55 protein-coding genes (2 of these 55 cut by a window edge) are annotated in these 56,360 nt (G+C 59.6%); 33 read left to right on the top strand and 22 right to left on the bottom strand.

Annotated features, from left to right (window positions below; translation table 11 throughout):
* The 4 genes from ACR0EK_RS14260 to ACR0EK_RS14245 all read right to left on the bottom strand — a co-directional run.
* On the bottom strand, positions 1 to 964 hold the 5' portion of the coding sequence (locus tag ACR0EK_RS14260; RefSeq protein WP_480773931.1) for a type II and III secretion system protein family protein. The gene continues 410 nt to the left of window position 1, outside the view; 964 of the gene's 1,374 nt are visible here — the first part of the coding sequence; it begins with the start codon at positions 962 to 964; its stop codon lies off the left edge, out of view.
* A gap of 193 nt (positions 965 to 1,157) precedes the next feature.
* On the bottom strand, positions 1,158 to 2,036 hold the full coding sequence (gene cpaB / locus ACR0EK_RS14255; protein WP_480484370.1) for a Flp pilus assembly protein CpaB: 879 nt from the start codon (positions 2,034 to 2,036) through the stop codon (positions 1,158 to 1,160).
* Positions 2,037 to 2,327: 291 nt separating this feature from the next.
* A complete protein-coding gene (locus tag ACR0EK_RS14250) occupies positions 2,328 to 2,555 on the bottom strand; it encodes a hypothetical protein (protein WP_480484371.1) in 228 nt (75 codons plus the stop codon).
* 301 nt (positions 2,556 to 2,856) lie between these two features.
* The gene (locus tag ACR0EK_RS14245) at positions 2,857 to 3,093 is read right to left on the bottom strand and encodes a Flp family type IVb pilin (protein WP_480484372.1); all 237 of its coding nucleotides are present in this window, start codon (positions 3,091 to 3,093) and stop codon (positions 2,857 to 2,859) included.
* A 353-nt stretch (positions 3,094 to 3,446) separates the two neighbouring features.
* On the opposite strand from ACR0EK_RS14245, the gene ACR0EK_RS14240 reads away from it, so the two are divergent.
* Complete coding sequence (locus tag ACR0EK_RS14240; protein ID WP_480488501.1) at positions 3,447 to 4,313, top strand: lytic transglycosylase domain-containing protein; 867 nt, start codon at positions 3,447 to 3,449, stop codon at positions 4,311 to 4,313.
* Positions 4,314 to 4,351: 38 nt separating this feature from the next.
* Here ACR0EK_RS14240 and ACR0EK_RS14235 read toward each other — a convergent pair whose 3' ends face one another.
* The 6 genes from ACR0EK_RS14235 to tldD all read right to left on the bottom strand — a co-directional run bounded on the left by ACR0EK_RS14235 (position 4,352) and on the right by tldD (position 12,042).
* Entirely contained in the window at positions 4,352 to 4,978 is a 627-nt protein-coding gene (locus ACR0EK_RS14235; RefSeq protein ID WP_209505577.1) for a CoA transferase subunit B, read from the bottom strand.
* Positions 4,978 to 5,682 (bottom strand): CoA transferase subunit A, encoded by a 705-nt coding sequence (locus ACR0EK_RS14230; RefSeq protein WP_209505579.1) that lies wholly within the window; start codon positions 5,680 to 5,682, stop codon positions 4,978 to 4,980. Before ACR0EK_RS14230 ends, ACR0EK_RS14235 begins: the two co-directional genes overlap by 1 nt.
* 112 nt (positions 5,683 to 5,794) lie before the next feature.
* Positions 5,795 to 6,322: a superoxide dismutase family protein gene (locus tag ACR0EK_RS14225; RefSeq protein ID WP_480539575.1), complete on the bottom strand. Its 528-nt coding sequence runs from the start codon at positions 6,320 to 6,322 to the stop codon at positions 5,795 to 5,797.
* A 123-nt stretch (positions 6,323 to 6,445) separates the two neighbouring features.
* Positions 6,446 to 9,073, bottom strand: coding sequence for a type I DNA topoisomerase (gene topA, locus ACR0EK_RS14220; protein WP_480900304.1), 2,628 nt, complete (start codon positions 9,071 to 9,073; stop codon positions 6,446 to 6,448).
* A 180-nt stretch (positions 9,074 to 9,253) separates the two neighbouring features.
* A complete protein-coding gene (gene dprA / locus ACR0EK_RS14215) occupies positions 9,254 to 10,381 on the bottom strand; it encodes a DNA-processing protein DprA (RefSeq protein ID WP_480967884.1) in 1,128 nt (375 codons plus the stop codon).
* 239 nt (positions 10,382 to 10,620) lie between these two features.
* Positions 10,621 to 12,042 (bottom strand): metalloprotease TldD, encoded by a 1,422-nt coding sequence (gene tldD, locus ACR0EK_RS14210; protein WP_480967883.1) that lies wholly within the window; start codon positions 12,040 to 12,042, stop codon positions 10,621 to 10,623.
* 176 nt (positions 12,043 to 12,218) lie between these two features.
* Between tldD and coxB the strand changes: the two genes are divergently transcribed.
* The 11 genes from coxB to ACR0EK_RS14155 all read left to right on the top strand — a co-directional run bounded on the left by coxB (position 12,219) and on the right by ACR0EK_RS14155 (position 22,178).
* Positions 12,219 to 13,130, top strand: a complete 912-nt coding sequence (gene coxB, locus ACR0EK_RS14205) for a cytochrome c oxidase subunit II (protein ID WP_480473697.1) — start codon at positions 12,219 to 12,221, stop codon at positions 13,128 to 13,130.
* Between the two features lie 88 nt (positions 13,131 to 13,218).
* Entirely contained in the window at positions 13,219 to 14,169 is a 951-nt protein-coding gene (gene cyoE / locus ACR0EK_RS14200; protein ID WP_480967882.1) for a heme o synthase, read from the top strand.
* Positions 14,166 to 14,327 carry a hypothetical protein gene (locus ACR0EK_RS14195; RefSeq protein WP_267363054.1) on the top strand — a complete coding sequence of 54 codons (162 nt, stop codon included), beginning with the start codon at positions 14,166 to 14,168 and terminating at the stop codon, positions 14,325 to 14,327. The genes cyoE and ACR0EK_RS14195 overlap by 4 nt, the downstream gene beginning before the upstream one ends.
* Positions 14,327 to 14,902 (top strand): cytochrome c oxidase assembly protein, encoded by a 576-nt coding sequence (locus ACR0EK_RS14190; protein ID WP_480586161.1) that lies wholly within the window; start codon positions 14,327 to 14,329, stop codon positions 14,900 to 14,902. The genes ACR0EK_RS14195 and ACR0EK_RS14190 overlap by 1 nt, the downstream gene beginning before the upstream one ends.
* Before the next feature lie 22 nt (positions 14,903 to 14,924).
* Positions 14,925 to 15,740, top strand: coding sequence for a cytochrome c oxidase subunit 3 (locus ACR0EK_RS14185; RefSeq protein ID WP_209505605.1), 816 nt, complete (start codon positions 14,925 to 14,927; stop codon positions 15,738 to 15,740).
* A gap of 156 nt (positions 15,741 to 15,896) precedes the next feature.
* Entirely contained in the window at positions 15,897 to 16,574 is a 678-nt protein-coding gene (locus ACR0EK_RS14180; protein WP_480539568.1) for an SURF1 family protein, read from the top strand.
* Entirely contained in the window at positions 16,571 to 17,959 is a 1,389-nt protein-coding gene (gene thrC / locus ACR0EK_RS14175) for a threonine synthase (protein WP_480900299.1), read from the top strand. The genes ACR0EK_RS14180 and thrC overlap by 4 nt, the downstream gene beginning before the upstream one ends.
* Entirely contained in the window at positions 17,956 to 19,218 is a 1,263-nt protein-coding gene (locus ACR0EK_RS14170) for a M16 family metallopeptidase (RefSeq protein WP_480967881.1), read from the top strand. The genes thrC and ACR0EK_RS14170 overlap by 4 nt, the downstream gene beginning before the upstream one ends.
* Positions 19,218 to 19,802: a GNAT family N-acetyltransferase gene (locus tag ACR0EK_RS14165; protein WP_267363063.1), complete on the top strand. Its 585-nt coding sequence runs from the start codon at positions 19,218 to 19,220 to the stop codon at positions 19,800 to 19,802. The genes ACR0EK_RS14170 and ACR0EK_RS14165 overlap by 1 nt, the downstream gene beginning before the upstream one ends.
* 103 nt (positions 19,803 to 19,905) lie before the next feature.
* The gene (locus tag ACR0EK_RS14160) at positions 19,906 to 20,724 is read left to right on the top strand and encodes an MBL fold metallo-hydrolase (RefSeq protein ID WP_480900294.1); all 819 of its coding nucleotides are present in this window, start codon (positions 19,906 to 19,908) and stop codon (positions 20,722 to 20,724) included.
* Between the two features lie 38 nt (positions 20,725 to 20,762).
* Positions 20,763 to 22,178, top strand: a complete 1,416-nt coding sequence (locus ACR0EK_RS14155; RefSeq protein WP_480900292.1) for an FAD-binding oxidoreductase — start codon at positions 20,763 to 20,765, stop codon at positions 22,176 to 22,178.
* Between the two features lie 42 nt (positions 22,179 to 22,220).
* On the opposite strand, the gene ACR0EK_RS14150 is transcribed toward ACR0EK_RS14155, so the two are convergent.
* A complete protein-coding gene (locus ACR0EK_RS14150) occupies positions 22,221 to 22,760 on the bottom strand; it encodes an adenine phosphoribosyltransferase (protein ID WP_209505620.1) in 540 nt (179 codons plus the stop codon).
* A 325-nt stretch (positions 22,761 to 23,085) separates the two neighbouring features.
* On the opposite strand from ACR0EK_RS14150, the gene ACR0EK_RS14145 reads away from it, so the two are divergent.
* Positions 23,086 to 23,259: a hypothetical protein gene (locus ACR0EK_RS14145; protein WP_209505622.1), complete on the top strand. Its 174-nt coding sequence runs from the start codon at positions 23,086 to 23,088 to the stop codon at positions 23,257 to 23,259.
* Positions 23,260 to 23,267: 8 nt separating this feature from the next.
* On the opposite strand, the gene ACR0EK_RS14140 is transcribed toward ACR0EK_RS14145, so the two are convergent.
* The 3 genes from ACR0EK_RS14140 to ACR0EK_RS14130 all read right to left on the bottom strand — a co-directional run bounded on the left by ACR0EK_RS14140 (position 23,268) and on the right by ACR0EK_RS14130 (position 25,711).
* Positions 23,268 to 23,897, bottom strand: coding sequence for a LysE family translocator (locus ACR0EK_RS14140; RefSeq protein ID WP_480900290.1), 630 nt, complete (start codon positions 23,895 to 23,897; stop codon positions 23,268 to 23,270).
* 314 nt (positions 23,898 to 24,211) lie between these two features.
* Entirely contained in the window at positions 24,212 to 25,084 is an 873-nt protein-coding gene (locus ACR0EK_RS14135) for an S-methyl-5'-thioadenosine phosphorylase (protein WP_480900289.1), read from the bottom strand.
* Positions 25,085 to 25,150: 66 nt separating this feature from the next.
* Positions 25,151 to 25,711, bottom strand: a complete 561-nt coding sequence (locus ACR0EK_RS14130; RefSeq protein WP_480833052.1) for an invasion associated locus B family protein — start codon at positions 25,709 to 25,711, stop codon at positions 25,151 to 25,153.
* A gap of 165 nt (positions 25,712 to 25,876) precedes the next feature.
* On the opposite strand from ACR0EK_RS14130, the gene ACR0EK_RS14125 reads away from it, so the two are divergent.
* Positions 25,877 to 27,511, top strand: a complete 1,635-nt coding sequence (locus ACR0EK_RS14125) for a SulP family inorganic anion transporter (protein ID WP_480900287.1) — start codon at positions 25,877 to 25,879, stop codon at positions 27,509 to 27,511.
* 135 nt (positions 27,512 to 27,646) lie between these two features.
* On the opposite strand, the gene ACR0EK_RS14120 is transcribed toward ACR0EK_RS14125, so the two are convergent.
* The gene (locus tag ACR0EK_RS14120; protein ID WP_480900285.1) at positions 27,647 to 28,252 is read right to left on the bottom strand and encodes a flavin reductase family protein; all 606 of its coding nucleotides are present in this window, start codon (positions 28,250 to 28,252) and stop codon (positions 27,647 to 27,649) included.
* Between the two features lie 72 nt (positions 28,253 to 28,324).
* Here ACR0EK_RS14120 and ACR0EK_RS14115 point away from each other — a divergent pair, with 72 nt between their 5' ends.
* From ACR0EK_RS14115 to ACR0EK_RS14095, 5 genes are all read left to right on the top strand, one after another.
* The gene (locus tag ACR0EK_RS14115; RefSeq protein WP_267363076.1) at positions 28,325 to 28,819 is read left to right on the top strand and encodes a GNAT family N-acetyltransferase; all 495 of its coding nucleotides are present in this window, start codon (positions 28,325 to 28,327) and stop codon (positions 28,817 to 28,819) included.
* 52 nt (positions 28,820 to 28,871) lie between these two features.
* Positions 28,872 to 29,615 (top strand): EcsC family protein, encoded by a 744-nt coding sequence (locus ACR0EK_RS14110; protein ID WP_480900283.1) that lies wholly within the window; start codon positions 28,872 to 28,874, stop codon positions 29,613 to 29,615.
* Positions 29,616 to 29,755: 140 nt separating this feature from the next.
* Positions 29,756 to 30,217: an NUDIX hydrolase gene (locus ACR0EK_RS14105; protein WP_480560369.1), complete on the top strand. Its 462-nt coding sequence runs from the start codon at positions 29,756 to 29,758 to the stop codon at positions 30,215 to 30,217.
* A gap of 72 nt (positions 30,218 to 30,289) precedes the next feature.
* Positions 30,290 to 30,745 (top strand): DUF1178 family protein, encoded by a 456-nt coding sequence (locus tag ACR0EK_RS14100; protein WP_480546425.1) that lies wholly within the window; start codon positions 30,290 to 30,292, stop codon positions 30,743 to 30,745.
* Between the two features lie 3 nt (positions 30,746 to 30,748).
* Entirely contained in the window at positions 30,749 to 31,387 is a 639-nt protein-coding gene (locus ACR0EK_RS14095; RefSeq protein WP_480900281.1) for an SDR family NAD(P)-dependent oxidoreductase, read from the top strand.
* Here ACR0EK_RS14095 and ACR0EK_RS14090 read toward each other — a convergent pair.
* Complete coding sequence (locus ACR0EK_RS14090; protein WP_480488468.1) at positions 31,381 to 31,737, bottom strand: hypothetical protein; 357 nt, start codon at positions 31,735 to 31,737, stop codon at positions 31,381 to 31,383. The two genes, ACR0EK_RS14095 and ACR0EK_RS14090, sit on opposite strands and share 7 nt — an antisense overlap.
* A gap of 165 nt (positions 31,738 to 31,902) precedes the next feature.
* Here ACR0EK_RS14090 and ACR0EK_RS14085 point away from each other — a divergent pair, with 165 nt between their 5' ends.
* From ACR0EK_RS14085 to ACR0EK_RS14060, 6 genes are all read left to right on the top strand, one after another.
* Entirely contained in the window at positions 31,903 to 33,141 is a 1,239-nt protein-coding gene (locus tag ACR0EK_RS14085) for an aspartate kinase (protein WP_480488466.1), read from the top strand.
* A 46-nt stretch (positions 33,142 to 33,187) separates the two neighbouring features.
* The gene (gene ptsP, locus ACR0EK_RS14080; RefSeq protein ID WP_480507789.1) at positions 33,188 to 35,431 is read left to right on the top strand and encodes a phosphoenolpyruvate--protein phosphotransferase; all 2,244 of its coding nucleotides are present in this window, start codon (positions 33,188 to 33,190) and stop codon (positions 35,429 to 35,431) included.
* A gap of 149 nt (positions 35,432 to 35,580) precedes the next feature.
* On the top strand, positions 35,581 to 37,026 hold the full coding sequence (gene zwf, locus ACR0EK_RS14075; protein ID WP_480900279.1) for a glucose-6-phosphate dehydrogenase: 1,446 nt from the start codon (positions 35,581 to 35,583) through the stop codon (positions 37,024 to 37,026).
* A gap of 2 nt (positions 37,027 to 37,028) precedes the next feature.
* Positions 37,029 to 38,834: a phosphogluconate dehydratase gene (gene edd / locus ACR0EK_RS14070; RefSeq protein ID WP_480900277.1), complete on the top strand. Its 1,806-nt coding sequence runs from the start codon at positions 37,029 to 37,031 to the stop codon at positions 38,832 to 38,834.
* A gap of 4 nt (positions 38,835 to 38,838) precedes the next feature.
* Positions 38,839 to 39,471 carry a bifunctional 4-hydroxy-2-oxoglutarate aldolase/2-dehydro-3-deoxy-phosphogluconate aldolase gene (locus tag ACR0EK_RS14065; protein WP_480870663.1) on the top strand — a complete coding sequence of 211 codons (633 nt, stop codon included), beginning with the start codon at positions 38,839 to 38,841 and terminating at the stop codon, positions 39,469 to 39,471.
* A 51-nt stretch (positions 39,472 to 39,522) separates the two neighbouring features.
* The gene (locus tag ACR0EK_RS14060) at positions 39,523 to 40,713 is read left to right on the top strand and encodes a pyridoxal-phosphate-dependent aminotransferase family protein (protein ID WP_480539555.1); all 1,191 of its coding nucleotides are present in this window, start codon (positions 39,523 to 39,525) and stop codon (positions 40,711 to 40,713) included.
* A gap of 127 nt (positions 40,714 to 40,840) precedes the next feature.
* Here the strand turns inward: ACR0EK_RS14060 and ACR0EK_RS14055 are convergent, their stop codons facing one another.
* Positions 40,841 to 41,956 (bottom strand): pyridoxal phosphate-dependent aminotransferase, encoded by a 1,116-nt coding sequence (locus ACR0EK_RS14055; RefSeq protein WP_480900274.1) that lies wholly within the window; start codon positions 41,954 to 41,956, stop codon positions 40,841 to 40,843.
* Positions 41,957 to 42,046: 90 nt separating this feature from the next.
* Here ACR0EK_RS14055 and ACR0EK_RS14050 point away from each other — a divergent pair, with 90 nt between their 5' ends.
* On the top strand, positions 42,047 to 43,117 hold the full coding sequence (locus tag ACR0EK_RS14050) for an SMP-30/gluconolactonase/LRE family protein (RefSeq protein WP_480870667.1): 1,071 nt from the start codon (positions 42,047 to 42,049) through the stop codon (positions 43,115 to 43,117).
* A 66-nt stretch (positions 43,118 to 43,183) separates the two neighbouring features.
* Positions 43,184 to 43,966 (top strand): crotonase/enoyl-CoA hydratase family protein, encoded by a 783-nt coding sequence (locus ACR0EK_RS14045; RefSeq protein WP_209505660.1) that lies wholly within the window; start codon positions 43,184 to 43,186, stop codon positions 43,964 to 43,966.
* Here ACR0EK_RS14045 and ACR0EK_RS14040 read toward each other — a convergent pair whose 3' ends face one another.
* The 4 genes from ACR0EK_RS14040 to ACR0EK_RS14025 form a co-directional block, all read right to left on the bottom strand.
* Complete coding sequence (locus tag ACR0EK_RS14040; protein ID WP_480507803.1) at positions 43,967 to 44,299, bottom strand: DnaJ family domain-containing protein; 333 nt, start codon at positions 44,297 to 44,299, stop codon at positions 43,967 to 43,969.
* A gap of 39 nt (positions 44,300 to 44,338) precedes the next feature.
* On the bottom strand, positions 44,339 to 45,502 hold the full coding sequence (locus tag ACR0EK_RS14035; protein ID WP_480870673.1) for a benzoate/H(+) symporter BenE family transporter: 1,164 nt from the start codon (positions 45,500 to 45,502) through the stop codon (positions 44,339 to 44,341).
* Positions 45,503 to 45,637: 135 nt separating this feature from the next.
* Entirely contained in the window at positions 45,638 to 48,739 is a 3,102-nt protein-coding gene (locus ACR0EK_RS14030) for a valine--tRNA ligase (protein ID WP_480900272.1), read from the bottom strand.
* Positions 48,740 to 48,833: 94 nt separating this feature from the next.
* On the bottom strand, positions 48,834 to 49,733 hold the full coding sequence (locus ACR0EK_RS14025; RefSeq protein ID WP_480900270.1) for a phytanoyl-CoA dioxygenase family protein: 900 nt from the start codon (positions 49,731 to 49,733) through the stop codon (positions 48,834 to 48,836).
* A gap of 164 nt (positions 49,734 to 49,897) precedes the next feature.
* On the opposite strand from ACR0EK_RS14025, the gene ACR0EK_RS14020 reads away from it, so the two are divergent.
* From ACR0EK_RS14020 to ACR0EK_RS14000, 5 genes are all read left to right on the top strand, one after another.
* Positions 49,898 to 52,189, top strand: coding sequence for a xanthine dehydrogenase family protein molybdopterin-binding subunit (locus ACR0EK_RS14020; RefSeq protein WP_480900268.1), 2,292 nt, complete (start codon positions 49,898 to 49,900; stop codon positions 52,187 to 52,189).
* Entirely contained in the window at positions 52,167 to 53,243 is a 1,077-nt protein-coding gene (locus tag ACR0EK_RS14015) for a DUF2235 domain-containing protein (protein ID WP_209505670.1), read from the top strand. The genes ACR0EK_RS14020 and ACR0EK_RS14015 overlap by 23 nt, the downstream gene beginning before the upstream one ends.
* Before the next feature lie 238 nt (positions 53,244 to 53,481).
* On the top strand, positions 53,482 to 53,835 hold the full coding sequence (locus tag ACR0EK_RS14010) for a hypothetical protein (RefSeq protein WP_480900266.1): 354 nt from the start codon (positions 53,482 to 53,484) through the stop codon (positions 53,833 to 53,835).
* Positions 53,832 to 54,443, top strand: coding sequence for a hypothetical protein (locus ACR0EK_RS14005; protein WP_480900264.1), 612 nt, complete (start codon positions 53,832 to 53,834; stop codon positions 54,441 to 54,443). The genes ACR0EK_RS14010 and ACR0EK_RS14005 overlap by 4 nt, the downstream gene beginning before the upstream one ends.
* Positions 54,444 to 54,458: 15 nt before the next feature.
* The gene (locus ACR0EK_RS14000) at positions 54,459 to 55,187 is read left to right on the top strand and encodes a hypothetical protein (protein ID WP_480900263.1); all 729 of its coding nucleotides are present in this window, start codon (positions 54,459 to 54,461) and stop codon (positions 55,185 to 55,187) included.
* A 407-nt stretch (positions 55,188 to 55,594) separates the two neighbouring features.
* On the opposite strand, the gene ACR0EK_RS13995 is transcribed toward ACR0EK_RS14000, so the two are convergent.
* The gene (locus ACR0EK_RS13995; RefSeq protein WP_267363457.1) at positions 55,595 to 56,164 is read right to left on the bottom strand and encodes a GcrA family cell cycle regulator; all 570 of its coding nucleotides are present in this window, start codon (positions 56,162 to 56,164) and stop codon (positions 55,595 to 55,597) included.
* Between the two features lie 126 nt (positions 56,165 to 56,290).
* Between ACR0EK_RS13995 and ACR0EK_RS13990 the strand changes: the two genes are divergently transcribed.
* Positions 56,291 to 56,360, top strand: partial view of an ABC transporter permease gene (locus ACR0EK_RS13990; protein WP_209505676.1) — the beginning only. 734 nt of this gene lie beyond the right edge of the window; only the first 70 of its 804 coding nucleotides appear in the window; its start codon is at positions 56,291 to 56,293; the stop codon falls past the right edge of the window.

Raw genomic sequence — 56,360 nt, 5'->3', positions numbered from 1 at the left:
AGTTCGTGCTGGTGTCGATGCTCGAAACCGAGGTGCCCATTTCCAGATTGATCAGGTCGCCGTCCACAACCCGCGGGATGAAGTTCATATTCACACCGAAGGGTTTGTACTCGATTGCCACGACACCGTCGTCTTGCGGCACCGGAATCGGAACCTCACCGCCAGCCAGGAACGTTGCTTCCTGTCCGGACAGGGCCGAAAGGTTTGGTTCGGCAAGGTTGCGAACAAGGCCCTTCGACTCGAGGGCTTGCAGCAGCAAGTTGACCTGAGCTGATCCGACCCCGAAGCCAAACAACAACGTACCATTTTGCACGGTGACAGGGGGAACAAGGTTCTGCGGATTGAAGCCACCGACAAAATCAGTGCCCGCAACTGAAAGTGTTGAAGAAAGCTCTTTTGCGACTGAGCGATTCATCTCGGCAAAGCGTACTTTCAGCATCACTTGCTGCACGCCACCTACAGACATCAGGTTCGATACACGTTCGGGCGCGTAGCGTTCAGCCAATTCAAGTGCGCGGGCCAGTTTGGCGGCGCTTGAAACCGTGCCGGACAGTACGATGCCATCATTGGCGGTGCGCACTTCAATCTGCTCACTTGGCAGAATCTGACGCAGACGCTCTTTAAATTCGGTTACATCGGGCGAGACCCGGACACGTACGTTGGCAAGCAGATTTCCTGCGCCATCAAACAGTGTTAGCGTGGTCAGGCCAGGGGCCTTGCCCAAAACATAGATTGTGCGATCCGAAAGCGAAGAGATATCCGCAATGCCTGCGTTGGCAATGCTGAGCTCTGCAAACGGTTGTTCGCTTTCCACAACAATCGCGCGATTCATCGGAACTTCCAGCGTTTCCACTGTGCCCTTTTTCACCACGCGAAGGGTTTCAGCCCAAGCGGCATCGCCGACCGGGCTCATAACAAGCGACAACCCCAGCAGGGTTGCGCTGATCCAGGAACGTATTGTCATGTGACCTGCCTCTCCGATCACGCCTCGTTTTTTGGGTCTTATGCCCTATGTGCTAAGAGACTGCGCGAAATCCGAATTTATTGCAATAATCAATGGTTTCTGGAATTTTCCTTATGTGGAGAATTGGCAACAACAACAAGAAAAGAGCCGCATCTGAGATGCGGCTCCGATCTTGTAACACTCTGAATTGGCGTCAATTTGTACAGGGTATAGGCACGTTGACAATCTCTCCACCGCGTCTGATGCGCGTCGTGCAGACCTGTTCAACCTCTTCCTTCGGTTCCGGAGCGGCTGCCGTTATTCCAAGCAGTTTGCGCTGATCCACCTCGATTGCCGACGCAACAGAGTCATCCTGCACCCCAACAAGGGCCAGCGACAGCCGCCCGGTGTTCTGGGCCTGCGCGAGTGCTGCGACCTGTTCCGGCGTGGCTGCGACCGTGACTGTGCGTGCAATCGTTGCGCTTGCGACGTCCGAACCAGCGGTCTGGTCGACGGCGATCAGCTGAACGTTGGTTTCGATCAGTTTGGTGATGCCGCCAGAATTCCCTTCTACCGTCCCGCTTGACCCGGTCCAGTAGATGTCGACATTGTCGCCGGGGCGCAAGAAGCCTGAAACACCAGAGGCCACGTCCACGCTGATCGCAAAGGCGCGCATACCTTTTTCAAGACGAGAGGTCAGCCCGGCCGATTCGCCTGGCCGTGTGATCTTGACCTCCATAATCGCCTCGTCTTTTTCCATGGTCCTCAGAATATAACGCTCATTGGCGCCACTTTCGGGAAACAAGGCAGTGAGATCAGAGAACGTACCTTCGGGAATCGCGTTTTCCGGCCAGTCTACAGCGCGTACGTCTTCCTGCGTCAGGCGTTCACCGTATTTCAGAGGACGATTTGAAACGTAAACAGTTACCGTCGGGATGACATCGACTTTGGCATTGGCCAGCGCTTCTTCTGCCGCTTGTTTCTGCCGTGCCAGTTCGCTTTGATAAGCCGCAATATAGTTGCGCGCCATGTAAACGGCGCCCCCAGCCAGAGCAACGCCGACAATCAGGACAAGTCCGAATACCGCTCGCATACATGCACCTCTTTCTTATTTAGTCGGATACTAAGCGGCCAAAGGGCCACTTTGAAACAGCCCAAGTGTTAAATGTAAATTGTGTCGAAATGTGGGACAAAAATGTCTGCTTGTTAGATTCTGCGTCAGCTTTCGCACAATTCCGCAAAACAACTGCTGTCATCTCCCTGCGGCAGGCCAGACGAAGAACAACGAAACAAACGCCGCGCCCCAAAAGGTCGCCGCGTTTATTTGCCGACACGTTCACCAACAAGCTCAGGAAAGCTGGTGAATGTGAAAACTCGCTGCGGGTCAGTTGGTTCCCGCTGTTACAAGGCCACCGGGAGCGGTGTTCGAGCCGGTACTGACAACAGAGGAACTCATGGCTTGGTTGATGTTACCGCCGATACCATCAACACTTGATCTGATGACAAGGTAGGTCGCGCTTGACAGTCCGATGAGCACTGCGGTCAAAACCACCCAGTCAACGGTCACCGCTCCTGCTTCGTCCGATTTGAACCGATTAAGGAACTTTAGCATCTACTTATCTCCAATACGACAATTCAGTGTTTCCCGTAACGTCGCCTAATAGTGGTTCGTTCGGATGGCGGAAATCAGGCCAAAAGTTGATTTCGCTGGAAATATCCAAGATTCCAAACTTTTTCACGGGCTCTTTTGTGCGCAAAGACCTGCAAATTGGGCGTGATCAATTCGGTGGCGCTCGCGGCGTGGCGTGCGGGGTAGGACCGTCAAACTCTATTCTTAGAGATATTGAAAGACCTCTGAACGAAAAAAGCCGCGCCTGAATGGCGCGGCTTTAAAATCTTGCTCAAGCAGAAGCTTAGCTGCCGCTGTTGCTGCCTGCAGTTGTGATACCGCCGGTTGCGGTGTTGCTGCCGGTGCTCAGCGATGCGCCGTTCAGGGCCTGGTTCACGTCTGTTGCCAGGCCGGTCGCGCCAGCCGAGATCTGCTGGTATGCAACGGCTGCCAGGCCGATGACTGCTGCGGTCAGAACAACCCAGTCAACTGTTACTGCGCCGTCTTCGTCTTTGCGGAAGTTCTTGATGAACTTGATCATGTTACGTCCCTCCTAAAGGATCAAAAAGAGTTTAACAAACCTCGGCGTTCTTCAGAGCTTTCTCTCTCAGTCCGCTCATGTCCGTCTCGGTATGGATTAATGTTTGCCTGTTGTGCGTGGCAGGAATTGGGCCAAACACAGATTTTTTTTCGCGCGGCTTAACTTTTTAGTCACTAAATGCGTAAACCTTTGCAAATAAAAGGAAAAAAATTTCTTCGATTGGTGCGAAGTGCTCCGCAGCGGTGCAAATATACGCCAAATGAGGCGAAATTGCCCCAATTCGCTTTGTTTTTCTGGCCTTGGGCGAAGATTCGCGGTTCAAATCGCGTAAAAAGAATACATGAGGCAGGCACATGACTCTCCGGAACGCACTTCAATGCGCCGGTGTACTGGCGTTTCTACTATCTGGTGTCGCACCCGGGTCAGCGACCGAGGTTGAGCCGCGCGGAGTTTACAAGCGGATCAAGGCCCCCAAGCCGGGTGAGCGTCCTCGCGTGACCATTCAGATCACACCCGAGGAACACGCGGCCAAGCCCTCAGCCCCCAGCACAGGGGTGGAGCTGGTGGTTCCAGAAATCATAGCAAGAACCAAAGTGGTTCAGCCCACAGTGCCGGGAATCGGTGCCGCGCCTGACCCGAAAGGGTCGTACAAGGCATTCTGGGACCGCATTTCACCGCATATCGATGAAGGTGGGGCCGGGCGGCTTGATGCTGCGATTAACGCGCTGGCGGCGACGAATGTAAGATCACCCCGGCTGCAATCGCTGCAAAACATAGCAAAAGAACGCGGGATCGAGATTTTGCGGTCAACCGTGGGAACCAATGTGTCGCCAGCGCTGGTGCTGGCTGTCATTTCGGTTGAATCAGCCGGTCGCGCGGATGCCGTCAGTTCGGCCGGTGCACAGGGGCTTATGCAGTTGATGCCCGCCACAGCTGCCCGCTTTGGTGTTAAGGACAGTCTGCAACCCTCGCAGAACATCGCCGGGGGCGTGAAATACCTCAACTGGCTGATGGAAGAGTTCGGGAATGATCCGATTCTGGTTCTGGCCGGTTACAACGCGGGTGAGGGGGCTGTACGTAAACACAGCGGCGTGCCGCCTTATGCCGAAACCCGAGACTATGTCCCCAAGGTTCTGGCCGCTTTCCAGATCGCGCGGGCTTTGTGCGCGACACCGCCGGATCTGATTTCAGATGGGTGCGTGTTCCAGACCTCAAATTGAAAAAGGCCCGCCTAGATCCGGCGGGCCTTTTATTTTGTTCAGCCGACGATTGTCGCTTCGGTCGCAGCGCGCATTTCGTCTTCACTGACACCCTCTGCCAGTTCGACGATTCTCAATCCGCCCTCGACCACGTCCAGAACGCCCAGATTGGTGATGATGCGATCCACGACACCCTTGCCTGTCAGTGGCAGAGTGCATTCCTTCAGGACCTTGCTTTCACCGTGCTTGTTGGTGTGGTCCATAACCACGATCACGCGCCCAACGCCTGCAACCAGGTCCATGGCGCCGCCCATGCCTTTCACCAGCTTGCCGGGGATCATCCAGTTTGCCAGGTCACCTTTCTCATCCACTTCCATGGCTCCCAGAATCGCAGCAGCGATTTTGCCGCCCCGGATCATCGCAAAGGATGTGGCGCTGTCGAAATAGGCAGTGCGGGACAGTTCGGTGATCGTTTGTTTGCCCGCGTTGATCAGGTCCGGGTCTTCTTCGCCCTCATACGGGAAAGGGCCCATACCCAGCATTCCGTTTTCGGATTGCAGAGTGATGTCCTTGTCGCCCACATAGTTCGCCACCAGCGTCGGAATCCCGATGCCGAGGTTCACATACATGCCGTCTTCCAGTTCCTCTGCCGCGCGTGCGGCCATCTGATTGCGGTCCCAGGGCATTATGCATCCTCCTTCTTGCGGGTGGTGCGCTGTTCGATGCGCTTTTCGTGATCGCCCTGAATGATGCGATGCACATAGATGCCGGGCAGGTGGATTTTGTCCGGGTCCAGTGAGCCGCGCGGAACAATCTCTTCCACTTCGGCCACGCAGATCTTGCCGCAGGTGGCAGCGGGCACGTTAAAGTTGCGGGCAGTCTTGCGGAATACCAGATTGCCGGTGTCGTCAGCCTTCCAGGCCTTGACGATAGCCAGATCGGCAAAAATGCCTTCCTCAAGGATATAGGTCTCGCCGTTGAAATCCTTGTGCTCCTTGCCTTCCGCAATCACGGTGCCGACGCCCGTCTTGGTGTAGAAACCGGGAATACCGGCACCACCGGCGCGCATCCGTTCGGCCAGTGTTCCTTGCGGGTTGAATTCCAGTTCCAGCTCGCCGCTCAGATACTGACGCATGAATTCGGCGTTTTCGCCGACATACGAGCTGATCATCTTTTTGACCTGCTTGGTCTGCAACAGGATGCCGATACCGAAGTCGTCCACACCGGCGTTATTCGACGCAAAACTCAGGTCCTTGACGCCCGAATCCCGGATGGCAGCAAGCAACAGTTCGGGAATGCCGCACAGGCCAAACCCGCCCGCGGCAATCAGCATGCCATCCGTCAGCACCCCATCGAGTGCCTCGGCGGCATTGGCATAGACTTTCTTCATGGAAAACTCCCCCAATGACATGGTGATGGGCAGGTTTTGCCGCCACGTCATGGGGAAGTCAATGAAACCAGAAGGTTCAGGTATTTCTACGGTAGTTCAGCTGACAATAGTGTCAGTCGGCGATCAGGATCCCGCAGGCGATGCGCCCACCTGCACCGCCAATGGGCTGGCTCATGTGATCGTCGCCAGCTTCGTGGATGATGAAAGTTGATCCGTCCCCATCCAGCAATACATCTCCATCACCTTCAAGCGAAACAAGGTTTGTAAAGGCCTCCATCTCGCCCACGCCATCCTGTCCCACATATAGATTGGGCAGATCGCCGGGCTCGGGGCCTTCAGGGTTCAGCAGCCCATGTGCGCCTTCAACTTTGCCAACATGGCCTTGGGCCGTCTTGAACCCTTCGCCGGCCTCGCAGACACCATGGCTGTGCAGGTGCAACCCATGTTTTCCCGGCGGCAGGTCTGTGACGCGCACGTGCAGCAGAACACCATTGGGCCCTTGCGTCGCCTTCGCCTGACCAATGACGTCGCCTTGCGCGTTGATGATTTCGGCTGTGGCGGACTTGACGTGATGCGCGGCATGGCCCTGCGTGGCAGCCGCAACGCTTATCGCCGCAACAAGAATGGCGGTTCTGAACATGTCTCAACTCCTTTACTGAACAACGCAATCCTGTATCGCGTCAGTCCATAAACACGCGGGCCGGTTCCTTTATTCAGAAACCGGCCCGCGTGTTTGGTGACATGTCCCGGTCAAAAGTCCGGTTTATTCAGCCGCTTTCTTTGCTGTCTTCTTGGCGGCAGCCTTCTTTTTGGGTGCAGCCTTTTTCTTGGTGCCCTTCTTGGATGCGCGCTCATTGACCAGTTCGATGGCCATTTCCTGCGTCACGTCTTCGGGCTTGATGTCTTTCGGGATGGTCGCGTTGACCTTTTCCCACTTCACATATGGCCCGTACCGTCCGTCCAGAACCTGCATCGCGCCGCCATCGGGATGCTCGCCCAGGTCTTTCAAAGCTTTTGCCGCTGCGCGCCCGCGCCCACCGGGATTGGCTCGTTTTTCCGCCAAAAGCTCTACGGCGCGGTTCATACCGATCTCGAACACATCGTTTGGGTCTTTGAGGTTGGCATAGACCGGCTTGGCTTCATCGGCCAAGTGATGCATCAGATAGGGGCCAAAACGCCCGAAGTTCGAGGTGATCATGCCGCCTTCGGGGTGCTCACCGATCTGGCGCGGCAGGGACAGAAGCGTCAGCGCCTTGTCCAGATCCATGTCATCCTTGCTCCAGCCGCGTGGAAGCGAGGCGCGCGGAGGCTTCTTGTTCTCGGGCGTGGGTTCGCCTCGCTGGACATACGGCCCAAATCGGCCGGACTTCAGCCAGATCTCATCCCCGGCGTCTTCGCCCAGCAATTGTTCGTCGCCTTCCGCGCCTTCACCGGCGATAGGCCGCGTATAAGTGCACTCCGGGTAGTTTCCGCAGCCCACGAACCCGCCGGTGCGTGAGGTTTTCAGGTGCAATTGTCCCAACCCGCATTTCGGGCAGATGCGCGGGTCGGACCCGTCTTCACGCGGGGGGTAAAGCTGTGGCGCCAATGCCTCGTCCAGCTTGTCCAGCACTTCCGATATGCGCAGTTCGGATGTTTCACCAATCGCTGCTGAGAAATCACGCCAGAACTTGCCCAGCAGATCCTTGTAGTCACGATCACCGGCGCTGACGTCATCCAGTTGCTCTTCCAGATTCGCGGTGAACTCGTATCCAACGTATTGACGGAAAAAGTTCAGCAGAAAGATGGTGACGATCCGGCCCTTTTCCTCGGGGATCAGCCGGTTCTTGTCTTTGCGCACATATTCGCGGTCCTGAATCGTGGTCACGATTGAGGCATAGGTCGAAGGACGTCCGATCCCCAACTCCTCCATCCGCTTGACCAAAGTGGCCTCGGTATAGCGCGGGGGCGGTTGCGTGTGATGCTGCAACGCCAGAACGGCTTCGTTATCGGCCATGATTGCGGCTTTGTCCGACTCGCTGGTGGCCTTGGCAAACTGATCACGCAACGTAGTTTTAGAAAAGTGCGCGGGGTCGCCTTGCATGATCTGTGGCAGGCGCTTTTCGTCATCATCGGCGACATCATCGCGGCCTTCCTCATAGACGCGCATGAACCCGTCGAACAATACTACCTGACCGGTGGCACGCAGGCCGACCTGACCGTCGTCACTGCCAATCTCGACCGTTGTGCGCTCCAATCGTGCTGCTGCCATCTGGCAGGAAATGGTCCGTTTCCAGATCAGATCATAAAGCTTGCGCTGATCTTCATCCGTGACCTTCAGCGCCTTGGCATCGCGCGTCATATCCGTGGGGCGGATACATTCGTGTGCTTCCTGCGCGTTCTTGGCCTTGTTCTTGTACATACGCGGGCTGTCCGGCACATATTCTGCACCGTACCGATCCGCGATGGTGTCGCGCGTTGCCGTCACGGCCTCGGGTGCCATGTCGATCCCGTCGGTTCGCATATAGGTAATGTATCCGGCCTCGTAGAGGCGCTGCGCAACCTGCATTGCATGGCGCGCGCCCATGCCGAATTTGCGGCTGGCCTCCTGTTGCAGGGTCGAGGTCATGAACGGCGCGCTTGGATTGCGCGCGGCGGGCTTGGCTTCGACCGAAGTCACACGCAGTGCGCGGCTGGTGACGGCCTGAACCGCCAGTTCAGCTTGTGTCGCGTTGACCAGATCGTGCTTGTCCAGTTTCTTGCCTGCCAACGTGACCAGCCGCGCCTCATAGGTCTGACCACGCGGTGTCTCGAACAGGGCCCGAACCGACCAATACTCGATTGGCTTGAACGCTTCGATCTCCATCTCGCGCTCGACGATCAGACGCAGACAGACCGATTGCACCCGACCTGCGGATTTTGCACCGGGCAGTTTGCGCCACAGAACCGGTGACAGGTTGAAGCCAACAAGGTAGTCCAAGGCGCGGCGTGCCAGATACGCTTCGACCAGGGGCATATCGACGTCGCGCGGGTTCTTCATCGCCTCGGTCACCGCTTCTTTGGTGATGGCGTTGAAGGTCACCCGGCTAACCGGTGTGTCTTTCTTGATCGAGCGGCGCTTGGTCAGCGCTTCCTGCAAATGCCAGCTGATTGCCTCACCCTCACGATCAGGGTCGGTGGCGAGGATCAGCGCGTTGTCTTCTTTCAGCGCGTCGGCGATGGCCTTTACATGTTTGCGGCTGTCATTGCCCACTTCCCATGTCATGGAAAATCCATGGTCCGGATCGACCGATCCGTCCTTTGGCGGCAGGTCCCGCACATGGCCGTAAGAGGCCAGAACGGTGTAGTCAGGGCCGAGATATTTATTGATTGTTTTTGCTTTGGCCGGAGATTCTACAACAACTACGGGCATTTAAGGGGAAACCTCGCTCGACGAATTTGGCGCCTTTTATGGTGGTGCAAAATGTGTGGGGCAAGCGGGGATTGTCAATGCGTTCCTTTGGCAGGCGGAAAAGCGACGTGATTTCAGCGTGATACCCGCACCTGATAGCAGGCAGAGCGTTCGATTGGGCAATCTTGTTTTCCGTCCAAATCAGCCTGCCAGAGACAACAGCCCGCCCGGCTGTCGCTGGATTCGTCCGTCCAGTTCAAGGTCGACCAGCGCTGGCCCCAGATCCCCGGCCGAGGCCGCAATATCGCGCAGCAACTGGTCTTCGGCGATAGGGGAAGGTCCCAACCGCTCAAGGATTTGCGCCTGCAAGTCCAGTACGGCAGGCCGTGGCTGCATGGCGGGCGGCAGCTCGGGATTTGCAAAGACCAGATCGCCTTGCTGCGGCAGGGCTTCGACAACGTCGTCTGCCGAACGGACCAGCGTCGCACCGTCCCGAATCAAAAGGTTGCACCCGGCAGCGCGGGCGTCGAACGGATGGCCGGGCACGGCCAGAACCTCGCGCCCCTGATCCAGGGCGTCACGCGCTGTGATCAGGCTGCCGGATTTCGCGGCGGCCTCGACCACCACAACAGCTTGGGCCAGGCCCGAGATGATCCGGTTGCGGCGTGGAAAATGCCTTGCCTGAGGTGTCACGCCCATTGGCTGTTCCGACAGCCGCAGTCCCTTGGTTGCAATATTATGCGCCAGTTCCGTGTTCTCGGCCGGGTAAATGACATCAACACCACCCGCCATGACCGCAACTGTGCCGGTGTCCAGCGACGCCATATGCGCCGCCGTATCAATACCGCGCGCCAGACCCGAAACAATCACATGTCCCTTTTCGCCCAAGGCGCGCGCCAGACCACGCGCCATCCGCGCGCCCAACGAGGAACAGTTGCGCGCGCCCACCATCGCAATCGCCGGTTTCTGCAACAGCGACACATCCCCGATGGCCCAAAGCAGAGGCGGGGCATCGGATAGGTCGTTCAATGCGTCGGGGAAATCCGCGGACCCAAGGCACAAAAGCCGCGCTTTGGCGGCTTCTGCGGCCCTGAGTTCCGCCTCGATCACGCCGGGGGGGCAGGTTTCATACCCTTCTATTCCGGCGGCGCGTGCCATTTCAGGCAGCGCGGCCAGCGCGTTCTGCGCCGAGCCATGTTCACGCAGCAGCCGACGAAACGTCGCCGGGCCGACCTTGCGCGAGCGCAACAGGTGAAGCCACGAAAACCGGTCCTCTTCCGTGGTGGGTGGGAGTGGGGGGTGATTGGAAGAAAGCTGCTCTTCGGTCATCCGTTGCTCCGCCTGATTGCAGAACTGGTTTACGGGACAGGGGGTTAACAGCCTCTGAATCGCAGATAATTAGCAGCGATTTATCTGTATTTCTCGGGGAATGCACAGGTTAAGTATCTGAAAATAAATAAAAGAATATTTTCCAACCGGCGCTCAAATCAATAGCGTCGGTTGGAATGCCGTCGAATCAAAGTGGCGTATGGTTAACCCTGCGCCTGCCGTTGCGCTTCTCTTCCGACTCAGGCTGCCGACCCGCCGACAGTCAGCCCGTCCATCAGCACTGTCGGTTGACCCACACCCACGGGCACCCATTGACCGTCTTTGCCGCAGGTGCCCATACCCGGATCCAAAGCCATATCATAGCCAAGGCCGCGGATACGTTTCAACGCCGAAGGCCCGTCGCCGATCAGCGTGGCCCCTTTGACAGGCGCTCCGATCTTGCCGTTTTCGACCCGATACGCCTCGGTACACGAGAAAACGAACTTGCCGTTGGTGATGTCGACCTGGCCGCCTCCGAATCCAACCGCCCAGATGCCGTCTTTAATATCTGCCACCAAAGCTGCCGGATCAGCGTCGCCCCCCAACATGATCGTATTGGTCATGCGGGGCATTGGCTTGTGCGCATAGCTTTGCCGCCGCCCGTTGCCCGTGGGCGCAAAGCCCATCAGCCGGGCGTTTTGCCGATCCTGCATGTAGCCGGTCAGGATGCCGTCCTCGATCAGCACGGTGCGTGAGCTGGGCGTGCCCTCATCATCCACAGTGATCGAGCCGCGACGGTCGGCAATCGTGCCGTCATCCACCACGGTCACGCCCTTGGATGCAATCTGTTGCCCCATCAGCCCGGCGAAGGCCGAGCTTCCCTTGCGGTTGAAATCGCCCTCTAGCCCGTGACCGATGGCTTCGTGCAGCAAAATACCGGGCCAGCCGGGGCCAAGTGCAACCTCCATCACGCCGGCAGGCGCGGGAACCGCGTCCAGATTGACCAACGCGATGCGCAGGGCTTCGCGCGCCTTGGCCTGCCAGTCGGCCGGGTCGATCAGCCCGCTCAGGCCAACCCGCCCGCCGCCACCGGCCGATCCGCTTTCGCGCCGCCCGTCCTGTTCAACAATGACCGAGACATTCACGCGCGTCATGGGGCGCACGTCACGCACCATCACACCATCGGGTCGCAGAATTTCCACCTCCTGCACGGCGGCTGCGATCATTGCGCTAACCTGAACCACCCGCGGATCCAGGTCGCGGGCAAAGGCGTCAATCTCCCGCAGGGTTTCGATTTTCACCGGGAAGGCGGCAGATTCGATTGGGTCTTCGTCCGTGTACAGGCGCGTATTCGTGGGCCGGGGGGCTTCGGCGAGCGTTCCGCCTCCATCGCCAACCGCCAGTCGCGCGGTCTCGGCAGCACGTTTCAGCGCGGCAATCGATACATCAGTCGAATGCGCGTACCCGGCCACTTCGCCCTGAACGGCGCGCAGGCCAAACCCCTCGGATGCGTCATAAGACGCGGTGCGCAGACGCCCGTCGTCAAACACCAGAGATTCGGATTTCCGACGCTCGACAAACAGCTCTCCATCCTCGGCCCCGTCCGTTGCCGAACGCAATATGGCCAGTGCTTCATCTTGCGGCAGGGCGCTCTCAAAGGGGCGAAACGGGGCTTCAGGCATGGGTAGCGACCTTTCGGGTTTGATCCAGATCAAAAATAGCGTCTGTTTGACGCAAGCATTTTGCTTTATCTACCCGCTGGAATATGGTTTTTAACGCGGCCAAAGACAACGGGAGAGGTGCGACCGATTCACACCTTTCCGTCAGGGACGCAAAGATCAAACGATCAGGACAGAACATGAAGAATGCTTTGATGCTTTCAGGGTTTATGACAGCCCTCTCCAGCCTACCCGCCATGGCTCAGGAGCTTGAGATTATTGGCAAGCCGGTAGACGGCGGCATGGGCTTTCAGCCCGCGGCCACCAGCCTTGCCACAGGAATCCAGAAGCTGGACAGCATGATTCTTGTGATCATCACCGCGGTCTGTCTGCTGGTTGCAGCTTTGCTGGTCTATTGCATCGTGCGCTACAATCAGCGCGCAAATCCGACCCCGGCACGTTTCTCGCACTATACCCCTGTTGAAATCGCCTGGACCCTGGGTCCGATCTTGATTCTGGTGTTTATTGGCGCGTTCTCGTTGCCAGTTCTTTTCAAACAGCAGGAAATCCCGGAAGGTGACATCACCATCAAAGTCGTCGGCAACCAGTGGTACTGGACCTACGAATATGTTGATCACGATTTCGCATTCGACAGCTATCTGCTGGGCCATCCGGCGACCCTGGACGAGGGCGCACGCCCCGCAGATGCGGATGTAACGCCGTTTGTTCTGGATGACGCAATGCGCGCCAAGCTGATCGATGCAGGCTACAGCGATGATGAATGGCTGCTGGCCACGGACACCGCAGTAGTCGTTCCGGTCGGCAAGGTCATCGTGATGCAGGTGACTGCATCCGACGTGATCCACTCGTGGACCATCCCGGCCTTTGGCGTAAAGCAGGACGGTGTGCCCGGACGTCTGGCCGAGCTGTGGTTTCAGGCCGACAAGGAAGGCATCTATTTTGGTCAGTGTTCGGAACTGTGTGGCAAGGACCACGCCTATATGCCGATTACCGTCAAGGTCGTAAGCCAGGAAGTCTATGACGAATGGCTGCAGGGCGCGATCGAAGAATACGCGGGCCTGCCGCAAAGCTATCAGGTCGCCTCGAACTGAGCGCGATAGGGGCGGGTTGAACCCCGTCTGACACAAAACTCAGACTGCGCGGGCGATCCGCGCAGTTTTCGCCCCAAAAGGACCGGAAATGACCGACGCAAGCATCAATGCCAGCACAGTGACCGCCCGGGCGGACGAGGCCGGCTTTGGCGATTACTTCGCCCTGCTGAAGCCGCGCGTGATGTCGCTGGTCGTGTTCACGGCATTGGTCGGTTTGTTGGCGGCGCCTGTTCCTGTCCATCCCTTCGTCGGTTTTTGCGCCATCCTGTTCATCGCTATCGGCGGCGGAGCATCAGGCGCGCTGAACATGTGGTGGGACGCGGATATCGACCGTGTCATGAAGCGCACCAAATCCCGCCCGATCCCTTCTGGCAAGGTCGAGGAAGGCGAGGCGCTGGCCGTTGGTCTGGCTCTGTCGGGTCTGTCGGTGATCATGCTGGGCCTTGCGACCAACTGGTTCGCAGGCGCGTTTCTGGCCTTCACCATCTTCTTCTATGTGGTCGTCTACACGATGTGGCTGAAGCGTTCGACGCCGCAGAACATCGTGATCGGTGGCGCAGCTGGCGCGTTCCCTCCGGTGATTGGCTGGGTGGCCGCCACGGGATCGATGTCGGTCGAGCCTTGGCTGATGTTTGCCCTGACCTTCATGTGGACGCCGCCGCATTTCTGGGCGCTGGCCCTGTTCATGCGCTCGGACTATGACGACGCGGGCGTGCCGATGCTGACCGTCACCCACGGTCGCCGCGCGACACGTATCCATATCCTGGTCTATACAGCTCTGCTGGCTCTGCTGGCCGTTGGAACTGCGTTTTCGGGTATTGGCGGCCCGATCTATCTGACTGTTGCACTGGTTCTGAACATCCTGTTCCTGCGGGGCGCGTGGAAAATCTCGCGCCGGACCGAGGATGATTCCGAGGCAGATAACTTCAAGGTCGAGCGCGGTTTCTTCAAGCTGTCGCTGCTGTATCTGTTCCTGCATTTCGGTGCCGTTCTGGCCGAAGCCCTGCTGAAACCCTATGGTCTGGGGGGATGGTCATGAGCCTTCGCAAGGACCACGAGCTGCATCAGCGCCGGTTCAGCCGCAATCTGGGTGTCGGCCTGACGCTGGCCGCCTTTATCGTGATCATCTTTGGCCTGACCATCGTCAAGGTCTCGGGCACTGATTTCAACAGGGCGACGCAAGAGGTTCAGAACTGATGGCGTTGTCCGGTCCTCAGAAAACGGTTGTCCAGACCGTTGGCGTGGTTGTCCTGATGGGCAGTCTGGCCTGGGCGTCGGTGCCGTTCTACAACTGGTTCTGCCGGGTGACCGGATTTGGCGGCACCACCGGTGTTGCCGAAACCGCCCCCGATACCATTCTGGATCGCACCGTTACCATCCGCTTTGACGCGTCCAAGGCCAAGGATATGGAATGGGAATTCAAGCCGGTCGTGCGCGAGATGGATGTGCGCATCGGCGAAACCGGTCTCGCGTTTTACGAGGCCTTTAATCCGACCGACCGCCCCATTGCCGGGCAGGCGTCTTACAACGTGGCGCCCTATTCTGCGGGTGGGTATTTCCAGAAGATTGCCTGTTTCTGCTTTGAAGAGCAGGTGCTGCAACCCGGCGAACGCGTTGAGATGCCGGTGACTTTCTTCGTCGACCCGGAAATGGTCGAGGATCTTGAAGCCAAGTATGTTCATACGATCACGCTGTCGTATACATTCTACGAAATTGACCTGCCCGAGGGCTATGCCGCCCTCGATGCGCAGGCAGATACAAACACGAACTAACGCCTGTAGGTGAGGGACGCTGATGGCACACGCTAAAAACCACGATTACCACATTCTGGCCCCGTCGATCTGGCCTCTGATCGGCGCCGTCGGCGGCTTTGTCATGCTGTTCGGAGCCGTTCTCTGGATGCAAGGCATCACGCCCTTCATGTTCTGGGCCGGTCTGGCAGCTGTGCTTTACACGATGTTCGCCTGGTGGTCGGATGTGGTTGCGGAAAGCCGTCAGGGTGATCACACGCCTGTTGTCCGCATCGGTCTGCGTTACGGCTTCATCCTGTTTGTCATGTCCGAGGTGATGTTCTTCTTCGCCTGGTTCTGGTCGTTCTTCAAACATCGCATGTACCCGATGTACGACTATGCTGGCACCGAATACATTCAGCCGGATATTCATGCGGTTGACCCGTTCCACCTGCCGCTGATCAACACTCTGGTCCTGTTACTGTCAGGCTGTGCGATCACCTGGGCGCACCATGCGCTGGTGCATGACAACGACCGCAAGGCGCTGATCAATGGTCTGGCCATTGGCATCGTGCTGGGCATCGCCTTTACCTTCCTTCAGGGCTATGAATACGCCGAACTGCTCAAGCATGAAGGCTGGGAATTCGGCGGCGACCAGTTCTATTCCAACTTCTTCATGGCAACGGGTTTCCACGGCGCACATGTGATCATCGGGACAATCTTCCTGACCGTCTGCCTGATCCGCGCGCTTAAGGGTGACTTCACCCCCGAAAAACACGTCGGTTTTGAGGCCGCCGCTTGGTACTGGCACTTCGTCGACGTGGTCTGGCTGTTCTTGTTCTTTGCCGTCTACATCTGGGGCCAGGCTCCGCTGATGTAACGCCGGTCAGGCTGATCAGTTGCAAAAGCCGCCCCAAGGGGCGGCTTTTTCTCTATGTGGGGCGCAAGATTGCGCCCCATACAATTGCGTGGTTGCAATTCAGCCCGCGCGCCCCTTAACAAGACGCCGGTTCCTGCAAAGAAGTTTGGTCCTGACATGCGCCGTATCCTGTTCCTGCTGATCTTCGGCCTCGCTGGTTTGGGCGTGCTGTTGTGGTTGGGTTTTTGGCAGGTGGATCGCTTGGCAGAGAAAGAAGGCCAACTCGCCGATATCGAAAGTCGTATCTCTGCCGAAGCGGTTTCTCTACCCCAGCAAGTTTTCGAAGACGAAGACAAATATCTGCCCGTAGCAATCAAAGGAGAGATGGTGCCGGGGGAAATCCATGTTCTGGTTTCTGTCAAGCAGGTGGGGGCGGGGTACCGGATCATTCAGGCTTTCAACACCGAAGATCGCACTATTCTAGTTGATCGGGGTTTTGTCCCGACAACTGCGAAGCAGACCGAACGTCTGACCGGTCCGATGGAGATCACCGGCAATCTGCACTGGCCAGATGAAATCGACAGTTACACGCCCGCACCTGATCTCGACGCCAACATCTGGTTCGCCCGCGATGTGCCCGCGCTTGCGGGTGCACTGGGCGCGGAACCGGTTCTGCTGATCGCCCGTTCGCAAACCGATCCGAATGTGACGCCGCTGCCGGTGGACACGGCGGGCATACCAAACGATCACCTGCAATATGCAATAACCTGGTTTGGTCTGGCTCTGGTCTGGGCCGCGATGACCGGATACTTCCTGTGGCGCAGCCGTGCCAATTCTGAAAGTGACGCGACATGAAATATATCTCGACCCGCGGGCAGGCGCCCGAATTGACGTTTGAAGAGGCGATGTTGACCGGACTTGCCCGCGACGGTGGCCTGTATCTGCCCGCCGAAATCCCGGTGATGTCGCAGGACGAGATCTCGGCGCTGGCCGGATTACCCTATGAAGAAATCGCATTCCGCGTGATGTGGCCCTATGTCAGCGGCTCATTCGCCGAGGCTGAGTTCAAGGCGATCATCGCCCGCGCTTATGAAGGTTTCGGCCACGATGCCCGCGCGCCATTGAAGCAGCTGAACGAGAACCACTTCCTGCTGGAACTGTTCCACGGCCCCACACTGGCCTTCAAGGACTTTGCCATGCAGCTGATCGGCCAGTTGTTCCAGGTGGCGCTGAAACGCCGTGGTGACCGTGTGACCATCGTCGGCGCGACCAGCGGGGATACCGGTTCAGCCGCGATCGAGGCGTTCCGCGGGCTGGACGCGGTGGATGTGTTCATCCTGTTCCCGCATGGCCGCGTGTCCGAAGTGCAGCGCCGCCAGATGACCACGCCTGCGGACAGCAATGTGCATGCTCTGGCCGTTGATGGTGATTTTGACGATTGTCAGGCTGCGCTGAAAGACATGTTCAACGATTTCGACTTCCGCGACGGCGTGAAACTGGCGGGTGTGAACTCGATCAACTTTGCCCGCGTCTTGGCGCAGATCGTTTATTACTTCTCGGCTGCCGTCAGCCTTGGTGCGCCGCACCGCAAGGTCAGCTTCACGGTGCCAACCGGCAACTTTGGCGACATCTTCGCGGGCTATCTGGCCAAGCGAATGGGGCTGCCGATTGATCGCCTAGTGGTGGCGACCAACCAGAACGACATTCTGCATCGCTGCCTCTCGGGTGAGGGGTATTTCAAGGGCGAAACCATCCCCTCGATCAGCCCGTCGATGGACATTCAGGTCAGCTCGAATTTCGAACGCGCGCTCTATTATGCCTATGGCGAAGACGGCGGGGCCATCGCACAATTGATGGATGAGCTGAAACAGGGTGGCTTCAATATCAGCCAGGGCGCGATGAAAGCGCTGCGTGAGAATTTCGATTCGGGCCGTGTGTCCGAAGAGGAAACGCTGGCCACGATCAAATCCACGCTGGCGCACAGCGCCGAACTGGTCTGCCCGCACACCGCCGTGGGCATCAAGGTCGCAGAAGAACACCGCGCGGCAGACGTTCCGATGATCACGCTGGCCACCGCGCACCCGGCGAAATTCCCGGCCGCGGTCGAGAAGGCGAGCGGCGAACATCCGCCTCTTCCCTCCCGCATGTCTGATCTGTATGAACGTCCGGAACGGGTGACCCGCATCGCCAATGATCTGGGTGCCCTTGAGGATCATATAAAAAGGCACATCGCTGAGTGACTGTCAGACAAGACCAACTGAAGAACGGGTTTCGTATCGTCAGTGAACATATGCCGGGGCTGCAATCTGCGGCCATCGGCATCTGGGTAACCGCCGGTGGGCGGCATGAGCGGATCGAGCAGAACGGCATCGCGCATTTCCTTGAACATATGGCGTTCAAGGGAACCGAGCGCCGTTCGGCCTTGCAAATTGCCGAGGCGATCGAGGATGTGGGCGGCTATATCAACGCCTATACCTCGCGCGAGGTGACAGCCTATTACGCACGCGTTCTGAAGGACGACGTGGCGCTGGCGATGGATGTCATCGGCGACATCGTTCTGAACCCGGTTTTCGATCCGCGCGAGATCGAGGTCGAGCGGGGCGTGATCCTTCAGGAAATCGGTCAGGCCCATGACACGCCCGACGATGTGATCTTTGACTGGCTGCAAGAGCAGAGCTATCACGACCAGCCTCTGGGCCGGACGATCCTGGGCCCGTCCGAGCGGGTGAGTGCCTTTTCGCGAGAAGACCTGTCGGGCTTTGTGATCGAACATTATGGCCCCGAACAGATGATCCTGTCCGCAGCAGGTGCTGTGGATCACGATATGCTGATGAAACTGGCCGAAGAGATGTTTGGCCATCTGCAATCCCGCAAGGGTCTGATCCCCGAGATCGCACGCTTTACCGGCGGCGAAGCCCGACAGGTAAAAGAGCTGGAACAGGCACATTTCGCCCTGGCGCTTGAAAGCCCAGGCTATCGCGATGACGCGATCTATACGGCGCAGATCTATTCGACCGCATTGGGCGGTGGCATGTCCTCGCGCCTGTTTCAGGAGGTGCGCGAAACACGTGGGCTTTGCTACACGATCTTCGCGCAGACCGGTGCCTATGCCGATACCGGAACAACCACGATCTATGCCGGGACCTCGGCCAATCAGGTGGCCGAACTGGCGACAATCACCATCGATGAGATGAAGCGCGCCGCCGAGGACATGAACCCCGAAGAGGTCGCCCGTGCCCGCGCCCAGATGAAGGCCGGGATGCTGATGGGGTTGGAAAGCCCGTCGAATCGGGCCGAGCGTCTGGCGCGGCTGGTGCAGATCTGGGGACGGGTGCCCTCGCTGGAAGACACGGTCGCCAAGATCGATGCGGTCAGCACCGAAGACGTGCGCGCCTTTGCCGAAACCATGGCCGTTCAGGCCCCGGCGGCGCTGGCGCTTTACGGACCGGTCGCAGACGCACCGACATTGGCGGACTTGCAGGAGAGGCGTGCAGCGTGATGCTGTTGGGCAGACGCAAGTTGAAACTCGAGACCGCGCGGCTTAGCTTGCGTCCGCCTGTACATTCCGATTTCAACGATTGGGCGGCGTTGCGTCGCGCCTCAAAAAATTATCTGACCCCGTGGGAGCCGATCTGGGCCAAGGATCACCTGAGCCGCAAATCCTTTACCAATCGGGTCTACTGGGCTCAGCGCTCGGTCGCGAGTGGCACAGCAATCCCGCTGTTCCTGTTTCGCCGTGAAGACAATGTGTTGGTCGGGGCGATCACACTGGACAATATCCGGCGCGGTCCTGCGCAGGCCGGAACCCTGGGTTACTGGACGGGTGAATCCTTTGCCCGTCAGGGATACATGCGCGAAGCGATTGGCGCGATGGTACATCACGCCTTTACCCGTCTGGATCTGAGCCGGATCGAAGCCGCGTGTCTGCCGGAAAACCGGGCGTCGCGCGGTTTGCTGGAAAGCTCGGGCTTCAAATATGAAGGCGTGGCGCAGTCTTATCTACAGATCAACGGGCGATGGCGGACGCATGTTCTCTATGCCAGCCTGCGGTCCGACCGGCGTGGCAAGACGGACGCGGGCTAGGGGGGCTCTGCCCCCGTCGCGGCAAGCCGCGCCTCCCCCGGGATATCTTTGGCCAGATGAACAAGGGGCATGACTTGGTGGCGATCTGCGCTACACTTCGGGTATGCGCTGGTTGGTTGCAGCATTGATGGTGATTTCGGGCGGGGCCGTGGCGCAGGAGCGGCGGCCGAGCCATTGTATCGCCATCGCCGACGCGGCGCCGGGGATCGAATATCTGCACAAAGCCGCGTGGCAGGACCCGGTACCGGAGTTTTCGGTGCGCATCAGCTATGTCGCGCATGCCGCCTTTATGATCCAGACCCGTGGCGGGTTGAATGTGGTGACCGATTTTACCGGGTTCATCGGGGGTGCCGATCTGATTCCCGATGTGGTGACGATGAACCATGCCCATGACACCCATTGGACGGCGCATCCCGACCCGGCGATCCCGCATGTCCTGCCGGGATGGGGAGAGTTCGGGCAGGGGATCGAACATCATCTGGATCTGGGCGAGATGCTGATACGCAATGTCCCAACCGATATCCGCTCGGCCTATGGCGGAGTTGAGGAACGCGGCAATTCTATCTTCGTGTTCGAGGTCGAAGGGCTGTGTATCGGCCATCTGGGACATTTGCATCATGTACCGTCAGACGAACAGTTTGCTGCGCTGGGTCGGTTGGATGTGGTCATGGCCGCCGTCGATGGCGGAACAACCATGCCCTTGCCCGACATGATCTCGGTTCTCAAGCGGCTGAAAAGCTCGGTGATCATTCCGATGCACTGGTTCTCGGAGTTTTCGCTGGATCGCTTCCTCGTGGATATCCGGGATGAGTTCCCGGTTGAACGTGACGGCGTGTCCGAGATCACCGTCTCTCTGCGTGACTTGCCGGACCGTCCAACGGTTGTCGTGCTGGAGCCGCGTTATCTGATTGATCTGGAATAAGGCTTGCCGTGGTGGGATCGGTTGGGCATTGAAAGCGTATGAGTCTGAACCCCGCTGATGACCGCATTGCCACGCTGATCCGCTCGAAACTGGGCGATCAGGTGTTGCGCCCGGTGGCCGACCGGTATCTGGAAGAGCCGCGCGGGCGATTTGCCGGACAGGCTGGCCTGCTGGCCTTGCCCCGCACAACCGAGGAGGTCTCGGTACTGGTGCAGGTGGCGTGCGGGGAGCGCGTTCCGGTGGTGCCTTATGGCGGCGGAACCGGTCTGGTCGGGGGGCAGGTGATGCCGCACGGGCCAGCGCCCCTTGTGATTTCGCTGGAACGGATGACAGCCATCCGGTCCGTCTATTCCACTGAAAATGTGCTGATTGCCGAGGCCGGCGCCATTTTGCAGGATGTCCAAGCCGCGGCCGAAGCGCAAGACCGCCTGTTTCCCTTGACGCTGGCGGCGCAGGGATCCTGTCGGATCGGGGGCAACCTCTCCACCAATGCCGGGGGCGTCAACGTCTTGCGCTATGGCAATGCGCGCGACCTGTGCCTTGGGCTCGAGGTCGTTCTGCCCAATGGTCAAATCTGGCAGGGTCTCAGCCGGTTGCGAAAGGACAACACAGGCTATGACCTGCGCAATCTGCTGATCGGGGCCGAGGGCACGCTGGGGATCATCACTGCAGCTGCGCTCAAACTGTTTCCCCGGCCTGCCGCGATCGGGACGGCAATGTTTCAAGTAGCGTCACCCGAGGCTGCCATTTCCCTGCTGGCCCAGGCGCGTGATCGCGTGGGCGAGGCTGTCAGCACTTTCGAACTGATCCACCGGCAGGGGCTGAAGTTCTTGTCCGAGGTTCTGCCGGATGTCCGGCAACCGTTTGAAACACCGCCAGAGTGGAGCGTTCTGATCGAATTGGGGCTGGCCACGGGGCAGTCTCCGTCCGACGCGCTGGAGGATATCTTTGTCCACGCGCAAGCGCTTGGGCTGGTGCAGGATGGCGTGATTGCACAAAGCGAGGCGCAGCGTGATGAGTTGTGGGCCGTGCGCGAGCGTATCCCCGAGGCCAACCGCCTGATCGGCTCGGTGTCGAGCCATGATATCTCGATCCCGATCTCAGAAATTCCGGAATTTGTGCGCCAAGGGGAAAAGTTGGTTTCCGGTCTCGGGCAGTTCCGGATCAATTGCTTTGGCCATCTCGGGGATGGCAATCTGCACTACAACGTCTTTCCCCCCAAGGGGCAGCGCCGCGCGGAATTTGAGGGTCAGAGCGCCGTGGTCAAGCGGGCCGTGCATGATTTGGTCCATGCCTTTGATGGTTCGGTCAGCGCGGAACACGGCGTGGGCCGCATGAAAACGGACGATCTGGACCGCTATGGCGATCCGGTAAAGCTGGATGCAATGCGGACCATCAAGGCGGCGCTGGACCCCTTTGGCATCATGAATCCCGGCGCGGTGCTGAAGGCGTGAACCCGGCTCTGACTCTTGTTAAGAAGTCCGAAGGTTGCCGCGTTAAAGCCCTTCGAATTCGCACAGGACATGCACGTCCATGCCCATATCTTCTAATACTTTGCGCCCGCCGAGGTCAGGCAGGTCGATAATGAACGCGCATGAGACGATCTCACCGCCCAAACGCTCGATCAGTTTGATGCCCGCCGCCGCAGTGCCGCCTGTGGCCAGAAGGTCGTCAACGACAAGGATTTTTTCGCCTGGCTGGATGGCGTCATCGTGGATCTCGACGATCGCTTCACCATATTCCAGCTTGTAGTCCTGGCTGATCGTTGTGCCGGGCAGCTTGCCTTTCTTGCGGATCGGTACGAAGCCCAGGCTCAGCTGATGCGCAATCGCCCCCCCAAGGATAAAGCCCCGCGCTTCGAGGCCGACAACCTTGTCGATGCGTTCCCCGGCATAGGGGTGCAGCATCTGGTCAATGGCCATCCGAAATCCGCGCGGATCGGCAAACAGCGTCGTCACATCGCGAAACAGAATTCCTTCATGCGGAAAGTCGACAATCGTCCGGATGTAGTCTTTGACAGTCTTGTTCCTTGACATGAACCAACCCTTTTCCGCTTCAAATACCAAAACGTGTTTGGCCCAAGAGGGTTAGCCATGCAAGGAACAATTCATTCACGCGATCACCAGCGGCACGAAACCACAGCCTTGGGCAATCCGTAATACCGGTAAAGCGTGGCAGGCAAACATGACAGGTGCGGCTTGCGCATTTGCGTTGATCTCGCAAAAGAAAGGCCCCAGACGGTTTGAAGGTTCATTGCCATTTCCGTTCCGGTGCTGTTAAGTGCCCGATAACGACAATCACTATGCTATGTATACACAATGCATCGCCTGAATTAACGAGCATTTGCTAGGAGCAACGCGCGTGCCAAAGAAAGACGGCAAGGGATCAACGAAGAAAAACAGCCAGCTGGTTCTGCGTCTGGACAAGGATGAACGCGACGCGTTTGTCGAGTTGTGCAGGGAGCTGGATACATCAGCTGCCCGCGAAATCCGCCGGTTTATCCGCGGGTTCATGAAGGAAAACGCCGAAAACTGAAAAAGGGGTCAGGCCGGGCGGCGCAGAACTGCCGTGGCGAAACCCATCCCGATCAAGGTCAGCCCGCCAAACCGCGTCATGCCGGTGATCACGCTGGCGCGGCCAATCAGCCGCCGCAACCGGTCGGCCAGCAACGCATAAGCCAGCGCATTCAGCCAGGCCAGCCCGACAAAAGTGGCGATCAGGATGGCAAATTGCGGCCCCAGTGGTTCAGCCGGGCGCAGGAACTGCGGCACAAAGGCGATGAAAAAGGCGATGGATTTCGGGTTCAGTGTCGTGACTGCGGCCGCATGTCCAAACACGCTGCGGGGGGTGACATCCCGCCCGGTCGCGACCGTTCCCAAACCACTTGCCGGGGCGCTTCGCAGCAGTTTAACCCCAAGCCAGACCAGATAGGCCGCTCCGACCCATTTGAGGACGGAAAACAAGGTGGCCGAGGCCAGAACAAGCGCGCCCAGTCCCAACAAAGACGCGGTCATTGCCACAAGATCCCCCACAGCGACCCCTGTGGCCGAGGCCACGGCAACGCTGCGCCCCTTGGACAGCGCATAGCTCAGCACCAACAGCACGGTTGGGCCAGGGATCAGCAGCAAGGCGGTGGATGCGGCAACAAAGGCCAGCCAGAGTTCCAGAGACATAAGGGTCTGCTCGCAATACGTTCCTTTGGTACCGCTATAGCCAAACTACCAGTACTTGACAATTTTCATGGCGACCAGCTTTCGGGCCCTTCAAATCGGTCGGATCAGGCCGAGACTTGCACGAAAACTGATACGAGTGCGATCCGTCACAACCGTCGCATTCTTGCGGCGAGTATCCCGGCAGAAAGTACCCGCATCCCCTGTGCCCGGACAGTTTCGAGCGCAAGGGTCGATGCCATGCTTGGACGCTTGAACAACGTGATCCGGAAAACCGATCTGCTGTCGGCTGCAATGCCCGACGCGTCGCGCAGAACCTACAGAATCCGACCCGCCACCGCGTCCAGCTTGGCCAACAGCGCCGGGTCGCGCTTTTCGGGCGCAGTCAGGATGGCATATTCCAGCGCCCGGTCACAGCCATGCGGACAGGGCGCGCGGTCGGTCCCCAACAGGATGGGAAGGCCTTTGACCAGTGCACGGCCCTTGTCGGCATTGCCGGTCAGGGTCGCAATGATGGTGGTCACATCCACCTCGCCATGATCCGGGTGCCAGCTGTCAAAATCGGTGACCATCGCGATTGAGGCATAACAAAGCTCGGCTTCGCGGGCGAGCTTGGCTTCGGGCATGTTGGTCATCCCGATCACGTCGCAGCCCCATTGCTCACGATACATCTTCGATTCCGCCAGAGACGAAAACTGCGGCCCTTCCATCGCCAGATAGGTGCCGCCGCGATGGATCGTGATACCGGCAGCCTTGCCTGCGGTCTCACAGGCGTCCGACAGGCGCGGGCAGGTCGGGTGCGCAACGCTGACATGGGCGACGCAGCCTGTTCCGAAAAAGCTCTTGTCGCGCGCAAATGTCCGGTCGATGAACTGATCGACGATGACAAAATCGCCCGGTGCCATGTGTTCGCGAAACGACCCGCAGGCCGAGACCGAGATCACATCCGTCACACCAAGCCGTTTCAGCGCGTCGATATTGGCGCGATAGGGCACATCGGTGGGCGAATGCACATGCCCGCGCCCATGGCGCGGCAGAAAGGCCATTGCGACACCGTCCAGCGACCCGGTCAGAATCTGATCCGAGGGCGCCCCCCAAGGGGTATCGACACTGACCCATTCCGCATTTTCCAGCCCATCGATGTCATAGATGCCTGATCCGCCGATAACGGCAATCCTGGTTTGGGTCACTGTCCTGCTCCGCCTGAAATACTGATATTGAATTTGTGCGGGTTCGGCCCGAAATTGACAAGAGGTCTATTCCTGTTTCGCCAGCAGGTTACGCTGTTGAGATTGCGTATTGAAATCCGCCCACGCGGATCCAAACTCATCCAGCGGCCACGTCAGGTCCTGCGATTGACCATGCCTGTCACGAAACTCAAAACGATACGCATCCCCGTTCAGCATGGCATCCAGCAGGCTGTCGGCGCGATGATCCTCGAATGTGCAGCTTAACCCTGTCAGGCACCCGGGGCGCCGCGTGCGCCAGATCACATCCTGATCTTTCTCTATGCGGAATCCAGAAGGGCTGAAGAAGGTGCCGGGCTCAATCCCGAACTCGATTTTGAAACCATCTGGTTCAGGTGTGATGAACATGAATTGCGCCGCAAATTTCGGACGCAAGGAAAACACCTCGGCGCGCCTTATGTAGCAGCGCTTCACCAAAGTACCGGCTTCCTCACGCTCGTCACAAATCGAATTCCAGATGCCGAAAATTTCATGGTGCGTGACACGCCAGTTTCCAGCCGTGTCATTCCCTTGCAAGTCCTGTGCAAAGGCGGGCAGGGCCGATAGAAATATAAGGGCAATCCAACGCATGAACTCACATTTGGGTGCTTGATCCGGGTGCCGCAAATCACGTTGCCGAGAGGCGAGTTATGCGCTGTGCGCATGGCTGCATCCCACCTCCTGCGGTGGCTTAACAGCGGCGCGCCCGCTACAACGACCCCTTCGCGCGAACATAATATCCTATAGGACTGTCCAATGCCCCGAGCCTTGCTGGCAAGTTTTGCCAACCGTATCGCCATACCCGATCTGCGCTGGGTGCCGGATGAGGGGCTGACCTTCTCTCGCCTGCGGATCGAGCTGCTGTCCGGCCTGACCGTGGCCCTCGCGCTGGTGCCCGAGGCCGTGGCCTTTGCTTTTGTGGCAGGCGTGCATCCGCTGGTGGGCCTCTATGCCGCGTTCCTTGTGGGGCTCATCACCGCGTTGATCGGCGGGCGACCCGGCATGATCTCGGGAGCGACGGGCGCGCTGGCGGTCGTCATGGTGGCTTTGGTGGCCGAACATGGGGTCGAATACCTGTTCGCGACGGTGGTTCTGATGGGAATCCTCCAGGTTATCGCCGGGGCGATGCACTGGGGCCGCTTCATCCGACTGGTGCCGCACCCGGTGATGCTGGGCTTTGTGAATGGCTTGGCCATCGTGATCTTTCTGGCCCAGATGGGCCAGTTCAAGGTGCCGGGTACCATGGAAAACACCGGTCACGGCATGGGTGGTGGAGAATGGCTCTCGGGTGCGCAGCTATACACCATGCTAGGCCTTGTAGCACTGACAATGGCGGTGATCTGGGTGGTGCCGCGCATCACGCGTCTCATTCCAGCACCTTTGGCCGGTATTCTGGTTGTCGCTGCGCTGGTGATCGGTCTGGGGCTGGATGTCCCGCGCGTCGGTGATCTGGCCTCGATCGAAGGTGGCCTGCCTGCCTTCCACATCCCGATGGTTCCGCTGAACTGGGGCACGCTTGAGATCATCCTGCCCTACGCCGTCATTCTGGCTGCGATTGGCCTGATCGAATCCCTGCTGACCCTGAACCTTGTGGGCGAGATCACCGGCAAGCGCGGCGGGGCTTCTCAGGAATGTATCGCGCAAGGTGCGTCGAATATCGTGACCGGCTTTTTTGGTGGCATGGGTGGCTGCGCGATGATCGGTCAGTCGATGATCAACGTGAAATCCGGTGGCCGGACCCGCATCGCGGGGATCGCTGCGGCGCTGTTTCTGCTGACCTTCATCTTGTTTGCCTCACCGCTGATCGAACAGATCCCGCTGGCCGCGCTGGTTGGGGTGATGTTCATGGTGGTGATCGGCACCTTTGCGTGGAACTCGTTCAAGATCCTGCGCAAGGTTCCACTGACCGACGCTTTTGTCATCGTTCTGGTCACCGTCGTGACAGTGATGGAAGACCTCGCGGTTGCTGTTGTGGTCGGTGTCATCGTGTCGGCTCTGGCCTATGCTTGGAACAACGCCAAGCGCATCCACGCCGTCACCCGTGAGTCCGCGACCGAAAAAGGGGCGAAGGTCTATGAAATCCAGGGGCCGCTGTTCTTTGGGTCATCGGATGGCTTTATCGAACTCTTCGATGTGCCGAATGACCCGGAAACCGTCATCGTCGATTTCGCTGAAAGCCGTGTGGTTGACCAGTCGGCGTTGCAAGCCATCGAAAATATCGCGGCCAAATACGAGGCCGCGGGTAAACGCGTCATGCTGCGCCACCTGAGCCGGGATTGTCACAAGCTGTTGAACAAGGCAGGCCACCTGATGGTCGACAGTGACGATGACCCGGATTACGAACTTGCCGTGGATTACTCGGTCCGTACCGGCATTCTGGGCGGCCACTGATCCATTTGCGAGGCTCTGCCTCGCGCTCCGGGATATTTGAAGCCAGATGAATGAAGGATCCCTGCTTCATCTGGCCAAAAAATATCCCGGGGGAGCCGCCCGGAACGGGTGGTGGGGGCAGAGCCCCCGACACCCTCAATCATCCGGGCGATTGAGCGAGAACAACTCGGACACGACCGAATAGTCCCGGTACCCAAGCCGCGCCAGAGGTTTGAATGAGGTTACGTCGAACTTGCACTCTCGGATGTGGTCGTCGAGCAGATGTACGCCTGTTACTTCGCCGAACACGACGCGGTTGGCCGCGCCCGGCAGAGTGACGATCTGGGTCAACTTGCATTCCAGTGCTGCCGGGGCGCCTTGTACGCGGGCGCAGGGTATGGTTTCACATTCAACCGGGGTTAATCCGGCATGGGCAAACTCGTCCACCTCCTTCGGAAGGCTGGCCGAGCTGGCGTTCATCGCATCCTGATGCGCAAGGGCCACGACATTCACGCAGAATACCCCTGTCGCCTCGATATTGGCGATACTGTCCTTGCCGCCGATCTGATCGTGTTTCGTGCCGGTTGTGGCAAACATCACCTGCGGCGGTGTGTAAGCAACCCCGTTGAAAAAGGAATAGGGTGCCAGATTGTTGATCCCATCCGCATCACGGGTCGAGATCCAGCCGATCGGGCGTGGCGTGATAATGGCATTGAACGGGTTGTGCGGCAGGCCGTGGCCGTCTTCGGGGCGGTAGAACATCATATCTCCAAGCGTTTGCCCAAGGCGTAACGAAGTGCTAGGGCGATTTCCAGCAAGGAAAAGAGGGCGGGTGTGCAGCAATTCGGGATCAGGCCAGAAGAGCCGGACGATTGGTGGGAGGTCGAAGCCCTCTATGACCTGTGCTTTGCGCCGGGCCGTGAGGCGTTGTCGTCCTACCGGTTGCGCGATGATGTGCCGCCGGTTTCTGACCTGTCACTGGTCGCGCGCGACGGTCAGGGCATTCTGGCCGGGGCGATCCGCTTCTGGCCGGTCCATGTCGGCGAACACGACGCATTGCTGCTAGGCCCGGTTGCCGTACACCCAACCCACCAGGGCGAGGGTCTGGGCGGGTATCTGATCCATGCCGGTGTCGAAGCCGGGCGTAAGCGCGGGTGGCAGCGGGTCATGCTGGTCGGTGACGAACCCTATTACAGGCGATTTGGTTTTGCGCGGCTGCAAGGTGTCGAGATGCCACCGCCCACCAACCCGGACCGGGTTTTGGGGCTAGAACTGATGCCCGGTGTCTGGTCCGGAGTTCAGGGGGCTGTCACCCGCTGGACCCGCTGACCTATTGAATCGACACGGCTTAACGCCGATGTTGATAGGCAGGAGGACGCACATGCAGAACGTGGTTCTTGTCGAAAACGTGGATGCCGAGGCTGAACTGGATCGTTTGGCGGGTTATTACCGATCTGCCGGAGGGGCTGGTGTCAAACTGCTGAACAAGCTGGGCGGATCAGCCGAGTCACTGCTCGAGCAATTGCCCGATCCGGTTCGGAACGGCCTGACAGGGGCTACCGAGCAGGCGCTGTGGCTTGCGATGCACGCGGCTCAGGGGTCCCGGCGTGCGATCCCTGATCAGCAGCCCTGGGTCAATACCGCGCTTGCCACGGCCATGGGCGCGGCCGGCGGGCTGGGCGGTGTTTCAACAGCCCTGATGGAGCTGCCTGCAACAACCGCCATGCTGTTGCGCGCCATTCAGGGGGCCGCCGCGCGCGAAGGTTTCGATCCGTCTGCCGAGAACGTAAAGTTCGACTGTGTGCGGGTTTTGTCCGCATCGGGCCCGCTGTCGCATGATGACGGTGCGGATCTTGGCTTTTTCTCGGTGCGCCTGACACTGACGGGTCCGGCCATGCAGCGTCTGATTGCTGCAGTGGCACCACGCTTTTCAATCGTGCTGGGGCAAAAACTGGCGGCACAGTCCGTCCCGGTGCTCGGCGCGTTGGCCGGTGGTGGAACGAACTATGTCTATTCGCGCTATTACCAGCAAATCGCGCGTGTGCATTTCGGCCTGCGAAGATTGGCGGTTGATGCCGATATCCCGCATAACGAGCTGGTGAAACAGCTGTCAGCCCGTATGTGATCAACAAATGCGCCATCACGCCGGACTTGGCGGACACCACTTCATATGGTAGTTTTTCAAGAGAAAGGCGCTAAATAGGCGTGTCCTGCGGGCCTATAACGCCAACGGGTCCTTTGCCCGAACAAAAGGTGCGTCGCGCAATGAATGCAAGACCGGTACTGCGTGAATTGGCTGAGACTGCGGAACACCCTGTTTTGCGGCAATCCTCTGCCCTGTGTTACCGGATACGGCGTGGCCATCCAGAGGTGTTGCTGATCACGACACGCCGGGCCCAGCGGTGGATTGTCCCCAAAGGGTGGCTCATCCCCGGCCTGACCCCATCGGAAACCGCAGTGCAGGAGGCCTGGGAAGAAGCGGGCGTGACGGGGCGATGCAGCAAAGCGGGGCTGGGGCAGTTTCTGCACGTCAAGCACCACCCAAATCAGCCCCCGACCTTGATTCTGGTCGATGTTTTTGCGCTGCATGTACAGGTAATGTCGCAGGACTTCCCCGAAAAGCACGAGCGCAGGCGCAAGTGGTTTGCACCTGAATGCGCGGCCCAAAAGGTCAGATCACCCGAGCTTGCCGAATTGTTACGCGACTTTAAGACCCATACGCATTAAGATAGCGCCAGAGAGGCTTGATATTGTCAGTCTGGTCGGTATCTATTCGCCAATCGTAATTTTGGACTGAACATGATTCAATACGCGTTGAAATGCAGTGAAGGCCACACATTCGACAGCTGGTTTCAATCCGCAGAAGCCTTTGACAAGCTGGCCTCTGCCAAGATGGTGACCTGCGCGATCTGCGGATGTACGCAGGTTGCGAAGGCGATCATGACACCGCGTGTCCGACCGGCCCGGAATGCGCAGGGAAAGCCCGAAAACGCGCCTGCATCCAATGAACAGATCAACGTCGCCACCCCTTCGCCCGAGATCGAGAAAGTTCTGGCCGAAATACGCCGCCATGTCGAAAAGAACTCGGACTACGTTGGCAAGGATTTTGCAAGCGAAGCGCGCAAGATGCATCTGGGAGAGGCGCCAGAGCGTTCGATCTATGGTGAAGCCAGACCGGATGAGGCGAAATCGCTGATCGAAGATGGCGTGCCGGTGGCACCGCTGCCGTTTCTGCCCAGCAGAAAGACCAACTGATCCATGCATGTCGTGATCACCGGTGCCAATCGCGGTATCGGCCGCGCCCTTGCCACGCGCTACGACACCCGCGGTGACGCGGTTACCGGAACCGCACGCGATGGCAGTGCACAGGTCTGTCTGGACGTGTCGGACCCGGCCCAACAGGCAGCAATGGCCGAACAGCTGAAAGACCAGCCCGTTGATCTTCTGATCTGCAATGCCGGGGTCTATCTGGACAAGGGGCACACGATCAACGACTACCCCGCCGAAATGTGGGCGCAAAGCTTTGCCACCAACGTGACCGGCGTTTTCCTGACCGTTCAGGCCTTGTTGCCCAATCTGCGCGCCGCAGGCGGCAAGGTCGCGATCATCTCGTCGCAGATGGCGTCCCATACGCGGGCGCCGGGGGGCAGCTATATCTACCGCGCTTCCAAGGCGGCGGCGCTGAATCTGGGGCGAAACCTGGCGACGGATCTGAAAGCCGACAGGATCGCCGTGGGCATCTATCATCCGGGCTGGGTGCAAACCGACATGGGCGGCGCGGCCGCTGATATTGATGTCGATCAGGCCGTCTCGGGCCTGATGGAACGCTTTGAGGCCCTGTCAATCAGCTCTACCGGCTGTTTTGAAACCTATGACGGGCAGGCGCACGCTTACTGACCGGTCAGCGCCGCTTTGGGAATTTCATAGACCTCACCGGGTTCAATATAGACCACAAGCACGTCACCCAGCGTTTCATAAGTCATCTTCGAGGTCGAGCTGCTGGACTCCGGCGCACCATCCTTGAAATAGATGTTGCGCACCTTGCCACCCCCCAAAGCCACGGCCAGCGTCGTTGTGCCGTCATCATGGCGGCGCAGCTCTGCATTGCAGCTTTGCATCGGGTCACCGGCATTTGCGGCGCAGGGCACCTTGCCCAGTGCATTCTTTCCGTCCGTGCCGGCCACACTGGCAACCTGCGCCAATGCAGGCGATGACAACAAAGTAACGGCAAGGGCTAAGCGAAACATGGGGAACCTCTTGATTTGGTTGTTACTCGCAGGCTGACACCGCACCTGCGCAATGTAAAGCGGCCCTGTGCCACAGGCGGGTCCTGTTTGCGCTCTTGCTCTTGGGGTGCCCCTCGCTTATGAGGCTCGGGACCTCTAATCCAAGGCGCGGAGACATTTGCCCCCATGCCCGTACTCGTTATGAAATTCGGCGGCACTTCGGTCGCCAACCTGGACCGCATCCGCCGTGCTGCCAAGCGCATCGGTGTCGAAGTTGCCAAGGGCTATGACGTGATCGTCATCGTCTCGGCCATGTCGGGCAAAACCAACGAGCTGGTGGGCTGGGTGAACGAGACCTCGCCGCTGTTTGATGCACGCGAATACGATGCCGTTGTATCTTCGGGCGAAAACGTCACCGCTGGGCTGATGGCGCTGACATTGCAGGAAATGGATGTTCCTGCGCGCAGCTGGCAGGGCTGGCAAGTGCCGCTGCTGACAACCAGCGCGCACAGCCAGGCGCGGATCGAAGACATCCCGACCACGAACATCAACCAGAAATTCGGCGAAGGCATGAAAGTGGCCGTTGTGGCCGGGTTTCAGGGGCTCAGCCCCGAAGGCCGCATCACCACGCTGGGCCGGGGTGGCTCTGACACCACTGCCGTGGCTTTTGCCGCCGCGTTTGGTGCGGAACGCTGCGACATCTATACCGACGTGGACGGCGTCTATACCACCGATCCGCGCATCTGCGAAAAGGCGCGCAAGCTGGACAGGATCTCGTTCGAGGAAATGCTCGAACTGGCGTCGCTGGGCGCCAAGGTGCTGCAGACCCGCTCGGTCGAGCTGGCAATGCGCTACAAGGTAAAACTGCGCGTTCTTTCAAGTTTCGAAGAACAATCCGACGAGGCCGGTACGCTGGTCGTTGACGAGGAGGATATCATGGAATCCAATGTTGTGGCCGGTGTGGCCTATTCCCGTGACGAGGCCAAGATGACCGTCGTTTCGGTGGCGGACCGTCCCGGTATCGCCTCGACCATCTTCACCGCGCTCAGCGATGAGGGCGTCAATGTCGACATGATCGTGCAGAACATCTCGGACGAGGGGCGCACGGACATGACCTTCTCGTGCCCCACCGATCAGGTGGTTCGTGCCGAAAAAGCGCTGCTGGCGATCAAGGACAAGGGCGAGCTCAACTATGCCGAACTGGTCGCCGATACCGGTGTCTGCAAGGTCTCGGTGGTGGGAATCGGTATGCGCTCGCAATCGGGTGTCGCGGCCAAAATGTTCAAGATACTCTCGGATGAGGGGATCAACATCAAGGTCATCACAACCTCCGAGATCAAAATTTCCGTTCTTATCGACAGGAAATACATGGAACTTGCCGTTCAGGCACTGCATGATGCCTTTGAACTGGACAAGGCGGCCTGAGCTGATCGGCCAAGGGTTTCGCCTGACACACTGAATTGGTTGGGCCATGGCGGACGGCACGGAAACAGAATCCCGCAAGCTGCTGGGGCGGTTGCGCGAGGCGATGGCCAGCGAAGCCGCTGGACAGGAGCGTCTTGATCAGATCACTCATCTGATCGCCGACAGCATGCGCAGCGAAGTGTGCTCAATCTATCTGTTCCGCGATGATGAGACCCTGGAACTCTGTGCGACCCAGGGGCTTGCGCCTGAATCGGTGCACCAGACCCGTATGCGCATGGGCGAGGGGCTGGTGGGCAGGGTCGCCAAGACCGGCAAGGTGGTCAACACCCCGGATGCGCCGTCTGAAAAAGGGTTCCGGTATATGCCGGAAACCGGGGAAGAGCGGTTTTCGTCCTTTCTCGGCGTGCCGGTGCAGCGCCTTGGGGAAAAGTTGGGTGTTCTGGTTGTCCAGTCCCGCAAAGCGCGCGAATTTTCCGCCGACGAAATCTATGCGCTGGAAGTGGTGGCCATGGTGCTGGCCGAAATGACCGAACTGGGCGCCTTTGTCGGCGAAGGCGCGGCACTGTCGCCACGGCACCAGCAATCGGTCCTGCTGCGCGGCGGCCCGGCGCAGGAAGGCTCCGCCGAAGGCCATGTCTGGCTGCATGAACCCCGTGTGGTTGTCACCAATCCGATCGCCGAAGACCCGCACCGGGAACGCGAACGTCTGAACGAGGCGGTGGAAGAGCTGCGCGTCGGCGTCGACAAGATGCTCGAGATTTCCCGGGATGGTGATACCGAACAGCTCAAGGTGCTGGAAGCCTACCGGATGTTTGCCAATTCCAAAGGCTGGATGCGCCGGATGGAAGAGGACATTGCTCTGGGGCTCAGTGCCGAGGCCGCGGTCGAGAAAGAACAATCTCAGGCGCGCGCCCGGATGGGGCAGGTGTCCGATCCCTATCTGCGCGAACGGCTGGCGGATCTTGACGACCTCAGCAACCGTTTGCTGCGCATTCTGACCGGGCAGGGAAAAACCGACAGCGCCGATCTGCCGCCCGATCCGATTCTGGTCGCGCGCAATATCGGCCCCGGTGACCTGCTGGAATACGGGCGGGCGTTGAAGGGGATCATCCTCGAAGAGGGTTCAGTCGGCAGTCACGCCACCATTGTGGCCCGTGCGCTGGCAATCCCTTTGGTGGTCCATGTGGGCCGGATCACGACCGAAGCGCTGAACGGCGACCATGTGCTGGTGGACGGCGATCAGGGCGTTGTTCACCTGCGCCCCGAAGACAGCGTGGTCAGCGCCTTCCGCGACAAGATCGCGATGCAGGCCAAGGCACAGGAACGCTATGCCTCGATCCGCGAAACCCCCTGTGTCACACGCGACGGAACGCGCATCAATCTGGTGATGAACGCGGGCCTTATGGCCGATCTCCCGTCGCTGGGAACGTCGGGTGCCGAAGGTGTTGGTCTGTTCCGAACCGAGCTGCAATTCCTGATCCGCAATCAGATGCCCAAACGGTCCGAGCTTGTCACCCAGTATCAGCGGGTACTGGATGCGGCGGGCGACAAAAGGGTGGTGTTCCGCACACTCGATATCGGGTCGGACAAGGTGCTGCCCTATATGAAACACGTGGCCGAACCCAACCCGGCCCTGGGTTGGCGCGCCATTCGAGTCGGTCTGGACAAACGCGGCGTGATGCGGATGCAGTTGCAGGCCCTTCTGCGCGCCGCCAATGGGCGCCCGCTGACCATCATGTTCCCCTTTGTCGCGCAGGCCGAGGAATATCGCGAAGCCCGCTGGGAGGTGAACAAAACCATCGAACGCGAAAAGCGACTGGGCCACGTTCTGCCCGAAACGCTTGAAGTCGGCGCGATGCTGGAAACTCCATCGCTGGCCTTTGCGCCGCAAAAGTTCTTTGACGAGGTCGATTTCATCTCGATCGGCGGGAATGACCTCAAGCAGTTCTTTTTTGCGGCTGACCGCGAAAACGAACTCGTCCGCCGCCGCTATGACACATTGAATGTCAGTTTCCTGAGCCTGATGGAACGCATTGTCGAACGCTGCGGTCTTTCGGACACCCCGCTCAGTTTCTGTGGCGAGGATGCGGGCCGCCCGGTCGAGGCGCTGTGCCTTGCGGCCATGGGTATTCGCACCCTGTCGATGCGCCCGGCGTCGATTGGTCCGGTCAAAAGCCTGTTGCTGCGGTGTGACCTGATGGAGGTGCGCAAAATCATCGCGGACGCACGCCATCGTGGCGAACAATCCGTGCGCCCGGCCGTGATGGAGTGGCTGCGCAGTCAGGTATAGCCCGCAAAACCTCGCTTTTTGGGGAAACTATGCTTGATTTTTTCGCGCGGGCTTTTTATCACGCAGGCAATGTTAGCGGTAACAGTATGCCGCAGAGCCGTTTCATGCCGTGCTGAACTGATATCGGCAAACTCGAGAAGGAGCCTGTGATGGTTTCACGCGTAATTCCGGTAGAGCCGTTCGATCTTGTGTTGTTCGGCGCGACCGGGGATCTGGCGCAACGTAAGATCCTGCCGGGCCTGTACCATCGGTTCGAGGTCGGCCAGATGCCTGATGGGGCGCGGATCATCGGCACGGCGCGCTCGGATATCGACAGCGATGGGTTTCGCGATCAGGTCCGTGCATCGATGCAGGAATTCGCGCCGAAGTTCAAAAAGGACACATTGGACCGGTTCCTGTCCCATGTTGAATACGTGCCGGTGGATGCACTGGGCGATGCCGGATGGTCCGATCTGTCCAAGATGCTGCGCCCCGACGTGGTGCGGGCCTTTTACCTGTCAGTAGGTCCCAGCCTGTTTTCGGGCATTGCGCAGCGCCTGCATGACGCAGGTCTGGCCACGCCGGACAGCCGCATCGTTGTCGAAAAGCCTTTCGGCCATGACCTGGCCTCGGCCAAAGCGCTGAACGAAGGCTTGCGGGCGTGTTTCAAAGAACACCAGATTTACCGGATCGACCATTATCTGGGCAAGGAAACCGTGCAGAACCTGATGGCGCTGCGCTTTGCGAATTCCCTGTTCGAGCCGCTTTGGAACTCGACCCATGTCGATCATGTACAGATAACAGTGGCGGAAACCGTAGGGGTCGAAGGGCGCGGGGCCTATTACGATCAATCCGGCGCGATGCGGGACATGATCCAGAACCATCTGGTGCAATTGTTGTGCCTGACCGCGATGGAACCTCCGTCAAAGTTCTCTCCCAACGCGGTGCGCGACGAGAAGGTCAAGGTGATCGAGGCGCTGGAACCGGTCGAACCCAGGGATATCGCCCGTGGTCAGTATCGCACGGGCAAGGGCGGTGACGGATACCTTGATCACGTTGGCAAGCCGGCCAGCCGCACCGAAAGCTTTATTGCGCTCAAGGTCCATATCGGCAACTGGCGCTGGGCCGGGGTACCGTTCTACCTGCGCACAGGCAAACGCCTGCGCGCCCGTGCCTCTGAAATCGCGGTGTTCTTCCGCGACCCGCCACACACGATCTTTCCCAATGTCGGCCCGTTGCATGGCAACGTTCTGGTGATCCGCCTGCAACCTGACGAAGGCATCACCCTGCGCACAACGATAAAGGAACCGGGGCAGGGCGGGTTCCGCCTGTCCGATGTCGCTCTGGACATGAGCTTTGCCGACGCGCTGGGTGATGACTCGCAATCCCCGGACGCATATGAACGCCTGATCATGGATGTCATCCGGGGCGATCAGACCCTGTTCATGCGCGGGGACGAGGCCGAGGCCGCCTGGGCCTGGGTCGATCCCATCATTCACGGCTGGGAACAGCGCGGGGACAAACCTGCCAAGTACGATCAGGGCAGTTCAGGCCCCGAAGAAGCACTGATGCTGATGCATCGCGATGGGCGTCGCTGGCGTCAGATCGGAGGGTAATCATGGTTCACTCTGTCATTTCCGACGTCACCAAACGGATCATCGACCGCAGCGCCGGTCTGCGCGGCCCCCATATCGACCGGATGGAACAGGCCAGATCCAAGGGTCCCGCCCGTGCGCACCTGTCCTGCAGTGGTCAGGCCCATGCCTATGCGGGTGCGGGTGAAGACCAGCAATCCATGGCCACCGGCACGGCGGGCAATCTGGGCATCGTCACCGCCTATAACGACATGCTGTCTGCCCATCAGCCTTTTGAACGGTACCCCGCCCTGATCCGCTATGCGATCCGCGCTGCCGGAGGCACCGCACAGGTCGCGGGTGGCGTGCCAGCCATGTGCGACGGTGTCACCCAGGGCGAAGCAGGGATGGAATTGTCGCTGTTTTCACGCGACGTGATCGCATTGGCAACTGGCGTAGCACTCAGCCACAACACTTATGACGCGGCTGTCTTCCTCGGCGTCTGCGACAAGATTGTCCCTGGTCTGATCATCGGTGCGCAGGCGTTCGGGCATCTGCCTGCCGTGTTCCTGCCCGCAGGACCAATGACCAGCGGTCTGCCCAATGACGAAAAGGCCAAGGTCCGTCAGAAATTCGCTGCCGGAGAGGTCGGGCGCGACGAACTGATGGCCGCCGAAATGGCCGCCTATCACGGCCCCGGCACCTGCACTTTCTACGGCACCGCCAATACCAACCAGATGCTGATGGAGTTCATGGGCCTGCACCTGCCGGGCTCCAGCTTCGTCAATCCCAACACGCCCTTGCGCGACGCGCTGACCCAAGAGGGCGCGCGCCGCGCCCTGTCGCTCAGTGCGCTGGGAAACAGCTATACCCCGGTTTATCAGGTGCTCGACGAACGGGCCTTTGTGAACGGTATCGTCGGCCTGATGGCGACCGGAGGCTCGACCAATCTGCTGATCCACCTGATCGCCATGGCGCGCGCCGGGGGCATCGTGCTGGATTGGCAGGATTTTTCCGATATCTCCGCCGTTGTTCCACTGGTCGCGCGGGTCTATCCCAACGGTCTGGCCGACGTGAACCACTTCCACGCCGCAGGCGGGCTTGGGTTCACCATCGGCACGTTGCTCGAAGAAGGTTTGCTGCACCCCGATACGCTGACCGTCGCCGGGCAGGGCCTGCACAATTACACGCGCGAGCCCAAGCTGATCAATGGTGAGCTGACCTGGCAAGACGGCGCGGGCCACAGCCTGAATGACAAGATTGTCCGCCCCGCCCGCGACCCGTTCCAGCCCACCGGCGGCCTGTCGCGCCTGACCGGCAATCTGGGCACAGCCGTCATGAAGGTCTCGGCCGTCGCGCCAGAACATCAGGTGGTCGAGGCTCCGGTCCGCGTTTTCCACGACCAGGACGCGGTCAAGGCAGCCTTCAAGGCTGGCGAGTTCACCGGTGACGTCATCGTCGTCGTGCGCTTCCAGGGCCCCAAGGCCAACGGGATGCCGGAACTGCACTCGCTGACGCCCATGCTGTCGATCCTGCAGGGCCGGGGGCAGAAAGTGGCGCTGGTCACCGATGGCCGCATGTCTGGCGCATCCGGCAAGGTGCCCGCCGCCATCCATGTCGTCCCCGAGGCGCTCGACCGCGGCCCCATTGCATACCTTCAGGATGGTGACATCCTGCGCGTTGACGCGGTCAGGGGTGATCTGGAAATCCTCACTGAGGGCGTTCTGGACCGCGCGCCCGTCACCGCCGACCTGTCCGCCAATCAACACGGTACAGGGCGCGATCTTTTTGGCGCGTTCCGCCAGAATGTCGGCTCGGCCGACACCGGTGCCAGCATTTTCGGAGTTTAACCTCATGTCCAAATCCCAACGCACCCGTGAAATCTGCGCACTGGCCCCGATCGTTCCGGTTCTGGTTGTCGATGACGTCGCGCAGGCCCGCCCGCTGGCCGAGGCATTGGTCGCCGGCGGTCTGCCAGCGCTTGAGGTCACTTTGCGCACGCCCGCCGCGCTCGACGCGATCCGCGCGATGGCCAAGGTGCCCGGCGGCGTGGTCGGCGCAGGTACGCTGGTCACACCGGAAGACGTCCGCGCCGCCAAAGAGGCGGGCGCGCAGTTCGGCGTCTCTCCGGGCGCAACCGACGCGCTCATCGCGGCGTGCGAGGCCGAGGGCCTGCCGCTGCTGCCCGGCGCGGCCACGGCCAGCGAAGCGATGGCATTGCTGGAAAAAGGCTATGACATGCTGAAATTCTTCCCGGCCGAGGCCTCGGGCGGCGCGCCCGCACTCAAAGCCATCGGCGCACCCCTGCCGCAGATCAGCTTTTGCCCGACAGGCGGGGTGTCGCCGTCCAACGCCCGTGACTACCTGTCCCTGTCCAATGTGATCTGCGCCGGTGGCAGCTGGGTCGCGCCCAAGCAGATGGTCGAAAGCGGTGACTGGGCCGGGATCGAAACACTTGCGCGCGAGGCATCCAAGCTGGCGGATTGACGTCGCGAAGCCCCTCGGTAATGTGGGCGTCAACTCAGACAGGTTGACCCCATGACACAGACATCTGCCCTCTCCCAGGGGCGAACTTATTTGGCGATCCCGGGCCCTTCGGTGATGCCGGACGCAGTCCTGCAGGCGATGCATCGCCCGTCGCCCAATATCTACGATGGCGCGCTCATCGACATGATGCCCGACCTGACCCGCGATCTGCGCCGGGTTGCTCGTACAGGCCATGACGTTGCCATCTATATCGCCAACGGTCACGGCACGTGGGAGGCCGCTCTGTCCAACGTGATCGCCCCCGGCGAAACCGTTCTGGCTCCTGCCTCGGGCCGGTTCACCCATGGCTGGGCCGAGATGGCCGAAGGCATCGGGGCAAAGGTGCAACTAATCGATTTCGGCACCTCATCCGCCTGGGATCTCGACCGAATTGCCGACGCATTGCGCGCGGATAAAAGCCGTCAGATCAAGGCTGTTCTCGCGGTTCATGTGGACACATCAAGCTCGATCCGCAACGATATCCCGGCACTGCGCAAACTGCTCGACGATCTGGACCACCCGGCGCTGTTGATGGCCGATTGCATTGCCTCGCTGGGATGCGACCGGTTCGAGATGGATGAATGGGGCGTCGATGTCACGGTCACCGCCTGCCAGAAAGGCCTGATGACCCCCGCAGGCACAGGCTTTGTCTTTTTCAACGACAAAGCACAGGCCAAGCGGGCCGCCATGCCGCGTGTGTCGCGATACTGGGACTGGCAGCCGCGCGCCAATCCCGACCTGTTCTACCAGTATTTCGACGGTACCGCGCCGACGCATCACCTCTATGGTCTGCGCGCCGCGCTCGACCTGATCCATGCGGAAGGGATCGAACAGGTCTGGGCCCGCCATGAGCGTCTGGCTACTGCCATCTGGGCGGCCTGCGAAACATGGGCCGAAGGCGGCGCGCTGCATCTGAACGTTGCCGACCGCGACCACCGCAGCCATGCCGTTACAGCCCTGCGCCTGACCGGAGGGCGCGGCACGGCCCTACGCGCGTTCACCGAACATCAACTGGGCCTGACATTGGGCATTGGCCTTGGGATGGAGGATTACGACAGCTGTTTCCGCCTCGGGCATATGGGCCATGTCAACGGGCAAATGGTGATGGCGATGCTGGGCGGTATGGAAACGGCCATGGCCGCGCTTGATATCCCCCGTGGCAAAGGCGCGCTCGAGGCCGCCGCCGCCGTCCTGGCCGCCTGATACACGTCAGACGAACAGCGCTGATCCGCCCCTTCATCTGGCCAAAAATATCCTCGGGGGGAATCGCGCATTGCGCGATGGGGGGGCAGACAGCCCCCCTTTGCCCCGTTGGCAAGACAGACCAGCGCTAGCCCGTCTTTGCCCGCACCTCTGCTAGCGCCTTGGGCAAGGCGGCCGCAAAAGCATCCAGATCTGCTGTTTCACCACAGCTTACCCGGATGCACCTGTTCTGGGGCGCTGCAAACGGCATCCGAACAAACAGACCCCGCGCAACCAAAGCCTCCAGTACCGCTCTGGCGAATTCTCCATCCCGCCCGCAATCAATCGTCACGAAATTGGTGGCCGAGGGCAACGGCTCCAACCCGTTCTCGCGGGCAATTGTCCCTATCCGCTCACGCGCCTCGGCGATCTGTGTTTGAATGTGCTCCAGCCAGGCGCCATCCTGCAACGCGGCCAGCGCCCCGGCCTGCGCCGCGCGGTTCATGCCGAAATGGTTGCGCACCTTGTTAAAGGCTGCGATCAGGTCGGGCGCTCCAATGGCATAGCCAACCCGCGCGCCCGCCATGCCATAGACCTTGGAAAATGTCCGCATCCGGATCACGCGAGGGTCGTCTGCGCTGACGGGTGCCGCTGTCCCATCTGGCGCGCATTCCACATAAGCCTCATCCAGAATCAGCAGGCAACCGTCGGGCAGGGCATCCATCGCCGCCACGATATCCGCGCCGGAATGCCAGCTGCCCATCGGATTGTCCGGATTGGCCAGATAGACCAGTTTTGCACCCACCTCGGCCGCCTTCGCAAACAGGGCCGCCGGGTCCTCGTGATCCCCGGCATAGGGAACCTTGTGCAGAACGCCACCGAACCCGGCCACATGATAATTGAACGTCGGATACGCCCCGTCCGAGGTTACAACCGCATCCCCGGGCCCTACAATCAGACGCACAAGATAACCCAGAAGCCCGTCAATCCCTTCGCCTACGACGATATTTTCGGGGGTTACCCCATGATACTCGGCCAAAGCATGGCGCAGATCGTGATTCTCGGGATCGCCATACATCCAGATATCAGACGCGGCCTGCTCCATAGCCCGGATCGCGCGGGGCGAGGGGCCAAACACGCTCTCGTTGGCGCCAAGACGGGCAATGAACGCCGTGCCGCGCTGACGCTCTTGCGTTTCGGGGCCCACAAAGGGCACGGTGGCGGGCAGGGATTGGGCAAGCGGGGTGTATCGAGGTCCTGTCATGCCTGCAGATAACCCCAAGCCCGAGCTTCGGGCAAGCGCGCACCTCATCCCGCGCGTCAGAACGTATTGAAACACAAGTAAGGAGCGCAGATGCGCATACTGTCTGCCATTGTTCTTCTGGGCCTTGCCTATCTTCTGTTCTGGCCCGTTCCCGTTATCCCCGTCGCCGTTGAGATGCCTGAAGATGCCGGTTTCACAGGGGATTTCGCAGAAAACACCGCGCTGGACGCCGCGCAGCTGATCCGCCTGCCGGATGGGGAAACCGGCCCCGAAGACATCGCCATCCTGCCCGGCGGTGCGGTCTATACGACCAGCCGGTCCGGCACGCTCTATCGCATAGACGGGGCTGACCCTGTTGTGGTCGACCAGCTTGGCGGGCGTCCTCTGGGCCTCAGGGCCGGGCCGGATGGCGCGCTATATATTGCCGACAGCTTTCGCGGGGTGATGCGCTGGACCGGGCCGGGCACGCTTGAATCCGTGGTGGCCGATATCGACGGTGCGCCCGTGGTCTATGCAAACCAACTGGATGTGGCACAGGACGGCACGATCTATTTTTCGAACTCCTCTGACCGGTTCGATCCCGAAACCATGGGTGGGACCAAGCCGACCTCGGTCCTGACCATCTGGGAACAATCCAATACAGGCTATGTCGCCCGTCACAACCCCGATGGCCGCACCGAAAAGATTGCCACTGGGTTCGTCTATACCAATGGCATTGCGCTCTCACCTGACGCAGATTTCCTGTTGATCGCCGAAACCGGCCGCGCACGGGTGCACAAGCTGTGGCTCAGCGGGCCGAAAGCCGGTCAGCAAGAGGTCTTGCTGGACAACCTGCCGGGCTATCCCGACAATCTCGAAGCACAGGGCGATGGCACCTACTGGATGGCCTTTGCCAGCCCGCGCGTTCCGTCCGAGGCGCTGATGCCATACCCCTTCCTGCGCAAGGTGGTCTGGCGGCTGGGCCCGGCTGTGCGCCCCGCGCCGATCCACCGGGGTATGCTGGTGCAGTTCGACGGTGAAGGCACGATCCTGCGCACGCTACAGGATCCGCAGGGCCGTATTGGCATCACGACAGGGGGCCGGATCGTGGGCGATCAGTTTTATGTCATGACGCTTGATTCCCCCTGGTTCGGGCGGATGCCTGTCAGCGATATGCCCTGACGTCGCAGTGGAAATCGGCGTCCCGTCCGGGCATGGTCGCCGCAACTGAATTTCGGGAGGTCCCCCATGTCACGCGTATCCGTTACCTATCAAGACCATGTTGCCCATGTCACCCTGACCCGGGGTGACAAGATGAACGCGCTGGATGACGCGATGGTCAAGGCATTGCTCTCTGCCGGGCAAGAGGTCGCCGCCTCGGACGCCCGCGCCGTGGTTTTGTCGGGCGAGGGGAAAAGCTTCTGCGCCGGGCTCGACATGGCAAGCTTTGCCAAGATGGCTCATATGGACCCCACCGAATGGCTGATGACCCGCAGCCACGAAGATGCCAACGAAATGCAGGAGCTTGCCCTGATCTGGCGTCGCGTACCGGTGCCGGTGATCTGCGCCATTCAGGGTGTCGCCTATGGTGGTGGCCTGCAAATTGCGCTGGGCGCGGATATCCGTATCGCGCACCCCGAGGCGAAACTGGCGGTGATGGAGATGAAATGGGGTATCATCCCCGATATGGGCGGCATGGTTCTGCTGCCCCGGCTTGTGCGTTCGGACGTGCTGCGTCTGCTGACCTACACGGCCCGGCCCATCGGTGCGCAGCAGGCGATGGATTGGGGGTTGGTCACGCAGCTTTCAGATGATCCGCTGACCGAAGCTCTGGCCATTGCCGAGAATATCGCCGGTCAAAGCCCCTCGGCTATCCGCGCCGCCAAGCGGCTGATCGAAGTGGCCGAAACCCAGCCCCGCGCGGACGTTCTCAAGGCGGAATCCGCCGAGCAGGTGGAGCTGATCGGCAAGCCTCATCAGATGGAGGTCGTGATGGCGCAGATGCAGGGCCGCAAGCCCGAGTTCAAGTGATCAGCGCATGAAGGCCCGCCGTGCATCGCGGGCCATGTTGTAACGCATTTCCAGATCAGCGATTTCCGACATCGCGGCCCGGCGTTCCGCGGGGTCGGTCAGGGCCGGATACGCTTTGCGGGCCGCATCCAGTTTCTTTTTTATGTCGAACTCTTCGGGCAGAACCCCGGCTTGCGCCATGATCCGGTGCCCGGCGGCGATGGCCGGATCGCCCTGCGCCTCGCCGGACCGGTCGGGCAGGGGGTGACCTTCGCCGACAAGGCCCTGCAACTGCCCCTCGGCCTGTGCCTTTTTGATCTGGCGCTCCACCAGTTTTCCAAGTGAACCGAACATGGCGCAACTATACCCGGTAAGGGCGGGATACGAAAGCGGCTACCGAATTCTGTTGCTCACCAGATAGGCCAGCCCGCCGACCAGAAGGCCCCAGACCGCCGCGCCCAGCCCAAAGACCGAGATACCCGATGCGGTGATCGCAAAGGTCAGCATCGCGGCCTCACGCTCGGCCGGAACCTCAAGTGCTGCGAAAATCGAATTGGCCAGAACGCCGATCAGGGCGACACCGGTCAATGTCCCCATCAACAGCGGATCGGCATGGGATGCAAAGCCGGTAATCGCCGCGGCAAAGATACCGAATACACCATAGAACACCCCACCCATGATGGCCGACCAGTACCGTTGCGCGGGATCGGGGTGGCTGTCCTCGTTGGAACACATCGCAGCGGTGATCGCCGCAAGGCAGGTGGCAGGCGCACCAAACGGAGCCGATAACAGGCTCGCCCCACCCACGGATGAAAACAGCCTGCCCGGAGCCGGGGTATAGCCAAAGCTGCGCATCACCGCGATGCCGGGAATATTCTGGGTCGCCATCGTGACGATGAACAGCGGGATGGCGATCCCGATGGTCGAGGCCAACGAAAAACTGGGCGTGGTCCAGACCGGTGCCGCCAGCCATCGCGCCGGGGTCACCGATGCGTCGCCTGCGTTCAGCACGACAACCAGCGCGGCGGCGAAAACGGCCGCCGGAACAGCGAACAGCCGGTTGATCCGGCCTGCGATGAACCATGTCAGGATCACCGGCAGGGCTTGCGCGGGCAATTCGACTGCGGCCTGAAAGGGCAGAATGCAAAGCGGCAGCAGAACGCCCCCCAGCATGGCCTGTGCCAGAGTCGTCGGAATGGCGGCCGCCAGCCGCCCCAATGGCCGCCAGAGCCCGGCCAGCACCGTCAGCGCCCCTGCACACAGGAAGGCGCCCGTTGCTTCGGCAAACCCTAGCGCCGGTGTCGCGGACACCGCCAGCAGCGCCGCCCCTGGCGTCGACCAGGCGACGCTGATCGGTTGCCGGTACCACAGGCTCAGCACAATGGCGGTCAGTCCCATTGCGATGGCCGCCATCATCAGACCCGAGGCCGCCTGCGCCGGAGACGCCCCCATCGCGGCCAGCCCCTGCAACACGATAGGAAATGAACTGAAGAATCCGACAATGGCGACAACAAGCCCGGTCGAGACTGTCTGGAGCGGTGGGGCAAACTGGGTCATGACAGCCTCGGGCGGTTGGGGTTGGTGATTGCTAACAAGCGGCGGCAGGGGCGGGCAAGGTCTGAACGCGCAAAAGAAAACCCCGCCGGATCAGCGGCGGGGTTCGGGGTATGAGTATTTTTGAAAAGATGAAGATCAGGCGATCTCGGCCAGACGGGCCAGCGCCTCGTTCAGCTTGGCTTCTTCTTCCTCGCGTGCGGCGAGGTTGGCTTTGGCTTCCTCGACCACCTCGTCCGGGGCCGAGGCCACGAATTTGGGGTTGTTCAGACGCCCACGCAGGCCACCCAGTTCCTTGGCCAGCTTGCCCTTTGCTTTCTCCAGCCGCTCCTTTTCCGCGCCAATGTCGATGATATCCGCCAGCGGCAGGCCGAAGGAGGCTCCGGGAGCGGCAATCGAGATGGTGCCCTTGGGCAGCGCGTCCGCGCTGGTCAGGCTGTCGATGCGGGCCAGACGTTTGATCAGCGCCTCGTTGCGGTCCCACGCGGCTTGTCCGTTTGCGTCGATCTCGGTCACCAGCATCGGCACGTAGAGACCCGCAGGTACCCGCATCTGCGCACGGGCCGAGCGGGTGTTCTCGATCACCGAGATCACCCAGTTCATTTCACGATCCGCATCGGCGTCGACCAGTTCCGTGCCGTAGGTCGGCCAGTCAGCGTGGACGACCATTTTCGCGCGGTTGCCGGTCAGGCCCCACAGCTCTTCGGTGACGAAGGGCATGATCGGGTGCAGCAGAACCATGCACTGATCCAGAACCCAGCGCATGGTGGCGCGGGTTTCGGCCTGTGCTTCGGCGTCGTCACCCTGCAGCAGGGGTTTCGACAGTTCCACGTACCAATCGCAGACCTTGCCCCAAACAAAGGCGTACAGGCCGTTGGCGGCATCGTTGAAGCGATAGCTCTCCAGCGCCGCGTCGACCTCCGCCCGCACACGGGCGGTTTCGCCGATGATCCAGCGGTTTACGGCGGCCTTGGGCTGCAGGTCGGCCACGTCCAGTTGCGGGACGGCGTCGGTAAAGACCTCGTTCATCTCGGCAAAGCGGACGGCGTTCCACAGCTTGGTGCCGAAGTTGCGATAGCCGGTGATGCGTTCACGCGACAGTTTCAGCACGCCGCCAATCGCCGCCATCGAGGCATTGGTGAACCGCAGCGCGTCGGCACCGAACTCGTCGACGATTTCCAGCGGGTCGATGACGTTGCCGGTGGTCTTGGACATCTTCTTGCCCTTCTCGTCGCGGACGAGCTGGTGCAGGTAGACGGTGTGGAACGGGATTTCATTCACTACGGCCAGTTGCATCATCATCATCCGGGCGACCCAGAAGAACAGGATGTCGAAGCCGGTGATCAGAACGTCTGTCGGGAAATAGCGGTGCATTTCCTCGGTATCTTCGGGCCAGCCCAGCGTGCCGATGGGCCAGAGGCCGGATGAGAACCAGGTGTCGAGGACGTCGGGGTCGCGAATGAGACTAACATCTTGGATCGGTCCAAAGTTGATAGATCCAATAAAGGCCTCGCTTCCCCGTGATGAGCCTTCCATTGGCGGCATCTCGATAAAGTCTATCTCATAACCGAGCGCATCAGCATAAAACTTGGCGGCTTTGGTCTTCGCTTCTGCGAATGTTGGAGCGCAAAAAGGTTGTCTTTCTGCTTGATGCGAGACTGTGCCATCCTTGATCCCTGGCCCATACCAAACCGGAATCTGATGTCCCCACCACAGCTGGCGCGAGATGCACCAGGGCTCGATGTTTTCCAGCCAGTGGTAATAGGTTTTCTCGCCCGATTCAGGGATAATCTTGACCGTGCCATCCTTGACCGCATCCAGCGCAGGACCGACGACCTTTTCGGCATCCACAAACCACTGGTCGGTGAACATCGGCTCGATGACGACTTTCGAGCGGTCGCCAAAGGGTTGCATGATCGGTTTGCTCTCGACCAGTGGGACAAGTGCCGGGCTGAAGTCCTGCCCACCGTCTTCGCCCTCTGTAGGCCGGGCTTCAGCCCAGCTCGATCCCAGACGCGGATCGTCCGCTGGACACATAACAGCCAGACCTTCGCGGGTGATCTCTTCGACCACCTTGGCGCGCGCCTCGAACCGGTCTAGTCCGCGCAGGTGATCCGGGATCAGGTTGATCGCGTCGATCTCATTCTCGGTGAACGCTTTGCCGCGCGCGTATTCCTGCGCCTTGCCCGCCTCTTCGGCGTAAGGCGCGCCATCAGCCCGCATCGCGCCCTTGGTGTCCATCAGGCGGTACATCGGAATGCCGCAGCGCCTGGCGACCATATTGTCGTTGAAGTCATGCGCGCCGGTGATCTTCACCGCGCCCGAGCCGAAGTCGGGATCGGGATACTCATCGGTGATGATCGGAATCTGGCGGCGATGCTCTTTCGGTCCAACCGGGATTTCGCACAGTTTGCCGACGATCGGCGCGTAGCGCTCATCCGACGGATGGACGGCCACGGCACCGTCGCCCAGCATGGTTTCAGGGCGGGTCGTCGCGATCGAGATATAATCCCGCTCTTCGCGAAGGATTACATTCCCATCTTCATCTTTTTCCAAATACTCATATGTCTCGCCGCCCGCCAAAGGGTACTTGAAGTGCCACATGTGGCCCGGCGTTTCAATATTCTCGACCTCAAGGTCCGAAATCGCCGTCTCGAAATGTGGGTCCCAGTTGACCAGTCGCTTGCCGCGATAGATCAGGCCCTTCTCGTACATGTCGACAAAGACCTTGATAACGGCATCATGGAAGTTGGGTGAGTTTTCGTGCCCGGTGCGTGGGTCACCTGGTGCGCCCGCCATGGTAAAGGCATTGCGCGACCAGTCGCAGGAATTCCCCAACCGCGTCATCTGTTCGATAATCTTGCGGCCGTATTGCCCCTTCCAATCCCAGACCTTGGCCAGAAACTCCTCGCGCGCGTAGTCGGTGCGCTTCTTGCCCTCTTCGGCCATCAGTTTCTTTTCAACCTGCATCTGCGTGGCGATGCCGGCGTGGTCCTGACCAGGTTGCCACAGAGTGTCGAACCCGCGCATCCGGTGCCAGCGGATCAGAATATCCATCAGTGTATGGTTAAAGGCATGTCCCACATGCAGCGCGCCGGTCACGTTGGGCGGTGGCAGCATGATGCAAAAGCTCTCATCACGCGAACGGTTCGCGCCTGCCTTGAAGGCTCCGGCCTGTTCCCAGGCCTCATAGATACGGGCCTCGGCCTCGGCCGCGTTGAATGTCTTTTCCATCGCCATGGGATGCGTCCTGCGTCAACAAATTCGGGTCAGCGCCTGCAATAGCGAATGGAGACGGGAAGGGGAAGGCCCTGCGCGGCGACGATTGCCGATGTCACCCCGTGCCGGTCGCCTCGTTTCCGTACAGGTGCGTGCTTTGCGCCGCGCCTTGTGTCATCGCCTTGGCCTGATCCTCTCGAATGCGGGCATGAAGCGCCAAGGCTGGCGGCGAAAACAATTCGGTCGGTGGTTCGATGAGGATGAAATTGCCCACCCGGTCTTCGCCGCGCGCCAAGACCGCGTAATCGCGGTCCGCCACTTTTTGCTGCGCGTTCGGGTTCAGATACCGGATTGCCAGCCCGATCCGCCGATCGTCCGACATATTGGGTCCCGAGCCATGGATTGTGAGGCCATGGTGCAGCGACATTTGACCCGGCTGCAATTCGATATGCGTTTTGTCCTCGTCTGCCACATCCACAGCCACCTCTTGCCCGCGCGACAGCAGGTTGTTGTCTGAAAACGTGTCGTTATGGGGCAGGATCGGGTTCTTGTGGCTGCCCCTGACAAAGTCCATGCAGCCGCTTGCAATCGTGGCAGGCGACAATGCGATCCATGCGGTCATCTGATCCGGTGTTTCGCCCATCCCCCAATAGGTCAGGTCCTGATGCATTCCCACCACCTGAGTCGTGCGTGGCTCTTTGATGAACAGTTCCGCAGACCACAGCAGCAAGTCCGGTCCCAGTATTCCTTCGACGACGTCCAGAACCCTGGGGTCCAGTGCGATACGGGCGACCAGCGGCATCACCACATGGGCGTTCAGGCGTTTGTACATGTTCAGCGGCAGCGGAAGGTCAGCCACGCGCCAGGTCTTCTCGATCTGCTCCAGCTCGGCCCGGAACTGTTCGGTCTCATCCGGTGAAAAGACTGTAATGGGAAAGGCAAACCCGTCTTGCCAATACGCGTCGACCGATGGGGCGTCCAGGCGGCCCTGTGACAGGGAAATGGGTTCGGGCATGGGGGACCTCCGGCAGGCTGTATCTTAAAACAGCCTACGAATCCCTCTGCGGCTCCCGCAATCCTGTTTACGACATCGGTGTCGCCACACGCTTTCATGCAAGGCGCTGGACATAAGCAAGCACAGGGCTAGTGTCGCCATCAAGGCAGCGACAGGAGCATCCCATGGAAAAATTCGGCAAAAGCCAGCCCGTCAAACGGACCGAAGATCAGCGGTTCCTGACCGGGCAGGGGCGCTATATGGACGATGCCGTGCCCGGCAATGCGCTGTTTGCCGCTTTCTTCCGCAGCCCAGTGGCCCATGGCGATATCACTGCGCTGGATCTTGAATCCGCGCGGAGCGCCGACGGGGTGCGGCTGGTCATAACATTGGACGATCTTGCCGCCTCGGGCATCGACACGGTGATGAATGCAGCAACCTTGACCAACCGCGACGGGACCGGCTCTGCCGCGCCGGATCGGCATATGCTGGCCAAGGACCGTGTGCGCTTTGTGGGCGAACCCGTGGCCGTTGTCATCGCGGATACGCTGGTACAGGCGCAGGACGCGGTCGAGCTGATCTGGATGGATATCCGGGAACGCCCCGCCAAGCTGGACGTGAAAGCGGGGGGTGAGGCCCTGCACCCGCAAGCGCCCGACAATCGCGCGTTTGACTGGGGTCTGGGTGATGAGGCCGCGACCAAGGCCGCCTTTCAGGCCGCCGCCCATACCGTGTCGCTGAACGTGCACGACAACCGCGTCATCATCAGCTCGCTCGAGCCGCGGGGCTGTCAGGCCGATTGGTCTGGCGGGCGTCTGCACTTTTCCTATGGCGGGCAGGGTGTCTGGGCGATGAAGGCACAGCTGGCGCAAAAGCTGAAACTCGATGCGGATGCGATCCGTGTCACCACCCCGGATGTGGGGGGCGGGTTCGGCATGAAGGTGATGCCATATCCCGAATATTTCTGCGTGGCCGTGGCCGCGATGAAACTAGGCCAGCCCGTGCACTGGATGTCCGACCGGTCCGAGGCAATGCTCTCCGATCACCACGGCCGCGACCTGACCTCTCTGGCCGAGCTGGCCTTTGATGCAGACCACCGGATCACCGCCTACCGCGTCCACAGCAAAGTCAACCTTGGTGCCTATAACAGCCATTTCGCGCAGGCGATCCAGACAAGCCTGTTCAGCAAGGTGCTGATGGGGGTCTATGACGTTCAGACCACCTATCTCCGGGTCGAGGGGTTCTATACCACGACAACACAGGTCGACGCCTATCGCGGTGCCGGACGTCCCGAGGCGATCTATGTGCTGGAACGCGTGATGGACCGCGCCGCACGCGAACTGGGTCTTGACCCGTGGGAGTTGCGGCGCAAAAACTTCATCAGATCCGGCGATTTCCCCTACACCTCTGCCACGGGTGAAACCTATGATGTCGGCGATTTCGACATGGTCCTGCGCCGCGCGGCCAGCCAGACCAGCGGGTTCGAAGCCCGCAAGGCCGCCGATGCCGAACGCGGTCTGATCCGGGGGCAGGGTCTTTGTTACTATATCGAAAGTATTTTGGGGGACCCTTCCGAGAACTCGAAGGTCGAGTTTTGCGAGGATGGCACGGTGAACCTTTATGTCGGCACACAATCGAACGGGCAGGGGCACGAAACGGTTTATGCTCAGTTCCTGTCCGATCAGACCGGCGTCCCGATGGACAGGATCACCGTCATTCAGGGTGATACCGACCGGCTTGGCCATGGCGGCGGAACCGGTGGCTCGCGCTCGGTGACGGTGCAAAGTACCGCGACCCTCGCCACCATTGACAAAATGATCGCCGCATTCACGCCTTATCTGGCCGATAAGATGGGGGTCGAGGACAGTGATGTGCGATTTGACCATGAAACATTCCGCGCGCCGGGCTCGAACCTAACGCCGACCCTGACCGAAGCCGCGGCCATGGCCCGAGCTGACGGGCGATTGGACTTGCTGACGCATGAGTCCCGCGCGCAACTGGATGCCCGCAGCTATCCCAACGGCGCGCATGTTGCCGAGGTCGTGATCGATTCCTTCACCGGCGAAACCCGTGTGGACCGCTACACCGTGGTTGATGATTTCGGAAATCTTATCAACCCGATGCTGGCCGAAGGGCAGGTGCATGGCGGGGTGGTTCAGGGCATCGGGCAGGCGCTGTCGGAACATGTGGTGCATGATGATCACGGACAGCTGCTCACGGCATCGTTTATGGATTACGCCTTGCCCCGCGCGGTGGACGTACCCATGATAAAGTTTACCTCGGCGCCGGTGCCGTCAACTTCCAACCCGATGGGGATGAAAGGATGCGGCGAGGCCGGCACGGTGGGCGCTCTGGCCGCTGTGGCAAATGCGGTTCAGGACGCGCTCTGGGATCACGGGGTGCGGCAGGCGGATATGCCTTTCACACCTCACAAGGTTTGGGAATTGCTGACGCATGAATCTGTCGCGGCTAAGTAGGAAGGTTCTGGGATGGCTCGGGCGGCCCTTACGGTCCGAGCACTCCGCCGAAACGCGGCACCGCGAGCCGATCAGCCACGTGATTATCCTAGATGGCACCATGTCCACCCTCGAACCGGGGTTCGAAACCCATGCCGGACAGACCTATCGCCTGTGCTGCGAAATGGGCAGCAAGGTGTCGGTGTTCTACGAGGCAGGCGTGCAGTGGGAAAGCTGGAAATCCACCATGGACGTGATGATGGGCCGGGGCATCAACCGCCAGATTCGCCGCGCCTATGGCTATCTGGCGTCGCGCTACAAGCCCGGTGACCGGATTTATTTCATCGGCTATTCCCGTGGAGCCTACGGCGTGCGCAGCCTGGCCGGGGTGATCGACATGATCGGCCTGCTCAAGGCCGAACACGCGACCGAGCGGAACATCCTGCAAGCCTACCGCCACTATGAATGCAATGTCAGCGGCACCGCAGCCCGCGATTTCCGCCGCAAGTTCTGCCATGACAACGTCAAGATCGAGATGGTCGGTGTCTGGGACACGGTCAAGGCGCTGGGCCTGCGCCTGCCGCTTCTGTGGCGCTGGGCCGAGGATCGCCATGCCTTTCACAACCACCAGCTGGGCCCGGCCACTCTGCATGGCTATCACGCGCTGGCCCTCGACGAAACGCGCGAGGTGTTCGAGCCGGTTCTGTGGCGATGCAAGCCCGAGTTCAATGGCCATGTGGAACAGGTCTGGTTCCGCGGCACCCACGGCGATATCGGCGGCCAGTTGAACGGCTATGAAGAGGCCCGCCCGCTCAGCAATATCTCGTTGATCTGGATGCTGGACAAGGCCGAGATGCACGGGCTGCCGATGCCCGAAGGCTGGCGCACCCGTTTCCCGACGGATGCCCATGCGCAATCGGTTGGAACCTGGCGCGGCTGGGGCAAGATCTTTCTGCTGCGCAAACACCGCAAGGTCGGGCGGGACCAGTCGGAACGCCTGCATGTCTCGGTCGCACCGGATGAATTGCCGGGCTGGGTGGCGATGCCGAACCTGCCGACACATCCCGCGCAGTGAAAGGCTACCATGTGCCAGTGGCACCAAGATCACCTGCACTTCAATGTCAGGTTCGAGCCCAAGTTCCTCATTGGTCAGGTCGCAGCTAATGACCGATTTATTGGAGGTGCTGGAAAAAATTGCACGCTTAAGCCTTTCTCACTGATTATCAGCATGGGTTGACTACAAGTTTGTCAAACGCAACACTGCTGCTGCGCAATGATTTTTCGTATTAACTGATTAATTAGGTTGAAACAGAATGGCCGCTATTGCACCCGATATTTCTCCAGAAGCATTTGTTAAGGTCGCCACTGTCTTGGAACGATGGGGTGCAAATCACCCGCTTCCTGATGTTGCGGTAATTGCCACCTCCGAGACATCTAGCATTACGCCCCGCGAAATATCGAGCGCCATGACTGAGGTACTCTCGAATGATGGAGCTGTGGATAAAATCACCCCGCCCGCGAAAACCGTGCGGGTCCTGTTTAGTGCGGCGGTTTTCGAAGTAGAGGTGGCCAAGACCCAAGCAGAGTTGATCGAAGAATTACTTGAGGAATTTAGGAAAGATATCGAGCGTTGGAGTGGATCAGATGAGCCGGGGCGCGTTAGATGAAGATATTAGTGGTAAGGCCTGCAGATGACTCCGCAGCGCAAGAGGCTGCAACCTGGGGTCAAGCGATATTGAATTATACGTCGCCCGGGCAGGGAACCGATATCGCAGGGGCAGCTGCGAGTAGAACTGCCGTGCAAACCGACCTTTCGACCCATGATCATCTTTTTTGGTTCGGTCACGGTCTAAAAGATGAGTTGATCGCGAACGGCAATTCTATTGTCGATAGCACAAATATTGGTCAACTCGGTCACGGTATGGTTGTGGCAATTGCTTGCTATTCGGCAATCACTTTGGGACCAGATGCAGTGGCGACCGGGGGCTGTGACAGTTATCTTGGATTCGATGATGAACTTGTATGGCAACCAAAGGTGCCTCTGCCCACTCAACTTGCAATCACCAACGGACTCAAATGTATTTTCACGATGTCTCACGACATCGGCTGTGCGAAGCAACAGTTGTATGAAGAATTTGATGAACTGCAAGATCACTTCAAACAGAATGGCGCATCATATGGATTGTCGAACGGAGAAGTTTGTTTTGCTTGGATGGCAGCCAAGAACAACATGCACAGTCTCCAGCTTCTGGGTGCTTCTGGTACGAAAATTTGAGAGGACATTTAATTCATGGCTTTGATTCAAAACGGATCCATTAAGGATTTTACCCTTTCCAAACAGGAAAGACCTCAGGAAGGTATCGCTTCGAGCTTTTCTCTTTCGAAATCTGAAGATGATAACGTAACAGAAACGTTTTTCGTTGAAAGTGCGGACATTCGTGGCCTCACGCTTTCTGAGCTGGAAATGTCAGAGGGGTTCCCCAACTTTCTTCAACGATTGTTCCGTCTCGACACCGAATTATACTTTCTTGCGTGGACTTGGGATATGAAGGGACTGCACCTTTATCCAGGTACAATCAGTACTCCAGATTCATGCATCATTCCCCTCAATCAGAACCAAAATGTTCGTCGTTTTATTGGTCAAGGCACAGTGCTTTTCCCGCCTCAAACCGTGCGTTCCGGTTTAGCCGTTCGTGTCCAAGTATGGGAGTCAAAAGAGGATCGGCGCAAATTTGGTGAGTTGATGCAGCGTATTGCCGTGATCGCCAACCAAAGTGATCTAAAGCAAATCGTGACCGCTGCTGCCGTTGCGACCACAGGCCTAGCAGCGGGGACAATTCTTTTGGCGCAGCAAGCAGCTGTCGCCCTGACTGATGCAATCGGTGGCGCGCTTGCCGAATCATCGGATGAGCTCGTTGATTATTTTGAAGGTTACTACTCGGCTTCTGAACCATGGACTCCGGGAGCTGTGCGCTACGAAGGACAAGGAAGCGCAATCGAGCTAAACCACATTACCTAGGCATCTGTTCGTTTCTAAATCGAAATTCTTTAACTTGGATGTTTTTTTGAACGCATTCTCCGCGATGCGTACGTGTGTCGGCTATCACTCTAGCGCAAAAAACTCGACTATTGCGCATCATCTACGTTGAAATGGTCTGAATTGAGTGTGCAGAATCAGATCGCTTGTAAATCGGCCCGTTTTGGTCGGTCATGGAAGCGGACATCGGCTCAAAGGCAGCTCTGTCCGCAAAGTTGACGCTCCGAACTAAAACACCTTCGCAGCATTCAGCGAGGGTGTTTTCTTTGTAAGAGCTCGTTACGTCTTGCGTCGTTCTTGACTATGCAACGCCTCCGGTAAGAGGCGTGGCGAAACGCCTGCGCCCTTTTCACGTTCCATAGACAAGATTTAGGTTCTTGTGTTCGCAATTACCGCCGCCGGTCGCGGCGCGAGCTCATGGGTTGGAAGGCCACGCCCACATGCGCCTCGCAATAGGGTTTGCCTGCCTCAACCGGCAGTCCGCAGAACCAGAAATCCTCGGTCGCGGGGTCGCCCACGGGCCACTTGCAGGTTTTCTCGGTCAGTTCCATCAGCGTCAGCTTCTTGGCTTTCTTCTCGATCTCGTTGACCTTGGCCAGCGCCTCGGGGCTGATTTCGTTGGCCGAAGGCTGCGGCGGCAGCGGCTGACCGGCCGGGATGATCTGGCGGCGCGCCGGAACGGCGGGTTTCGCCTCGGCAGCAGCAGCCGGGCGCGCCGGTTCTGTCTTTGGCATGGGTCTGGGCTTGGCTTCGGCCTTGGGCGCGGGTGCCGGTTTCTCTTTCGGTTCGGACTTGGCCGGGGCTGCGCCTGCTGTCCGGTTGGACAGGCCCAGGCGGTGGACCTTGCCAATCACCGCGTTGCGGGTCACGCCACCCAGTTCCTTGGCGATCTGGCTGGCCGACTGGCCTTCGCCCCACATCTTCTTCAGCAGTTCTACGCGCTCGTCTGTCCAGGACATCGTCAGCCTTTCAAAAGCGGAAAGCGGCCCCGGATTCGGGCCGCCTTGGGAATTCGTCTCAGCCCCCTATTCTAAACACTGCAGCCCGAGTTACAAGCTGTCTTCGAATCAGGTTGAGGGCAAAGCATGCAGAATCCCGCAGAACAGACCGAACGCAGCTTTGGGGCGGTCAACTGGATGGGGCTTTACACGCTGG

It is taken from the genome of Ruegeria sp. AE4 (assembly GCF_056542185.1).
Note: the sequence above shows the minus strand (reverse complement) of the source record. Positions and strands in the feature narration are given on the sequence as shown.

Bases quoted from the DNA above. Each gene is read 5' to 3' on its own strand.
- ACR0EK_RS14045 (WP_209505660.1), top strand. From the start codon at position 43,184: ATGTCACGCGTATCCGTTACCTATCAAGACCATGTTGCCCATGTCACC.
- cpaB (WP_480484370.1), bottom strand. From the start codon at position 2,036: ATGCGAGCGGTATTCGGACTTGTCCTGATTGTCGGCGTTGCTCTGGCT.
- ACR0EK_RS14040 (WP_480507803.1), bottom strand. From the start codon at position 44,299: ATGTTCGGTTCACTTGGAAAACTGGTGGAGCGCCAGATCAAAAAGGCA.
- ACR0EK_RS14190 (WP_480586161.1), top strand. From the start codon at position 14,327: ATGGCGTTGTCCGGTCCTCAGAAAACGGTTGTCCAGACCGTTGGCGTG.
- ACR0EK_RS14005 (WP_480900264.1), top strand. From the start codon at position 53,832: ATGAAGATATTAGTGGTAAGGCCTGCAGATGACTCCGCAGCGCAAGAG.
- ACR0EK_RS14065 (WP_480870663.1), top strand. From the start codon at position 38,839: ATGTCCAAATCCCAACGCACCCGTGAAATCTGCGCACTGGCCCCGATC.
- thrC (WP_480900299.1), top strand. From the start codon at position 16,571: ATGAAATATATCTCGACCCGCGGGCAGGCGCCCGAATTGACGTTTGAA.
- ACR0EK_RS14015 (WP_209505670.1), top strand. From the start codon at position 52,167: ATGAATCTGTCGCGGCTAAGTAGGAAGGTTCTGGGATGGCTCGGGCGG.
- ACR0EK_RS14140 (WP_480900290.1), bottom strand. From the start codon at position 23,897: ATGTCTCTGGAACTCTGGCTGGCCTTTGTTGCCGCATCCACCGCCTTG.
- ACR0EK_RS14225 (WP_480539575.1), bottom strand. From the start codon at position 6,322: ATGTTCAGAACCGCCATTCTTGTTGCGGCGATAAGCGTTGCGGCTGCC.
- dprA (WP_480967884.1), bottom strand. From the start codon at position 10,381: ATGACCGAAGAGCAGCTTTCTTCCAATCACCCCCCACTCCCACCCACC.
- ACR0EK_RS14165 (WP_267363063.1), top strand. From the start codon at position 19,218: ATGCTGTTGGGCAGACGCAAGTTGAAACTCGAGACCGCGCGGCTTAGC.
- ACR0EK_RS14090 (WP_480488468.1), bottom strand. From the start codon at position 31,737: ATGTTTCGCTTAGCCCTTGCCGTTACTTTGTTGTCATCGCCTGCATTG.
- ACR0EK_RS14240 (WP_480488501.1), top strand. From the start codon at position 3,447: ATGACTCTCCGGAACGCACTTCAATGCGCCGGTGTACTGGCGTTTCTA.
- ACR0EK_RS14030 (WP_480900272.1), bottom strand. From the start codon at position 48,739: ATGGCGATGGAAAAGACATTCAACGCGGCCGAGGCCGAGGCCCGTATC.
- ACR0EK_RS14160 (WP_480900294.1), top strand. From the start codon at position 19,906: ATGCGCTGGTTGGTTGCAGCATTGATGGTGATTTCGGGCGGGGCCGTG.
- ACR0EK_RS14185 (WP_209505605.1), top strand. From the start codon at position 14,925: ATGGCACACGCTAAAAACCACGATTACCACATTCTGGCCCCGTCGATC.
- ACR0EK_RS14250 (WP_480484371.1), bottom strand. From the start codon at position 2,555: ATGCTAAAGTTCCTTAATCGGTTCAAATCGGACGAAGCAGGAGCGGTG.
- ACR0EK_RS14105 (WP_480560369.1), top strand. From the start codon at position 29,756: ATGAATGCAAGACCGGTACTGCGTGAATTGGCTGAGACTGCGGAACAC.
- ptsP (WP_480507789.1), top strand. From the start codon at position 33,188: ATGGCGGACGGCACGGAAACAGAATCCCGCAAGCTGCTGGGGCGGTTG.
- ACR0EK_RS14010 (WP_480900266.1), top strand. From the start codon at position 53,482: ATGGCCGCTATTGCACCCGATATTTCTCCAGAAGCATTTGTTAAGGTC.
- ACR0EK_RS14055 (WP_480900274.1), bottom strand. From the start codon at position 41,956: ATGACAGGACCTCGATACACCCCGCTTGCCCAATCCCTGCCCGCCACC.
- ACR0EK_RS14050 (WP_480870667.1), top strand. From the start codon at position 42,047: ATGCGCATACTGTCTGCCATTGTTCTTCTGGGCCTTGCCTATCTTCTG.
- ACR0EK_RS13995 (WP_267363457.1), bottom strand. From the start codon at position 56,164: ATGTCCTGGACAGACGAGCGCGTAGAACTGCTGAAGAAGATGTGGGGC.
- ACR0EK_RS14195 (WP_267363054.1), top strand. From the start codon at position 14,166: ATGAGCCTTCGCAAGGACCACGAGCTGCATCAGCGCCGGTTCAGCCGC.
- ACR0EK_RS14230 (WP_209505579.1), bottom strand. From the start codon at position 5,682: ATGAAGAAAGTCTATGCCAATGCCGCCGAGGCACTCGATGGGGTGCTG.
- ACR0EK_RS14000 (WP_480900263.1), top strand. From the start codon at position 54,459: ATGGCTTTGATTCAAAACGGATCCATTAAGGATTTTACCCTTTCCAAA.
- ACR0EK_RS14060 (WP_480539555.1), top strand. From the start codon at position 39,523: ATGACACAGACATCTGCCCTCTCCCAGGGGCGAACTTATTTGGCGATC.
- ACR0EK_RS14025 (WP_480900270.1), bottom strand. From the start codon at position 49,733: ATGCCCGAACCCATTTCCCTGTCACAGGGCCGCCTGGACGCCCCATCG.
- ACR0EK_RS14020 (WP_480900268.1), top strand. From the start codon at position 49,898: ATGGAAAAATTCGGCAAAAGCCAGCCCGTCAAACGGACCGAAGATCAG.
- ACR0EK_RS14085 (WP_480488466.1), top strand. From the start codon at position 31,903: ATGCCCGTACTCGTTATGAAATTCGGCGGCACTTCGGTCGCCAACCTG.
- ACR0EK_RS14095 (WP_480900281.1), top strand. From the start codon at position 30,749: ATGCATGTCGTGATCACCGGTGCCAATCGCGGTATCGGCCGCGCCCTT.
- ACR0EK_RS14155 (WP_480900292.1), top strand. From the start codon at position 20,763: ATGAGTCTGAACCCCGCTGATGACCGCATTGCCACGCTGATCCGCTCG.
- ACR0EK_RS14035 (WP_480870673.1), bottom strand. From the start codon at position 45,502: ATGACCCAGTTTGCCCCACCGCTCCAGACAGTCTCGACCGGGCTTGTT.
- ACR0EK_RS14120 (WP_480900285.1), bottom strand. From the start codon at position 28,252: ATGTTCTACCGCCCCGAAGACGGCCACGGCCTGCCGCACAACCCGTTC.
- cyoE (WP_480967882.1), top strand. From the start codon at position 13,219: ATGACCGACGCAAGCATCAATGCCAGCACAGTGACCGCCCGGGCGGAC.
- ACR0EK_RS14150 (WP_209505620.1), bottom strand. From the start codon at position 22,760: ATGTCAAGGAACAAGACTGTCAAAGACTACATCCGGACGATTGTCGAC.
- ACR0EK_RS14110 (WP_480900283.1), top strand. From the start codon at position 28,872: ATGCAGAACGTGGTTCTTGTCGAAAACGTGGATGCCGAGGCTGAACTG.
- edd (WP_480900277.1), top strand. From the start codon at position 37,029: ATGGTTCACTCTGTCATTTCCGACGTCACCAAACGGATCATCGACCGC.
- ACR0EK_RS14235 (WP_209505577.1), bottom strand. From the start codon at position 4,978: ATGCCCTGGGACCGCAATCAGATGGCCGCACGCGCGGCAGAGGAACTG.
- ACR0EK_RS14125 (WP_480900287.1), top strand. From the start codon at position 25,877: ATGCCCCGAGCCTTGCTGGCAAGTTTTGCCAACCGTATCGCCATACCC.
- ACR0EK_RS14180 (WP_480539568.1), top strand. From the start codon at position 15,897: ATGCGCCGTATCCTGTTCCTGCTGATCTTCGGCCTCGCTGGTTTGGGC.
- tldD (WP_480967883.1), bottom strand. From the start codon at position 12,042: ATGCCTGAAGCCCCGTTTCGCCCCTTTGAGAGCGCCCTGCCGCAAGAT.
- ACR0EK_RS14245 (WP_480484372.1), bottom strand. From the start codon at position 3,093: ATGATCAAGTTCATCAAGAACTTCCGCAAAGACGAAGACGGCGCAGTA.
- zwf (WP_480900279.1), top strand. From the start codon at position 35,581: ATGGTTTCACGCGTAATTCCGGTAGAGCCGTTCGATCTTGTGTTGTTC.
- coxB (WP_480473697.1), top strand. From the start codon at position 12,219: ATGAAGAATGCTTTGATGCTTTCAGGGTTTATGACAGCCCTCTCCAGC.
- ACR0EK_RS14130 (WP_480833052.1), bottom strand. From the start codon at position 25,711: ATGCGTTGGATTGCCCTTATATTTCTATCGGCCCTGCCCGCCTTTGCA.
- ACR0EK_RS14100 (WP_480546425.1), top strand. From the start codon at position 30,290: ATGATTCAATACGCGTTGAAATGCAGTGAAGGCCACACATTCGACAGC.
- topA (WP_480900304.1), bottom strand. From the start codon at position 9,073: ATGCCCGTAGTTGTTGTAGAATCTCCGGCCAAAGCAAAAACAATCAAT.